72 protein-coding genes and 5 tRNA genes (2 of these 77 cut by a window edge) are annotated in these 57671 nt (G+C 32.4%); 26 read left to right on the top strand and 51 right to left on the bottom strand.

What is annotated here, in order from left to right; genetic code table 11:
* Both AS157_RS05675 and AS157_RS05670 read left to right on the top strand, forming a co-directional pair.
* Window positions 1-813, top strand: the 3' portion of a protein-coding gene (locus AS157_RS05675) for a KamA family radical SAM protein (RefSeq protein ID WP_077289467.1). It extends 300 nt beyond the left edge of the window; 813 of the gene's 1113 nt are visible here — the last part of the coding sequence; the start codon falls outside the window, past its left edge; the stop codon is at window positions 811-813.
* Window positions 814-908: 95 nt separating this feature from the next.
* On the top strand, window positions 909-2450 hold the full coding sequence (locus tag AS157_RS05670) for an FGGY-family carbohydrate kinase (protein ID WP_077289466.1): 1542 nt from the start codon (window positions 909-911) through the stop codon (window positions 2448-2450).
* A 41-nt stretch (window positions 2451-2491) separates the two neighbouring features.
* On the opposite strand, the gene AS157_RS05665 is transcribed toward AS157_RS05670, so the two are convergent.
* Complete coding sequence (locus tag AS157_RS05665; protein WP_077289465.1) at window positions 2492-4054, bottom strand: DNA-binding protein; 1563 nt, start codon at window positions 4052-4054, stop codon at window positions 2492-2494.
* A gap of 81 nt (window positions 4055-4135) precedes the next feature.
* Between AS157_RS05665 and AS157_RS05660 the strand changes: the two genes are divergently transcribed.
* The 5 genes from AS157_RS05660 to amrA are packed head-to-tail and all read left to right on the top strand — an operon-like array spanning window position 4136 to window position 7808.
* Window positions 4136-5329 (top strand): L-cysteine desulfidase family protein, encoded by a 1194-nt coding sequence (locus AS157_RS05660; protein ID WP_077289464.1) that lies wholly within the window; start codon window positions 4136-4138, stop codon window positions 5327-5329.
* Between the two features lie 13 nt (window positions 5330-5342).
* Window positions 5343-6206 carry a PP-loop family protein gene (locus tag AS157_RS05655; RefSeq protein WP_077289463.1) on the top strand — a complete coding sequence of 288 codons (864 nt, stop codon included), beginning with the start codon at window positions 5343-5345 and terminating at the stop codon, window positions 6204-6206.
* Between the two features lie 5 nt (window positions 6207-6211).
* Window positions 6212-6787 (top strand): DUF4897 domain-containing protein, encoded by a 576-nt coding sequence (locus AS157_RS05650; protein WP_077289462.1) that lies wholly within the window; start codon window positions 6212-6214, stop codon window positions 6785-6787.
* The gene (locus tag AS157_RS05645) at window positions 6784-7293 is read left to right on the top strand and encodes a DUF6115 domain-containing protein (RefSeq protein WP_077289461.1); all 510 of its coding nucleotides are present in this window, start codon (window positions 6784-6786) and stop codon (window positions 7291-7293) included. The genes AS157_RS05650 and AS157_RS05645 overlap by 4 nt, the downstream gene beginning before the upstream one ends.
* Complete coding sequence (gene amrA / locus AS157_RS05640; protein WP_077287555.1) at window positions 7290-7808, top strand: AmmeMemoRadiSam system protein A; 519 nt, start codon at window positions 7290-7292, stop codon at window positions 7806-7808. The genes AS157_RS05645 and amrA overlap by 4 nt, the downstream gene beginning before the upstream one ends.
* Here amrA and AS157_RS09490 read toward each other — a convergent pair.
* From AS157_RS09490 to AS157_RS05615, 5 genes are read right to left on the bottom strand one after another with little or no spacing between them, the layout of a single operon-like run.
* On the bottom strand, window positions 7802-9484 hold the full coding sequence (locus tag AS157_RS09490; RefSeq protein ID WP_231450346.1) for an HD domain-containing phosphohydrolase: 1683 nt from the start codon (window positions 9482-9484) through the stop codon (window positions 7802-7804). The genes amrA and AS157_RS09490 overlap by 7 nt on opposite strands.
* Window positions 9481-11940, bottom strand: a complete 2460-nt coding sequence (gene mutS, locus AS157_RS05630) for a DNA mismatch repair protein MutS (protein WP_077289509.1) — start codon at window positions 11938-11940, stop codon at window positions 9481-9483. The genes AS157_RS09490 and mutS overlap by 4 nt, the downstream gene beginning before the upstream one ends.
* A complete protein-coding gene (gene tsaB / locus AS157_RS05625) occupies window positions 11933-12574 on the bottom strand; it encodes a tRNA (adenosine(37)-N6)-threonylcarbamoyltransferase complex dimerization subunit type 1 TsaB (protein WP_077289460.1) in 642 nt (213 codons plus the stop codon). Before tsaB ends, mutS begins: the two co-directional genes overlap by 8 nt.
* Window positions 12575-12623: 49 nt before the next feature.
* Entirely contained in the window at window positions 12624-13106 is a 483-nt protein-coding gene (locus tag AS157_RS05620) for a DUF5317 family protein (RefSeq protein ID WP_077289459.1), read from the bottom strand.
* On the bottom strand, window positions 13106-14407 hold the full coding sequence (locus AS157_RS05615; protein ID WP_077289458.1) for an HD-GYP domain-containing protein: 1302 nt from the start codon (window positions 14405-14407) through the stop codon (window positions 13106-13108). The genes AS157_RS05620 and AS157_RS05615 overlap by 1 nt, the downstream gene beginning before the upstream one ends.
* A 407-nt stretch (window positions 14408-14814) precedes the next feature.
* On the opposite strand from AS157_RS05615, the gene AS157_RS05610 reads away from it, so the two are divergent.
* The 7 genes from AS157_RS05610 to AS157_RS05580 are packed head-to-tail and all read left to right on the top strand — an operon-like array spanning window position 14815 to window position 23189.
* The gene (locus tag AS157_RS05610; RefSeq protein WP_077289457.1) at window positions 14815-16011 is read left to right on the top strand and encodes a hypothetical protein; all 1197 of its coding nucleotides are present in this window, start codon (window positions 14815-14817) and stop codon (window positions 16009-16011) included.
* Window positions 16008-16865 (top strand): hypothetical protein, encoded by an 858-nt coding sequence (locus AS157_RS05605; RefSeq protein WP_077289456.1) that lies wholly within the window; start codon window positions 16008-16010, stop codon window positions 16863-16865. Before AS157_RS05610 ends, AS157_RS05605 begins: the two co-directional genes overlap by 4 nt.
* Before the next feature lies 1 nt (window position 16866).
* On the top strand, window positions 16867-17259 hold the full coding sequence (locus AS157_RS05600; RefSeq protein WP_077289455.1) for a hypothetical protein: 393 nt from the start codon (window positions 16867-16869) through the stop codon (window positions 17257-17259).
* Window positions 17252-18667 (top strand): GT4 family glycosyltransferase PelF, encoded by a 1416-nt coding sequence (gene pelF, locus AS157_RS05595; protein ID WP_077289454.1) that lies wholly within the window; start codon window positions 17252-17254, stop codon window positions 18665-18667. Before AS157_RS05600 ends, pelF begins: the two co-directional genes overlap by 8 nt.
* Before the next feature lies 1 nt (window position 18668).
* Window positions 18669-20060, top strand: a complete 1392-nt coding sequence (gene pelG, locus AS157_RS05590) for an exopolysaccharide Pel transporter PelG (RefSeq protein ID WP_077289453.1) — start codon at window positions 18669-18671, stop codon at window positions 20058-20060.
* Window positions 20057-22312, top strand: a complete 2256-nt coding sequence (locus AS157_RS05585; protein ID WP_077289452.1) for a DUF2194 domain-containing protein — start codon at window positions 20057-20059, stop codon at window positions 22310-22312. The genes pelG and AS157_RS05585 overlap by 4 nt, the downstream gene beginning before the upstream one ends.
* A 4-nt stretch (window positions 22313-22316) precedes the next feature.
* Entirely contained in the window at window positions 22317-23189 is an 873-nt protein-coding gene (locus tag AS157_RS05580; protein ID WP_077289451.1) for an MJ1477/TM1410 family putative glycoside hydrolase, read from the top strand.
* Between the two features lie 4 nt (window positions 23190-23193).
* Here the strand turns inward: AS157_RS05580 and AS157_RS05575 are convergent, their stop codons facing one another.
* From AS157_RS05575 to AS157_RS05360, 45 genes are all read right to left on the bottom strand, one after another.
* Window positions 23194-24513, bottom strand: coding sequence for a glutamine synthetase family protein (locus AS157_RS05575; protein WP_077289450.1), 1320 nt, complete (start codon window positions 24511-24513; stop codon window positions 23194-23196).
* A 97-nt stretch (window positions 24514-24610) separates the two neighbouring features.
* Complete coding sequence (locus AS157_RS05570) at window positions 24611-25468, bottom strand: RluA family pseudouridine synthase (RefSeq protein WP_231450354.1); 858 nt, start codon at window positions 25466-25468, stop codon at window positions 24611-24613.
* Complete coding sequence (lspA, locus tag AS157_RS09485; RefSeq protein ID WP_143611770.1) at window positions 25398-25943, bottom strand: signal peptidase II; 546 nt, start codon at window positions 25941-25943, stop codon at window positions 25398-25400. The genes AS157_RS05570 and lspA overlap by 71 nt, the downstream gene beginning before the upstream one ends.
* A 9-nt stretch (window positions 25944-25952) precedes the next feature.
* A complete protein-coding gene (locus AS157_RS05565) occupies window positions 25953-26807 on the bottom strand; it encodes a CheR family methyltransferase (protein WP_077289449.1) in 855 nt (284 codons plus the stop codon).
* The gene (locus tag AS157_RS05560) at window positions 26746-27468 is read right to left on the bottom strand and encodes a hypothetical protein (protein WP_077289448.1); all 723 of its coding nucleotides are present in this window, start codon (window positions 27466-27468) and stop codon (window positions 26746-26748) included. Before AS157_RS05560 ends, AS157_RS05565 begins: the two co-directional genes overlap by 62 nt.
* A gap of 1 nt (window position 27469) precedes the next feature.
* Window positions 27470-28228 (bottom strand): YebC/PmpR family DNA-binding transcriptional regulator, encoded by a 759-nt coding sequence (locus AS157_RS05555; RefSeq protein ID WP_075666031.1) that lies wholly within the window; start codon window positions 28226-28228, stop codon window positions 27470-27472.
* 48 nt (window positions 28229-28276) lie between these two features.
* On the bottom strand, window positions 28277-28855 hold the full coding sequence (clpP, locus tag AS157_RS05550) for an ATP-dependent Clp endopeptidase proteolytic subunit ClpP (protein WP_231450352.1): 579 nt from the start codon (window positions 28853-28855) through the stop codon (window positions 28277-28279).
* Between the two features lie 13 nt (window positions 28856-28868).
* Window positions 28869-30176: a trigger factor gene (locus AS157_RS05545; protein ID WP_077289446.1), complete on the bottom strand. Its 1308-nt coding sequence runs from the start codon at window positions 30174-30176 to the stop codon at window positions 28869-28871.
* A gap of 40 nt (window positions 30177-30216) precedes the next feature.
* A complete protein-coding gene (gene rplQ, locus AS157_RS05540; protein ID WP_077289445.1) occupies window positions 30217-30600 on the bottom strand; it encodes a 50S ribosomal protein L17 in 384 nt (127 codons plus the stop codon).
* Window position 30601: 1 nt separating this feature from the next.
* Window positions 30602-31588, bottom strand: a complete 987-nt coding sequence (locus tag AS157_RS05535; protein ID WP_077289444.1) for a DNA-directed RNA polymerase subunit alpha — start codon at window positions 31586-31588, stop codon at window positions 30602-30604.
* Between the two features lie 6 nt (window positions 31589-31594).
* The gene (gene rpsD / locus AS157_RS05530) at window positions 31595-32224 is read right to left on the bottom strand and encodes a 30S ribosomal protein S4 (RefSeq protein WP_077289443.1); all 630 of its coding nucleotides are present in this window, start codon (window positions 32222-32224) and stop codon (window positions 31595-31597) included.
* Window positions 32225-32237: 13 nt separating this feature from the next.
* A complete protein-coding gene (gene rpsK, locus AS157_RS05525) occupies window positions 32238-32627 on the bottom strand; it encodes a 30S ribosomal protein S11 (RefSeq protein WP_075666025.1) in 390 nt (129 codons plus the stop codon).
* Between the two features lie 12 nt (window positions 32628-32639).
* A complete protein-coding gene (gene rpsM, locus AS157_RS05520) occupies window positions 32640-33008 on the bottom strand; it encodes a 30S ribosomal protein S13 (RefSeq protein ID WP_075666024.1) in 369 nt (122 codons plus the stop codon).
* A gap of 12 nt (window positions 33009-33020) precedes the next feature.
* Window positions 33021-33137, bottom strand: coding sequence for a 50S ribosomal protein L36 (gene rpmJ / locus AS157_RS05515; protein ID WP_012057198.1), 117 nt, complete (start codon window positions 33135-33137; stop codon window positions 33021-33023).
* A gap of 18 nt (window positions 33138-33155) precedes the next feature.
* On the bottom strand, window positions 33156-33380 hold the full coding sequence (gene infA, locus AS157_RS05510; RefSeq protein ID WP_075666023.1) for a translation initiation factor IF-1: 225 nt from the start codon (window positions 33378-33380) through the stop codon (window positions 33156-33158).
* 5 nt (window positions 33381-33385) lie between these two features.
* Window positions 33386-34138, bottom strand: coding sequence for a type I methionyl aminopeptidase (gene map / locus AS157_RS05505; RefSeq protein WP_077289442.1), 753 nt, complete (start codon window positions 34136-34138; stop codon window positions 33386-33388).
* 5 nt (window positions 34139-34143) lie between these two features.
* Window positions 34144-34788 carry an adenylate kinase gene (locus AS157_RS05500; RefSeq protein ID WP_077289441.1) on the bottom strand — a complete coding sequence of 215 codons (645 nt, stop codon included), beginning with the start codon at window positions 34786-34788 and terminating at the stop codon, window positions 34144-34146.
* Between the two features lie 4 nt (window positions 34789-34792).
* Window positions 34793-36079, bottom strand: a complete 1287-nt coding sequence (gene secY, locus AS157_RS05495) for a preprotein translocase subunit SecY (protein WP_077289440.1) — start codon at window positions 36077-36079, stop codon at window positions 34793-34795.
* Window positions 36080-36081: 2 nt separating this feature from the next.
* The gene (rplO, locus tag AS157_RS05490) at window positions 36082-36525 is read right to left on the bottom strand and encodes a 50S ribosomal protein L15 (protein WP_077198348.1); all 444 of its coding nucleotides are present in this window, start codon (window positions 36523-36525) and stop codon (window positions 36082-36084) included.
* A gap of 15 nt (window positions 36526-36540) precedes the next feature.
* The gene (gene rpmD, locus AS157_RS05485) at window positions 36541-36726 is read right to left on the bottom strand and encodes a 50S ribosomal protein L30 (RefSeq protein ID WP_075666018.1); all 186 of its coding nucleotides are present in this window, start codon (window positions 36724-36726) and stop codon (window positions 36541-36543) included.
* A 1-nt stretch (window position 36727) separates the two neighbouring features.
* Entirely contained in the window at window positions 36728-37258 is a 531-nt protein-coding gene (gene rpsE / locus AS157_RS05480) for a 30S ribosomal protein S5 (RefSeq protein WP_214494991.1), read from the bottom strand.
* A gap of 14 nt (window positions 37259-37272) precedes the next feature.
* Entirely contained in the window at window positions 37273-37641 is a 369-nt protein-coding gene (gene rplR / locus AS157_RS05475) for a 50S ribosomal protein L18 (RefSeq protein ID WP_077198347.1), read from the bottom strand.
* A gap of 15 nt (window positions 37642-37656) precedes the next feature.
* Window positions 37657-38211: a 50S ribosomal protein L6 gene (gene rplF / locus AS157_RS05470; protein ID WP_077198346.1), complete on the bottom strand. Its 555-nt coding sequence runs from the start codon at window positions 38209-38211 to the stop codon at window positions 37657-37659.
* 13 nt (window positions 38212-38224) lie between these two features.
* Window positions 38225-38629: a 30S ribosomal protein S8 gene (rpsH, locus tag AS157_RS05465; protein WP_075666014.1), complete on the bottom strand. Its 405-nt coding sequence runs from the start codon at window positions 38627-38629 to the stop codon at window positions 38225-38227.
* Between the two features lie 15 nt (window positions 38630-38644).
* Window positions 38645-38830, bottom strand: a complete 186-nt coding sequence (locus tag AS157_RS05460; RefSeq protein ID WP_075666013.1) for a type Z 30S ribosomal protein S14 — start codon at window positions 38828-38830, stop codon at window positions 38645-38647.
* A gap of 12 nt (window positions 38831-38842) precedes the next feature.
* A complete protein-coding gene (gene rplE / locus AS157_RS05455; RefSeq protein ID WP_075666012.1) occupies window positions 38843-39391 on the bottom strand; it encodes a 50S ribosomal protein L5 in 549 nt (182 codons plus the stop codon).
* Between the two features lie 13 nt (window positions 39392-39404).
* Complete coding sequence (gene rplX, locus AS157_RS05450; RefSeq protein ID WP_077198345.1) at window positions 39405-39725, bottom strand: 50S ribosomal protein L24; 321 nt, start codon at window positions 39723-39725, stop codon at window positions 39405-39407.
* 13 nt (window positions 39726-39738) lie between these two features.
* The gene (gene rplN, locus AS157_RS05445; protein WP_075666010.1) at window positions 39739-40107 is read right to left on the bottom strand and encodes a 50S ribosomal protein L14; all 369 of its coding nucleotides are present in this window, start codon (window positions 40105-40107) and stop codon (window positions 39739-39741) included.
* The gene (gene rpsQ, locus AS157_RS05440) at window positions 40094-40390 is read right to left on the bottom strand and encodes a 30S ribosomal protein S17 (RefSeq protein ID WP_077289439.1); all 297 of its coding nucleotides are present in this window, start codon (window positions 40388-40390) and stop codon (window positions 40094-40096) included. Before rpsQ ends, rplN begins: the two co-directional genes overlap by 14 nt.
* 5 nt (window positions 40391-40395) lie before the next feature.
* Window positions 40396-40596 (bottom strand): 50S ribosomal protein L29, encoded by a 201-nt coding sequence (gene rpmC / locus AS157_RS05435; protein WP_075666008.1) that lies wholly within the window; start codon window positions 40594-40596, stop codon window positions 40396-40398.
* Window positions 40593-41021, bottom strand: coding sequence for a 50S ribosomal protein L16 (gene rplP, locus AS157_RS05430; protein ID WP_075666007.1), 429 nt, complete (start codon window positions 41019-41021; stop codon window positions 40593-40595). Before rplP ends, rpmC begins: the two co-directional genes overlap by 4 nt.
* Before the next feature lie 22 nt (window positions 41022-41043).
* A complete protein-coding gene (rpsC, locus tag AS157_RS05425; protein ID WP_075666006.1) occupies window positions 41044-41673 on the bottom strand; it encodes a 30S ribosomal protein S3 in 630 nt (209 codons plus the stop codon).
* A gap of 17 nt (window positions 41674-41690) precedes the next feature.
* Complete coding sequence (gene rplV / locus AS157_RS05420; RefSeq protein ID WP_077198344.1) at window positions 41691-42140, bottom strand: 50S ribosomal protein L22; 450 nt, start codon at window positions 42138-42140, stop codon at window positions 41691-41693.
* Between the two features lie 14 nt (window positions 42141-42154).
* Window positions 42155-42442, bottom strand: a complete 288-nt coding sequence (gene rpsS / locus AS157_RS05415; protein ID WP_077198343.1) for a 30S ribosomal protein S19 — start codon at window positions 42440-42442, stop codon at window positions 42155-42157.
* Window positions 42443-42457: 15 nt separating this feature from the next.
* Entirely contained in the window at window positions 42458-43282 is an 825-nt protein-coding gene (gene rplB, locus AS157_RS05410; RefSeq protein ID WP_077289438.1) for a 50S ribosomal protein L2, read from the bottom strand.
* Between the two features lie 15 nt (window positions 43283-43297).
* The gene (gene rplW, locus AS157_RS05405) at window positions 43298-43603 is read right to left on the bottom strand and encodes a 50S ribosomal protein L23 (RefSeq protein WP_075666004.1); all 306 of its coding nucleotides are present in this window, start codon (window positions 43601-43603) and stop codon (window positions 43298-43300) included.
* Window positions 43603-44268: a 50S ribosomal protein L4 gene (rplD, locus tag AS157_RS05400; protein ID WP_077287539.1), complete on the bottom strand. Its 666-nt coding sequence runs from the start codon at window positions 44266-44268 to the stop codon at window positions 43603-43605. Before rplD ends, rplW begins: the two co-directional genes overlap by 1 nt.
* 37 nt (window positions 44269-44305) lie before the next feature.
* A complete protein-coding gene (gene rplC, locus AS157_RS05395; protein WP_075666002.1) occupies window positions 44306-44923 on the bottom strand; it encodes a 50S ribosomal protein L3 in 618 nt (205 codons plus the stop codon).
* Window positions 44924-44945: 22 nt separating this feature from the next.
* Complete coding sequence (rpsJ, locus tag AS157_RS05390; RefSeq protein ID WP_012057174.1) at window positions 44946-45254, bottom strand: 30S ribosomal protein S10; 309 nt, start codon at window positions 45252-45254, stop codon at window positions 44946-44948.
* Between the two features lie 64 nt (window positions 45255-45318).
* On the bottom strand, window positions 45319-46521 hold the full coding sequence (tuf, locus tag AS157_RS05385; RefSeq protein WP_075666001.1) for an elongation factor Tu: 1203 nt from the start codon (window positions 46519-46521) through the stop codon (window positions 45319-45321).
* Window positions 46522-46552: 31 nt separating this feature from the next.
* Complete coding sequence (gene fusA / locus AS157_RS05380) at window positions 46553-48628, bottom strand: elongation factor G (protein WP_077198341.1); 2076 nt, start codon at window positions 48626-48628, stop codon at window positions 46553-46555.
* A 13-nt stretch (window positions 48629-48641) separates the two neighbouring features.
* Window positions 48642-49109, bottom strand: coding sequence for a 30S ribosomal protein S7 (gene rpsG / locus AS157_RS05375; RefSeq protein WP_075665999.1), 468 nt, complete (start codon window positions 49107-49109; stop codon window positions 48642-48644).
* An 18-nt stretch (window positions 49110-49127) separates the two neighbouring features.
* Window positions 49128-49502, bottom strand: coding sequence for a 30S ribosomal protein S12 (gene rpsL / locus AS157_RS05370; protein ID WP_075665998.1), 375 nt, complete (start codon window positions 49500-49502; stop codon window positions 49128-49130).
* Window positions 49503-49684: 182 nt separating this feature from the next.
* Window positions 49685-49759 (bottom strand) — tRNA-Gln (locus tag AS157_RS05365).
* Window positions 49760-49774: 15 nt separating this feature from the next.
* Window positions 49775-49849: transfer RNA gene (locus tag AS157_RS05360), tRNA-Val, on the bottom strand.
* A gap of 119 nt (window positions 49850-49968) precedes the next feature.
* Between AS157_RS05360 and AS157_RS05355 the strand changes: the two genes are divergently transcribed.
* From AS157_RS05355 to tmk, 12 genes are all read left to right on the top strand, one after another.
* Window positions 49969-50850 carry an RluA family pseudouridine synthase gene (locus AS157_RS05355; protein ID WP_077198340.1) on the top strand — a complete coding sequence of 294 codons (882 nt, stop codon included), beginning with the start codon at window positions 49969-49971 and terminating at the stop codon, window positions 50848-50850.
* A 1-nt stretch (window position 50851) separates the two neighbouring features.
* Window positions 50852-52069, top strand: a complete 1218-nt coding sequence (locus tag AS157_RS05350) for a hypothetical protein (RefSeq protein WP_077289437.1) — start codon at window positions 50852-50854, stop codon at window positions 52067-52069.
* Window positions 52032-53294, top strand: coding sequence for a DUF5693 family protein (locus AS157_RS05345; protein ID WP_077289436.1), 1263 nt, complete (start codon window positions 52032-52034; stop codon window positions 53292-53294). Before AS157_RS05350 ends, AS157_RS05345 begins: the two co-directional genes overlap by 38 nt.
* A complete protein-coding gene (gene pyk / locus AS157_RS05340) occupies window positions 53251-54663 on the top strand; it encodes a pyruvate kinase (RefSeq protein WP_077289435.1) in 1413 nt (470 codons plus the stop codon). Before AS157_RS05345 ends, pyk begins: the two co-directional genes overlap by 44 nt.
* A gap of 66 nt (window positions 54664-54729) precedes the next feature.
* Window positions 54730-54804, top strand: a tRNA-Glu gene (locus tag AS157_RS05335).
* 3 nt (window positions 54805-54807) lie between these two features.
* Window positions 54808-54882: transfer RNA gene (locus AS157_RS05330), tRNA-Arg, on the top strand.
* 8 nt (window positions 54883-54890) lie between these two features.
* Window positions 54891-54966 (top strand) — tRNA-Lys (locus AS157_RS05325).
* Window positions 54967-55111: 145 nt separating this feature from the next.
* Window positions 55112-55621, top strand: a complete 510-nt coding sequence (gene infC, locus AS157_RS05320; RefSeq protein ID WP_077287532.1) for a translation initiation factor IF-3 — start codon at window positions 55112-55114, stop codon at window positions 55619-55621.
* An 11-nt stretch (window positions 55622-55632) separates the two neighbouring features.
* Window positions 55633-55836, top strand: coding sequence for a 50S ribosomal protein L35 (gene rpmI, locus AS157_RS05315; RefSeq protein WP_075665992.1), 204 nt, complete (start codon window positions 55633-55635; stop codon window positions 55834-55836).
* Window positions 55837-55860: 24 nt separating this feature from the next.
* Window positions 55861-56217: a 50S ribosomal protein L20 gene (rplT, locus tag AS157_RS05310; RefSeq protein WP_075665991.1), complete on the top strand. Its 357-nt coding sequence runs from the start codon at window positions 55861-55863 to the stop codon at window positions 56215-56217.
* A 96-nt stretch (window positions 56218-56313) separates the two neighbouring features.
* Complete coding sequence (gene rpsB / locus AS157_RS05305; RefSeq protein ID WP_077198336.1) at window positions 56314-57087, top strand: 30S ribosomal protein S2; 774 nt, start codon at window positions 56314-56316, stop codon at window positions 57085-57087.
* 38 nt (window positions 57088-57125) lie between these two features.
* Window positions 57126-57671, top strand: partial view of a dTMP kinase gene (gene tmk / locus AS157_RS05300; protein ID WP_077289434.1) — the 5' portion only. The gene runs 48 nt beyond the window's last position; 546 of the gene's 594 nt are visible here — the first part of the coding sequence; it begins with the start codon at window positions 57126-57128; its stop codon lies beyond the right edge, outside the window.

The raw sequence follows: 57671 nt of genomic DNA, 5'->3' as shown, positions 1-57671 counted from the left end.
TTTTGTAGATTTTGCTTTAGAAAAAGATTATTTATTAACATCGGTGAAGAAGTTGCAAGAGATGTAACAGAAGATTTAGAATACATAAAATCACATAAAGAAATTACAAACGTACTTCTTACTGGAGGAGATCCTCTATTACTTTCCACCAAAAAATTAGAAAAAATAATTTCTCGAATTAGAGAAATAGAACACGTAAAAATCATAAGGATAGGTTCTAAAATGGTTGCTTTCAATCCGTATAGGATAATAGAAGATCCTGAATTAATTGAGCTTATCAAAAAATATTCAACTGATGAAAAGAAAATATACATAATGACACAATTCAACCACCCAAGAGAATTAACAGAACCAGCTATTAAAGCCGTTAATATGCTTTTAAAAGCTGGTGCAATTCTTGCAAACCAAACACCTTTAATCAAAGGTGTAAATGCTGACTGGAAAACCCTAATGGAACTATTCCAAAAATTATCATTTATCGGAATACCACCATATTACGTCTTTCAAGGAAGACCGGTATCCGGTAATAAACCTTTTGCAGTACCAGTTGAAGAAGGATATCAAATATTCTTAAAAGCAATAATGAACGTATCTGGACTTGCAAAAAGAGCAAGGTTTGTTATGTCACATGAAACCGGAAAGATAGAAGTTTCAGCACTTACAGATGAACATATAATATTCAGATATCAAAGGGCTCACAATCCAAAGGATGCTGGGAAAATTATGGTTTTCAAAAGAAATCCAAATGCATACTGGTTTGATGACTACAAAGAACTTGTAACTGAATATATCGTTGAAAATCCCATATATTAAAACAAGCAACCTTTAAAGGTTGCTTGTTTTTTTATATACACCATTTGGAGATATAATATTATATAGAAAAAATTAAAAATCTGGAGTGTGCAAAAATGAACTACGCAATAAGTATTGATTGCGGCACTCAAAGTTTGAGAGCACTTTTATTTGATGAAAATGGAAAACTCCATGATATTGAAAAAATAACATACGTCCCATATTTTTCTACAAAACCGGGTTTAGCGGAACAAGATGTAGAAATTTATTGGAATGCTCTTTCAAGTTCTGTAAAAAGATTAAAAGAGCGAAATAAAGGAAAATTCTCAAAAGTTCTAGGTATAAGCATAACAACCCAAAGGGATACTATTGTTTTTGTAGATAAAGAAGGAAAGCCCCTTAGACCAGCAATTATATGGCTTGATCAAAGAAAAGCATCGCAGAAAAATGTGCTAAATTTTATTGAAAATATAGGATTTTCAATTATACGCATGAAAAAAACAGCATTGAGAATTTATAGAAGAAGTAGACCAAATTGGGTAATGGAAAATGAACCAGATGTTTGGAAAAAAACTCATAAAATTCTACTATTATCAGGATATCTCTTGTACAAACTAACGGGAAAATTTATCGATTCAAAAGCATCTCAAATTGGACATATACCATTTGACTATAAAAAACAAGATTGGCCTAAAAGTGACAAAAATTGGCGTTGGCGGTTGTTTGGATTCACAAGAGAACAACTTCCAAAATTAGTTGACCCATGTATCTCCATTGGAAAAATATCAAAAAAAGTTTCACAAGAAATAGGTCTTCCAGAAGGAATAGATATAATAACCTCTGGTTCAGATAAAGGCTGTGAAACTTTGGGAACAGGTTGTATAACAGAAAATTGTGCAAGTCTAAGCTTTGGGACAACTGCAACGGTTCAAGTCACATCTAAAAAATACTTTGAACCTATACCATTTATTCCTCCGTATCCGGCAGTTATCCCAAACATGTACAACCCAGAAATAGAAATATTCAGGGGATATTGGCTAATAAAGTGGTTTATAAGAGAATTTGGAGAAAAAGAAATATCACTCGCAGAAAAATTACAAGTAGCCCCCGAAGTAATATTAAACAAATTTCTTGATAATATTCCTCCAGGATCACACGGACTTATTCTACATCCCATGTGGACTCCAGGGCTTGATATGCCAAATGCAAAGGGAGCAATAATTGGTTTTGGAGATATACATACAAAAGGACATATTTATAGAGCGATAATAGAGGGAATAAATTATGCGCTCCGTGATGGATTAGAAAGGATTGAAAAGAAGGGAAAAATTAAAATAAATAGATTAACAGTTTCAGGTGGTGGTGCACAAAGTAATCGCATCTGTCAAATAACTGCAAATATGTTCAACCTTCCCGTATATAAAACAGAAACACATGAAACCTCTGGCCTTGGAGCAGCAATATGTGTATTTGCCGCGTTTTCAGATATAAAAACTGTAGTAAAAAAAATGGTACATTACTCAAATATATTTCAACCCAACGAAAGAGAAGTAGAAATATACGAAAAACTATATAATAAAGTGTATAAAAAGGTATATTCTTCCCTTAAAAATGTATACAAAGATATTAAGAAAATAACAAACTATCCTGAAGACTAAATAAACAATTGGGAGAAGTAATTCTCCCAATTGTAAAAATTTCACTTTATACTATCATTCTTCAAGTAATTAACTATGTTAATAGCAAGTTTTGCATCATCTCCATAATCCCAACCATTGTGTAAAATATCATTTCTATCACCGGTACCATCATCAAAAGGTGAGCTATCACCAATTGCCACTACTTTTCCTTTTCCAAAAGTTGAAACAACTAAAAACGGCTTTTTAAATCTATCTGCTATTAAAACCTTTACCTTATCTGATAAAATTTTTATCGTACTTCCTGCCCATACACCTACTTTTTCTACACCACTTGTTATATAATGTTCATATATATATCTTAAAGGTTCTTCTTGGATATTATCTTCTGAAAATACAAAACCAAACTTTTTAACAAATTGATTAAATATTTTTGGAGAATCCCAACCATTATGGTTTCTATCTGATCCACCATGGTCAGCTATAAGGAATAATCCTCCACCATTTTCCACAAATTTTACAATTGCCTGTATTTCTGTCTTATCAAATGGTTTGTTAGGTTCTGGAATTACAAGTACCTTGTATAAGCTTAAAAGTTCAAAGGAAAGTTTTTCCTTTGTACCTTTTACATACCCATCTATAGAGTTTGCAAAATTAGAATATGCCCCATTAATTACCCAATCGGCATTCCCCGCTTGTTGACCATGTCCTTCATCGAATAAAACTCTATTTTCAAAAATATCTTTTTTTGAATCAATCGATAATATTTTTGACCCCATTTTATTTCCATTAATATCTCTTATAAATCTTATCATTATCTTTTCAGGTTTTTCAACACCAGCATCCAAAATTATTACTCTGTTGTTAAAGAACATTTCATGTCCTTTAATTTCAACATTTGAAATTCTAACAGTTTTATTATCATTCACACTTGTTGGATCTACAGGTTCATTAAAAACCACATAAACTTTGTTATTCTTCAAAAATACGGATTCTACCTCTGGTGGAAAAACATCCCCAGCCTCTATATCTTTCATTCCCCTTGGCCAAAGCTCAAAAAATGCTTGATATCTTCCAAGTACACCTTTCACCTTCATTTTCATTCCAACTCTAAAATACGAAGTCAATATTCCTGTGTTTTCCCTTATAAAGACCATACCCTTTCCACTACCATCATCAATGTATATCTTTCGCGTATCCCCTTTTTCAATACTCACAACTTTTCCTTCAACTTCAACGAATAGCCCTTGAAGTGATTCATCGTTAATATCAACAGTTTTTATTTTTAATGGCTCTGGCAATTCATTATCACTTGAAATCACCTTAACGCCATTTTTACTCACTACTATCTCCCGATTTAATCTATGTGTCCACAAATAACCTTTAACCTCAACTAAATCCCCACGCTTAACTTTCTCAAAATACCCACCTTTAAAATACACATTAATACCCGCGCTCTCATCTTGAACAAATATGATATTAACATCAAATGGGCCTGGTTCTACTGTTACAATTCCCCTAATCAAAACATCTGTCCCATCTGGTAATTTCTTTGCATCTGAAATACTCATGGAAATGGAAATTAAAGAAATTATCAAAAACATCCACACTATGGACTTTTTCATGTTTTCACCTCCTAATTATCATATTATTCTACCATATGGTATAATTCTTTATGGTATAATTCTTTTGAAAGGGGGATTTTTATGCTAAAAGAAATTTTTTTTGACCAAGTTAAACCTGCATATGGTTGCACAGAACCTATAGCAATCGCACTTTCGACAGCAGTTGGAAAAGAGCATTCAACAGGTGAATTAAAAGCAATAGAAATATCTTTGGATAAGAATACGTATAAAAATGGTTTGGTAGTAAATATACCAGGCACAGATATATTTGGGCTTGAACTTGCAGCATCTTTAGGATACATATGTGGAGACGCCAAAAAAGGTTTAGAAGTTTTAAAAAATATAAATCCAAAATGTCTGGAAAGTGCTATGAAAATAAAAAATTTAGTAAAAATATCCCTTAACGAAAAAAATTACCTTTTTGTGGATACAACTATAATCTCAGATAACAATGTACAGATAATTATCGAGGGAAAACATGATAACATTGCAAAAATAGTGATTGATGGTAAAGTAATTAAAAATGAAAAATTTAATCCTCAAAAAACAAGCATAGAAAAAATTAAAAACTTTTCCATAGATAAGATTTTAGATTACATAGAAAATCCAGATACAGATATCTTAGACTTCGTTGAAAAAGCCATTGAAATGAATTTGGAAATTGCAAAATTTGGAATAAATACAGAAGGAAACTTCTCAAATGCTGCAATAAATGAGTATGTAAAGTATGTAAGTGCAGGTGTAGATGCAAGAATGAGTGGTGCTTTGAAACCTGTAATGACGGTGGCTGGAAGTGGAAATCAAGGTTTGTCCTGTATATTACCACTTGCTTTGTATAAAGACAAAGTTTCAAAAGACAAGTTATTAAAAGCCACACTGTTAAGTATACTAGTTACAATATATATAAAGGCATACACAGGACTTTTAACCCCCATCTGTGGTGCAGGAACCATTTCAGCAGCAGGGGCTGCGGCAGGATTAACTTATATAAACAATGGGAATAAAAAACAAATAAAAAATGCAATAAATGATACTTTAGGTACACTCTTTGGATTAACGTGTGATGGTGCCAAAAGAGGATGTGCACTTAAAGCTCTAACTGGTACTCTTACTGCTCTACAAGTAAGCAACTTAGCTTTACACAATATAGACGTTCCATGTGGAAATGGAATAGTTGCAGAAGATGTGGAAGAGACAATAAGAAGAGTTGGAAAACTTACAAATTCTGTTAAACAATTTGACCGTGATGTATTAGATTTCATTGGAAAATGCTAAAGGGAGGTACTTTATGAAATGTCAACATTGTAAGAAAAAAGCTATTTTCAAATCACCAAGACTTTGCGAAGACCATTTTGTGGAATACTTTGAAAGAAAAATAGGAAAATTTTTGGATAAATACAAAATTAAAAGTAAAAAATTACTTGTTGCAATTTCAGGCGGAAAAGATTCTGTAGCAGTAAGCTACATTCTTTCAAAATTAAAAGAAAAATTCAATTTAAAAATAGAATACTTTTTTATACGACTTGGAATTCCCGTATTTACCGAAAAATCCGAAGAAATAGCACTAAAAATCGCACAGATGACAAATGAAAAGTTAACTATATATGATTTAGAAAAAGAAGAAGGGTTTACAATAATGGATATAAAATATAAACCTTGCTCATACTGTGGAATGATAAGAAGATATATATTAAACAAATACGCATTCGAAAATGATTTTGATTATGTGGTTTTAGGTCACAATTTAGATGATGAGGTCTTTTTCATATTCAACAACATATTCAACAAAAACATAACACAACTTCAAAGAACAGGTCCCTTAACACCTACAATAAAAGAAAAAAAACTAGTTGGAAGGATTAAACCATTGTACTTTTTAACAGAAGAAGAAATTTTAACATACACAAAACTAAAATCTCTTCCATATATCGGTTGTGCTTGCCCAAACTCTCTAAAAAGCACACAAAAAAAATTCAAAACAAACATAGAGTTTTCTAGGGATCAAAAATTAAACATTGTATACAGCATTTTAGAGATGAAAAAATTCTTACCTGAAGAAAAAATAGAAATAAAATTTTGCGAAAAATGTGGATATCCAACGACTAGTAACATATGTAAATTTTGTAGAACTAAAGAAAGGATAAGGAGGTAATTTTTTTGCAAAACAAAACTTTGTTTTACATATTACTTTTCATGATAGTAGCATTTTTAATATTTGATTTTTTCACAATATTTAATCGAAAACCAAAATTCGATATCACATATTATCAAACTATTATTGAAACTGATTATTCAAACGCTGCAACTATAACAACCATTGCAGGGCTTTCTTTTAACGATCCAAAGGAAATGGAAAACTACAAAGTAAGCTATACACAAAATTCATCTGCTACCTTTCTTGATTATTTTAAAAAGATATCAGAGGAAATCGGAAAAAACATGAGTGTAAAAATGTACAAAAACTCTGCCTCAGAAAGGGCAGGAATCTTAGAAATACAAGAAGTTGCCGTAATAGAAAACCTAGTCACAATAGGAAACAACAAATACACATTAAGTTTAGGTAATATACAAATAAATCCAAATGAAAATTCTTCATTTATAGTATATATCCCAAAAGAAAGTGTTCTGATATCTGCTAAACCTACCCCAACTAGTATAATTAAAAACAAACTCTATTGGTCTGGAAATACACTTAAAAATTTTCCAACGGTAATCTATGGAGGGAAAAAATGAGTTTTGTTGAATGGCTAGTGCTATTATCAACTATCTTTAGTGTTTCGTTTGCATGGGGTACATACCTTGTGCATCTGTATTCTACCAAAAATCAACCTGAAAAATTGAAAGAAGATGAAGAACGTCTCATCCAGTTAATGGGGCGGGCAAAAACTTTTGTTGATTCAAAGTTGGAAATATTAGAACAAAAAATGAAAGAAGTCAACGATTTAATTTCTGAAATTAACGACCTTTATTCAAAGGTACTTTTGGATATGTCTCAATTAAAAGAAAAAAATAGACAAAAGACACAGGAAAATATAATCAAAGAAGAAAAAATAATTCTAGAAGAAAAAAATGAAATAAAAAAAGAACCAAAAACAGAAAAAACAATGGAAGAAAAAATAATCGAACTTTACAACAACGGTACCAGTGAAGCAGAAATTGCTAAAAAATTTGGTATAGGTATCGGCGAAGTTAGACTTATAATAGATTTATTTCTCCGCTCGAAAGGAGGACAACTATGATTGGAGAACATCCATATGTAAAATGGGCAATAAAGGTAATAGAAAATTATGTTTTATATTCAAAAATAATAAATCCGGACAACTCATTGCCAAAAGAATTATTCGAAAAAAAAGCGGGCTGTTTTGTAACTCTACATACTACAGATGGAAATTTAAGGGGGTGTATAGGAACGTTTAAACCTACTCAAGAAAATCTTGCACTAGAAATAAGAAATAATGCAATCGCTGCTGCAACACAAGACCCAAGATTTTTACCACTTTCAAAAAAAGAACTTGGTTCAATTATTGTATCTGTAGATGTGCTAAGTGAAATAGAGAAAGTAAACTCAATTAAAGAACTTGATCCAAAAAAATATGGAATAATAGTAAAACAAGGGAACAGAAGAGGGCTTCTACTTCCAGATATAGAAGGTGTTAATTCAACAGATGAACAAATAAGAATTGCAAAACTAAAAGCAGGTATATATTCAGAAAATTTTGAAATATATAAATTCACAGTACAAAGATATCACTGATAAATCTTTTTCCAAAGTTTCTTAATTGTCTTTTCGCACCTTACAAAAACATCCAACACTTTTGGAGAGAAGTGTTGTGGCTTTGTCCTTTTGTCGCCTTCCATTATTATTTTCATAGCTTCTTCATGCGTAAATGCCCTCTTATACGGCCTTTCCGATCTAAGTGCATCGTAAACATCTACAAGATGAACTATAGCAGCCTCAATAGGAATTTCCTCTCCCTTTAAGCCGTATGGATATCCACTTCCATCCCAGTTTTCGTGATGATATAGTGCTATATTCCTTGCAACTTCAAAATGTGGTTTATCACCAATTAAACGTGCACCGTATATCGTATGTTTTTTCATCTCTTCCCATTCCTCTTCTGTCAATCTTCCATTTTTCGTTAAAATATTTCTATCAACAAAAATCTTGCCAATATCATGCAATGGTGCATAATGTCTTATCTTATAAACCATTTCCCTTGAAAACCCCATCTTTCCTGCTATAAACGCCGACAAAATTCCCACTCTATCTATATGATTCCCTGTATTTTCATCGTATCCTTCTGCAACTTTTGAAAGTTTTATACTAAAATCCAAATATGCCGATTCTAACTCATCATTTACACGTTCTATTTCTTTGTAACTATTTTCTAATTCTTCATTCATGGCAGTTAGTTCTTGAAATGTTGCAGACATTTCTTCTATCATGTATTCATATTCACGTATTAATTCATTAACCTCATCTATTTCACAATCTTCAAAATTATCCACATCAAATATTTTTGTCTTTCTATACTCTCTCATATTGGAAATCAATTTTTCAAAATAACTAGATAATCTTCTAGAAATCTTCTTTGAAAGCTTTATAGAAAACAAAATACCTATTAAAACTGCACCACCAATTATTAACGACATATAAAAAAGGACTTTATATATATACGAAAAGTCAAATGATACACTTAAAAGTAAAGGTCCAAAAACTTCTTTTTCACTTTCAAATTTCCATGGATAATATATTGTATAAATTCCTCTTTGTTTTTTTATATGCAAAATACTATCACTAAAAACTCTTTTTAAGTCCTTTTCACTTAAATCTGTTTTAAGAAATCTTTTTGAAATGGGCATTCCAGAAGAATCACAAACGTTAACTGAAGATATAAATTTAAAATTTTTACTCATATCATTTATCTCACTAAAAGTATCCTTTAGAAACTCAAGTGGCAAACTCATTCTCAAAACATATACCTTATCATTTATCCTAATATACAGATTATTTTTGAAAATTCCATTAATGATATTTTTTTTAATATAATAATCTACAGATTTACTGAGTTTTCCTCTCAACTTTTTATCTAAATCATTAAAATCTAAAATATCCATATATGCATGTTTAAAATAGAAAGGGGCCTTCGAAAATAGTAAAGTTAAAACTCTTTCTCCTTCATCTGGATTCATTTCCAAATATGAAATAGATGATTCTAACTCTTTATCCAAATACCAATTAAAACTCTTTAAAGTTCTTTCAAAAATCTCCATGGTATTTTTGACGAAGGATACGGACATATCTTCAATCTGTTTATTTATACGAAAATTTATAAAAAGATAAAATATAGAAAGTACTAAAAACAAAATAATCAATCCAAAAATAATGATTTTTATATAACTTTTAAAAAGAAGATCCTTCAGCTTCAACCATTAACACCTCCCTCAAATAATGAAAGTTGTCCCTTTGGTATTTTTTTCTTACTTTTTATTTTCTTTAGTTGTCCTTGTTTTAACACACTTACTTTTTTTTCCAATTCACTTTTCTTTGAAATTACATCTAATATTTCACGTGCTCTCTCTACAACACCTTCAGGAATACCTGCAATTTGTGCTACCTCTATACCATAACTTCTATCTGCAACTCCTTCAATAACCTTATGTAAAAATATCACACCATTGTTTGTTTCTTTTACTGCTATTGTTAAATTTTTTATTCCTTCATACACATCTGAAAGCTCCGTTAATTCGGTAAAATGTGTTGCAAATATTGTCTTACACCCAATTTCGTTATATATGTATTCACTCATCGCCCAGGCAATACTTATTCCATCAAATGTACTTGTACCTCTCCCCACTTCATCCAAAAGCACTAAACTCTCTCTTGTCGCTTTATCCAAAATCAAAGCTACCTCACTCATTTCAACTAAAAAAGTACTTTTGCCAGTTGAGATGTCATCTCTTGCACCCATTCTCGTAAACACTCTATCAAAAATGGGAAGTTTAACATTTTCTCCTGGCACAAAACATCCAATTTGAGCCATTACGGCAATTAATCCAACTTGCCTTATATAAGTGCTCTTACCACTCATATTTGGTCCCGTAATAATATACATTCTTCTTTTTTTATCCATGTAAATATCATTGGGAATAAAATCTGAAATGTATCTCTCAACTACAGCATGCCTTGCATTTTTTACACTAAATTCACTATCTGTAAATTCTGGCTTTGTATAACCATACATTCTAGACACCATTGCAAAATTGCTTATAACATCTAGCTGTGCAAGTTTTTGTGCAAGTACTCTTAAATCTTCCACATAATCTAAAAGTTTCACACGTATCTCTTCAAATAAACTTTTTTCTATAAGCTCTACTTTTTCACGTGCAGACATTATTTTTTCCTCAAATTCTTTTAATTCCTGCGTTATGTATCTTTCTGAATTTACCAACGTTTGCTTTCTTATATAATCTTCTGGAACGTTCTTTATCTGTCCTTTTGGTACTTCAATATAATATCCAAACACTTGATTAAATCCTACTTTCAACTTTTGAATACCAGTTCTTTGCCTTTCTAATTCTTGAAATTTTTTCAGTCTTTCTTCAGAATGAAACAATAAATTCCTGTAATCATCTAACTCAACAGAATATCCCTCTTTAATTACATTTCCATCACCAGGTGAGTTTGATGGCTCGTCATATAATGCTCTTTCAAGAAACACCACCACTTCCCTAAATTCATCTAAGTTACTTGCAAAATCTTCCAATTTTTCATTTGTACTCAAAGCTTCTTTAATATGTGGAATCAACAAAAGACTGTTTTTCAAAGATATCAAATCTTTTGGTGAAACCTTTCCATAGCTAAGTCTTGTTAAAATTCTTTCAATATCATAAACTCCGCTTAAATACTCTCTTATCTCATTTAAAAGTAATTGATCATTATAAAAAGCCTCTACTAATCCCTGTCTTTCCAATATTTCATTTTTATCTTTTAAAGGTTGTAAAATCCATTTTTTTAATAATCTTGCACCCATTGAAGTTTTTGTCTGATTCAACACATCAAAAAGATTCTTCCCTTTTTCCCCGGGAATAAGAGATAAATTATCCACTGTTTTTGAATCAAGGACCATATACTTTGTTTTTTCTAATTTCTTGGGTTTTTGTGGTACCTTGCTATCCATTAAAGTGTACTCTAAGTACTTTAAAAGTCCTCCCAAAACCTTCTTTTCAGATTCTAATAATTCAAAATGATCAACAGATGCCAATTTATACGTCTCTTTTATTTTTTCATCATACCCTTGAAAATACCACTCATCCAATTTCTCAACAAAAATATCTGGTAATTCTCTTTTTAAATCTTCATACAACTTTTCATCACAGATTATTTGAGAAATATTTGAAATTTTCACATAATCAATTAATTCATCTAATTTTTCAAAAATTTTTAAAAATAACTCACCTGTAGATACATCAATGAAGGCTGAAACGTAATTTTCTTCAAAAATAACCGACATCAAATAATTGTTATCACTTGAGAGAAGTTCGTCCTCAATTATTGTTCCAGGGGTAATAACACGGGTGACTTCTCTTTTAACAATTCCTTTTGCTTGAGATGCATCTTCCATTTGCTCGCAAATAGCCACTTTGTAACCACTTTCCACCAACTTTTTCAAATAATTTTCAAGTGCATGGTATGGTATTCCCGCCATTGGAGCACTTTGTCTTTTTGTCAACACTATATTTAAAACTTTAGAAATTACCTCAGCGTCCTCAAAAAACGCTTCATAGAAATCTCCAAGTCTAAATAACAATATTGCGTCCTTATACTTTGATTTAATACCCATATACTGTTTCATCATGGGCGTTAACTTTTCCAAGTCAACCATCCTTTCTGTGTCTTTTCTCAAAATTAATCTCCGCAATAGATTTTTGTATGTAAAGCGGATCAACTTTATCTACAAAATTCCCATCTTCTATTTCTTTTTCCACAAGCATTCCCAATCTCTCAGGTTGGGGATAGTCAAAAAATTCAGGAAATTTTTTCCCGAAAAATTCTGCAGCATCACCTATAACGCTAAAATCTCCATTTAACCTCTCTTTAAATTTCTCAATTTCTTCGACAAATGGAGAAACTTTTACGGATAATTTATCATCGTATATTGCACCATATATATATCCACTTCTTGCCTTACGTACAACTACAATATCTTTACCACAATACAACAGATTGGCCGCTATTATCTTTGTTGATGGAACTGTAACTATCTTTTTATCTATAGAAAGCCCTAAGGCAAATGATATGCCAATTCTTAACCCCGTTAAACTTCCCGGACCAATTCCTATACCAACTACATCTAATCCATCAAAATCTATTTCAAATTCTTTGAGTATTTCCATCAAAATACTCAAATTTTTCGTATGTTTATCTTTTGCCATTAAAGTTTGAGTAATAATCTTATTTTCATCTCTATAATACACTACAAGTTGTGGTGTTGATGTATCAATTGCAAAAACTTTCATCAATTATACCTCCTTTCTTTTAATTTTATCATAAAAAAAAGCAGGATATTTATCTATCCTGCTTCTTTATCTTTAACAAAAACAAAAAAACACCAATATATACGAAAATATCACCCACACTTATTATATAATATTCTTTCCACGGCAAAATAACAGGTATCCAATCACCGAGAAATATTTTCCAACTAAACGTGTCAACAACTACATGCCTCATACCTATAGGAAGCGCAAATTTTTTTACAAGACTTTTTAAAACTGGCATTTTCCAACCATTTATCATCATAACAAATGAATTTAAAACTGTTCCAATTGTTATCAAAGAAAACCCCGGAATATGTTTGTTTAATAATAAGAGCACTATTAACATAGAAAAAGAAAGTGACATTAAAATCTCCCTATAATACGGTATAACCTGAAGGACAAAAGGTATTGGAAACAAATAAAAATACCTATACCTTCTCTCTACTACAAATTTTATTCTTTTAGTTAATATAGAAATAAAAAAAGAGATTAAAAAGACATATACTATCATTAATATTCACTCCTTACCAAACTTAAAAATATTTTAACGATTTTAGGATCAAAAATCACTCCCGAATTTTCCTCTATAAATAATATTGCCCTTTCTTTCTCCCATGCCTTTCGATATGGCCTGTCACTTGTAAGTGCATCAAAAACATCACATATAGTTAATATTCTAGAAACAACTGGAATATCTTCTTTTGACAACCCATCTGGGTAACCTTTCCCATCCCATCTTTCGTGATGATGCAACACCCATTTTGCTATAGTATCTTTATACTCTGTTATATTTTTTAATATTTCATATCCCTTTTTAGAATGTTCTTTCATTATTTCGTACTCCTCAAAAGACAACTTATCTGTTTTCAAAAGAATTATATCTGGAATTCCTATTTTTCCCACATCATGTAATATTCCCGCAATCTCAATTAACTTTAAATCTTTATCGGGAAACCCTAGCTCTTTTGCTACTTTTACGGCAAGTTTTGAAACATTTTCTCCATGTCCAAAAGTATAACTATCCTTTTCTTCTAAACTTTTGGTAAGTACCGTTAAAAAATCAACCTTTGCATTTCTGTATTTTGTAGCATAATAATTTCCAAGCTGTACACTAACAATCGTAAAAAATGTAATAGGAATTGCGGAAACACCAACCAACCTGTACAAAAAATAAACCACAAAGATATTCAAAGATGTAAAAATACTATTAAAAAACCTTCCTTCACCAAATACTTGTCTTACACAAGCCTTAAATGAACCATTGTAGAAAAAATATAAAAACAAAAATACAAAAGAAAAATTAAAAAAAGTATAAAAAATAGAAAGAACAACAACAAAAAGAGAAGATAAAAGGATATTTTTCATGATAAAAGAACCCCAATGAAATAACTTGGATGCAATAAAAATCAAAAGACCAATCATTGAAGTATTAAAAACAAAAAAATGATATTTCTTAGAAAATAAAACCTTTGGTTTTAAAAAAAGAAAAGAAATCAAAGGTAAAAGCATTGCATTTGAAATATTGAGAATACCAGCAGAAATAATAGAAATAATCATTCCAGCACTCAATATCAAATCAAACTTTTTTTCTTTTTCTTCAAATTTCTTCTCAATAAACGTCTGAAGGTTTACAAACACAAGTTCAAATGCAATATAAAAAGTAATCATTAGGTAAAAATTTATATCAAAAAGGTCAAAGCCATTTTTCCTTATAGAAAGAAAAAGAAGGAGCGTATATAATGCTCCTAAAAAATATACATATATAAATAACCTATTCTTTTTCAAATCTAAATTCTTCAAAAAATTCCTCACCGTATCACCTGCTTTTTCTCTCTAACTTACTTTCCTCCTTTTGATGGCCAAAGAGTAAGGTTTCCCACAGTAGCAATTACAAATGGCAAAGCAATAAGTGCGAAAACAATAATTTTCTTCCACATCTTCTTCATACCTTCTCCCCTCCTCCTAAATCATTAGATTCAAAACTCAATATTATAATAATATTAAACATTTCTATATTAATTTAAAAAAATTCACACAATCGTCAATAAACTAATGGATTTTTCCGACTATTCCTTTATTTTTGTCGTAATTATTTTAAAATATTTTCTCGAAAAAACATAATCAAATTTGTAATAAAATTAATAGTAAATTCAATCTAAAAAACAGTTTATAACAAACTCTTAAAATTTGTTATAATATAGTAAGGATGGTGAAAAAGGATGAAAAAATACTCCAACTATATAGAAATTATTCTCCTTAATTCTCTTCTTTTTACATTTGATATTATTTTCAAATACTACGGATACGTTTTATCTTATCCAAATCCATATTACATATTAAACATATATATATCTATAAGACATGGCTTAGACATGTTTTTTTTCTCATCCACATTTAGTTTATTTTTCTATTTTTTATCTTTATACATCCACTACAATATAAATATTTTTACCGTTATCTTTACTTGGCCCGTTCTAAGATTTCCGATAGTACTTCTATCCATGGGGTTCATAACCGGATTTTTTAGAGATAGCTATGTACAAAAAATAAATGAACAAAAAACGCAAATTAATCTTTTAAATGAAAAAATAAAAGCACTTGAAAAAACCATAGAAAAATATAAACTTTTGACTAATGACCTTCAAAACAAGCTACTCCTTGAAAACAAAGGAGTTTCTTTGTTTGTGGATAGATTAAAAGAAATAGAATTTAATAATCCTGAAGATATATTTAATGAAGCAGTGGAACTAATATACGACTTTGTAAGCGCCATAACTGTTTCCATATATACTCTAAGTAAGAACAACTTTTTACGATTAAAAGTTAGAAAAGGTCCACAAATCCTTCCAAATTCATTTCCAATAGAAAAATCAAAGATAATTTCAATGGCCAATGATTTAGGATTTGCATCCGTAAGTGTTTTGTACATTTCAGATGAAAATGTAGACTTTTCTATGGAACCTATAATGGCTACAAAAATTTCTCAAAGAAATAAAACAATAGGTTTTGTTCTAATTGAAAACATGGACCCTGAGAAAATAAACAAAAATACGGAAACATACCTTAAACTTTTATCAGATTGGCTCTCAAACCTTCTATATGTTTCAATTGAACTTGAAAAACAGACTATAACTACAGATATAGAAAAATTTAAAGCCGTATTTGAAAAGATAGATGAAAGATTTAAAAGGTTTAAAATTCCATACTCATTTATCGAAGCTTCTATTACTAAAGATTTTGATATTAGCAAGATAAAAAAATATATCAGAGAAACTGATTTTGTTTTTTACAATCCGTTACAAAACAAGCTAAGTATTCTCTTAACTTCTTGCAATTCCCAAGGACTAAATCGCGTGTTAAACAAAATTAAAACCGAAAGGAAACTAAACATACTGGAGGCTTATACAAAAGAATGAAAAAAATAATTATATTTGTATCACTTATTTTTGGAATTCTTTCTTTAATAAAATTAAATATATTCTTCTTCTTTCTATATCTAATACTAAACTTAATAGATCTAAAAGTATTAGATCTTATTGGATCTATTATATTTTTCCCGTATTATCCAATAATAAAAACATTATTAATAACCCCAAAAAAACCAAAATATATCCCCATAGAATTTAAAGAAAAAAACATTGAAACATTCATCCCAAACTTTAAAAGTGTTGATCTTGCACCATTTAACATAATCATAAAACACGGAAGTGTTTCACAAAAAAAGGAAGCTATACGTTTGTTATTCGAACTACTAAAAAAAGAACAAATAGACTTTTTGGAAGGTCTTCGTCTACTTTATTTGGTCATAAAAGTAGAAACAAACCAAGATGTAATTTTATACACAACTGAAGCAATAAATAATATTGAAAATTTACTTTTAGAAAAACTTTCAAAAATCAATAATAAAGTAGAATACGCAAAGTATTCATTCTATTATGCACTTTCTCCATTTCTTACCGAAAATCAAAAAACAGATATACTTATCTCTACAAAAAAAACACTTCTACAATTCTTGGAAAAATATCCTCTTAATATAGAAGCAATCCTTTTGTTATTAGATGTATTACAAGAATTAGGGGAAAATACCTTGATTGAAAAAATATTAGATGAAAAACTAAAAAAACTAAAATTTCAACCTCTATTTGAAAAAGCAATTTTATATTATCTAAAACAACGTAATATCAAAAAGGTCAAAGAACTATTAAACGCTTTCTATTCTTATAACTTTTCATTTAAAAACGAAGCACTAAAAATACTCTTGGAGGGATAACATGGATAAAATCCTTTTTATTATAACTTTCATTTTAATAATTTTAATAATTGTAATAAACTACAATCAAGCGGTGATTGAATCACCGTATGAACTAAAAAAACTGCCTTGGAATAAAAGAAGTTTATACATAAAAATGAACGAAACATTTAACGAATTGTACCATAAAAAAGAACTTGGTATTGAAGACTTATCTAAAGTAGAATACCTCATCTTAATTTCTTCAACACTAAAGGATTTTAACAAATACAAATTTGCCGAAAGTTTAAAATTTAATTTACTAATCAAAGAACTTGAAAAATTAAATTTATCATATACACAAAAAATAGGACTTTATATAATTAAAAACAATCCATCGGAAGAAAAACTAAAAAAAATCTTGGAAGGTGATTAATCTGAAAGTAGGTCTACTTTTTGAAGGTACTTATCCTTACGTAGTGGGAGGCGTATCAAGCTGGGGACATTCTTTAATAAAAAACATGAAAGATATTGAATTTTGCGTTATTCATGTGGGTGATACTCCAAGAGAAAGAAAGCAAAAATACGTGTTTCCCGAAAACGTAACAGATTATTTTGAATTCTACCTCTTTGCAAAATACAAATTTAAAAATAAAAGAAAAGTAACAAAAAAATTTACCAATTCTCTAGGAAAAATTATAACCTATCCATTTAATGAAAATAAAATGGGAAAGGATTTATATGATCTATTTAAGAAAAATCTCAATTTCGACTTTACAAGTTTCCTAAAATCTGAACTCTATTGGAGTTCAATACTAAAATTCTATGAAAAATACTTGCCTTTTGAGAATTTTCCAAATTACTACTGGACATTATATTCTATGATGATACCCTTTTTAAATTCTATGGCTATTGATCTTCCAAAATGCGATATATACCATACAATCACCACAGGATATGCAGGAATTTCAGCTATTTTAAATGGGTTAAAATACAACAAACCCGTGATTCTTACTGAACATGGTATATATCACAGAGAAAGACAACTTGAAATACTACGTTCAGATTGGATTAAAGAAGAATTCAAAACAGGGTGGATAAAACTTTTTAACACAATAAGCTCAATTGTATACAAAGGTGCAAAGAAAATAACAACATTATTTGAAGACAACCAAAAATTTGAAAAAGAACTCTGCAGTGAACACTCAAAAATGCTTGTAATACCAAATGGTATTGATGTAGAAAGATTCAAAGACATACAATACAGAAAAGAAAAACAACCATTTACCGTTGGAATTGTAGGACGAGTTGTAGAAATAAAAGATATAAAGACAGCAATAAAAGCTGCAAGAATAGTAAAAGATGAAATAAAATCTTTCAAGTTATACATAATTGGTCCTACCGATGAGGAACCCAATTACTTTAAAGAATGTTACGAAATGGTAGAAATATTCAACTTAAAAGACACGGTTGAATTTACTGGAATGGTTGACGTAAAAGAATATTACGATAAATTAAATATTCTTCTAATTTCAAGTGTAAGTGAAGGTCAACCACTAGTTATACTTGAAGCATTATCAATAGGTATTCCAGTAGTTGCAACAAACGTTGGAGCATGTAGAGAATTAATATACGGTAGTAAAGAAGACATTATAGGTCCTGCTGGCATTGTCGTAAAGCCAAAAGATTTTAAAGCCATGGCAAATGCAATTATCACTTTGTACAAAGACGATTCTTTTAGAAAAAGAGCATCAGAAATAGGAAAAAAAAGGGTAATGTTAAGATATAGGTTAGATCAAATGGTGGGTAACTACAAAAAACTATACTATTCGGTGGTGGAATAACTTGGCGGGAGTTGGATTTAAATTAAATAAATTATTCTTTCAAAATAGAGTTTCGACAGATGCACTTGCCATACTTTATTCTATATTGACTGCTTCAGGTCCATGGATTATTACCACTTCATCTTTGTGGATAATACTTAACTATTTAAATATATTTAACATTTACTTTAATACTGCGATCATATATGGATTTATTTTTTCTATAATAATATCAGGGATTTTTTCTATGTTTCTTTCAAGGAGAATTTCAGATATTATGTATTTAAAAGAATATGAAAAAATTCTCCCTGAAACATTGGGAATAATTATAGCAAATGCAACTTTATTAATTATCTTTCTTGCTATATTTTTTCTATTTAATCCCCAACCATTTAAATTTATTATTCCATTTACCTATCTTACACTCTCATTACTTGTCTTATGGTTAATTTCAATTGCGGCAATTTCCACCGACGAAATTAATTGGTACATTACATCATATGTATTAATGGGTATATCTTCTATTGTTTTTTCCAAATTATTTTCCTACTACAACCTTTCAGAAGTATATGGTTATGCATTAGGTATAACTGTGGGTATAATAACAAATTTTATAACAGTATATAATACATTTGGAAATAATAATCAAAAAATTTCCTTCGAATGGGTAAAAGAAATAAAAAAATATTGGCAACTTATGTTAATAGGGTTTTCGTATTATCTTGCTATATGGGTTGATGATTTTATAGTATGGAATAATCCAAACTTTGGAGAGGAATTAATAGACGGATTTAAATTTTCATTTATATACGATAGTCCAATGTTTTTTTGTTATCTAACTATAATTCCCACAATTACCATGTTTATATTGGTACTTGAAACAAGGTTTTATAAAAAATATAAACATTTTTACACTTCACTAAAGGAAGGATACGTATATTCCGAGATATTAACTATAAAAGATGAAATGGAAAAAGAACTTTTACAAAGTATTTCACTTACCATAAAGATTCAAATATTGATTACCACGTTATTTTTTATACTAAATGAATTACAACTTCTCCCTATATCAAATGAACTTTCAAAACCTATTTTAAGACTGGGACTAATAGGGGCGATGCTCAACGGTTTTTACCTCATGGTAATATTATTAATTTTATACTTCGATTTTAGAAATTTGGCGCTTAGTTTGAATATAGCCGTATTATTTTTGAATATTTTCTTAAGCCACATTTTAGTCTCAAAGATAGGTTATGCATCCCTTGGTGCAGGATATGCCCTTTCATTTTTAATAGGAACTATGGTTTCATATACATTACTTAAAAAGAAAATAAAAGATATAATTAAAATCGAATTTTTCAGACAAAATCCTTCTCTTCCAGAAGGAAAATTAATCAGAGGAGTGAAAAGATGAAAAAAATATTATTAACAATTTTTCTAATCTTAAGCATCCTATCATTTTCTCAAAAAAAGATCTTACTTCTCTACAAAGGTTCTGAAGAATATGGAGAATACATGCTAAAAGATCACGTAATTCCCATCCTTGAAAAAAATAACCTAAATTTTGATTTAGCAGACATTGAAAAATTTAATTACTACAACATCTCATCAAAACACTATACTGGGATAATCTCATGGTATTACTCAACAAAACTAAACACTCCCGAAGTATATTTAAGACAACTTTCTAAATTTGTTGAAGAAGGCGGTATATTTTTCTTTTTTAACAATTTAGGAGTTTCAACTGAACAAAGGGAAATCAACAACCTATTGAACAAGATAGGTATACATTATATGTATGGATACAAAGTCTTAAAAAATTTTGAAATTACATATGATAAGGATTTTTTTACAGCAACCCCAAGTACATTACCACAACCTGTTGAAAAATACAAAATCTTTGCAAAAGATATAAAAATTATTTTAGATCTAAAATCAAAAGATACAAAATATCCATTAATATTTATCTCTCCAAGAGGCGGATGTGCAATTTTCAATAGCTTTTTAAACAACGAAAAGGTTGTACTCAACATTGAAAAGCTAATAGACGTATTTTTGACCAAACAAGTCGGATCAAAAAACAAAATACTAATCGTAAAAGATACATATGATTCAAACTTTTATACAAAGATCCAATATGACCTAAAAAAAACTTTAGAATACGCAAAAATAAATTTTGATATAACAATAATAGATGACTTTTATAACAAATCATTTGTAGATCTTTTACCATATAAATATATAATTTGGTGTACAAATTCAAAGTTCATTTCTTCTGAAAATACAGAGATGTTTCTAAATAACGGAGGTACAATTTTATACATAACGAATATTTATAATACTCCCTGGAAAAACAACATAAAAACTGAAGAACATATCGTCAAAAAAATTTTCTTTAAAAAAGAAATATTTCCTTTAAAAAACACCAAAAACGGCATTGAAATTGAAAGAAGTTTTGAAATTTCTTTCAATGTGGATTTACATAATGAAAAAATTCTATCTTATCTTGTAAGTGATAAAAACATTCCAGTAATTTGGTATAAAAAAGAAAAAAATGGATACCTTGGATACATTTATCCACCAATTATAATAAAAGAAACAAGGGGATTAATTTTACAATGCATCCTTGATATGCAGGATTTTAACATAATGGGATTTTTAAATTCTTTTATATTTTATATAGACGATTTTCCAATTCCGTCGTATGAAATTGTTAAAAAGGGAATAAATGATACAAACTTTTACTATAACATATGGTGGAAAGACATGAAAGATTTTTCAAAAAGCTACAATATCAAATACACAATAGTCACACCGTTAAGTTACAATGGTGCAAGTAATCCACCTTTTGATTTTTCCGAATTTTTAATTTCAGATAAACCCTCAAATGCATTAGTTGAAATCGATAACTCCGAACATGAACTTGGATTACACGGATATAATCATCTTTCACTTTTAAAAAGAAATTGGGAAAATGAAAAAAACCTACAAGAAGGTCTTAAATCAGCCAAAAAGTTTATTCAATTAATTTTGGGACATCCTATTTTTATAAATAGTTATGTAGCTCCAAATAATATAATAGATAAATTTGGTATAAAAAATTTACTAAAGGCACTTCCAGAAATAAAAACAATAGGTACCACTTACACATCTAATGATGATTTTTCAGAATACAAAATTATCGGCAACTTTGCAATTGTAATACCACGATCCACATATGGTTATTATCCACTTAAGAAAATCCTTTTAAATTCCATAAACACCCTTGCAAATTTTGGGTCTTTCCAACACTTTATACACCCAGATGACTTTTTTTCAAATGACAGAAATCCTAAAAACAAAACATGGGAAGAGCTATTGTCTTATTTAAGTACATTCTACTACAAAGTCAAGATAACTTTTCCATGGTTAGAAAATCAAACTGCTTCAGAGGCATATCCTTATTTCTTTGATTTTTTAACACAAAAATACGAATACAATATCAAAAAAGATAAAATGGAAATAATTATCCCGCCATCTGCTCTAAAACCAAAATATTTTCTTTTACGCACAAAAATTCCCATAAGAAGCATACTGGGAGGTGATATAGTGGCATTTTATCCTGAAAACGATATATACATATTAAAAACAACTTCATCAAAAGTAGTTATAACTTTTCTAAGGTGATAATATGAAATATATAACTATATTCCTGATATTTATGATTTTAATATATACTCTAAGTATTGAAAAGATAAATGTACCGTTTATATATCAACTTCAAAATATAGATTTACAAAAAATCTATACCTTTTACACCCCAAAATTTCTGGTTATAGATGTTTTCTACTTAAATAATAAAGACAAAGTTTATCTAAAAAAACTCCAAAAAGATGGTACAAAAATCCTTGCATACTTAAGCATCGGCGAGGCAGAAAGCTATAGAGATTATTGGAAAGATGCTTGGAAAAAAAATCCACCAAAATGGCTTGGAAAAGAAAACAAATATTGGAAGGGAAATTACAAAGTAAAATATTGGTATAGCGAATGGAAAAATATAGTTTTCAAAACAATAGATAAAATTTTGTCATACAATATAGACGGTCTTTACCTCGACTTAATAGACTCTTATAAATATTGGTCAGAAAATGGCTATGAGATAATGTTTACAGCAAATGAAATGATAAGATTTGTAAGAGAAATAAAAGAAAAAGTAAATAACCTTTTAATTGTACCTCAAAATGGAGAAGATATTATAGACTTTGATTTTAATAATTTGTACATAAGATCAATAGATGGAATAGGAATTGAAACTCTATTTTTTTACAAAAATAGAAAACTAAAAAGTGAAAAAAGACTTATGTACATACTCAAAATACAAAACTCTGAAAAATTTGTTCTTGTTACAGATTATATATACCCACCAAATGATGAAAATATCTTAAAAGAATTTATTAATTTATGCGAAAAATATCATTTTTATGGATATCCTGCAAATAAAAATCAACGTTTAAAAGATATATCACTTGGTTTGAAATACTACAAAAAATATGAGGGCAATTAAGCCCTCATATTATTTCATATTTTCTTCTTTCCCATTCACTTACAAAGGTGGAATATTCTCTCCATTCTTTTCTTTTCATTTTTATAAATTTGGAAAATATATGCTCACCAAGTGCTTCTTTTATTATTTCGCAACCTTCCATTTCATTTATAGCTTCACTAAGATTTTCCGGCAACAACTTTATCCCAAAAATTCCTTTTTCTTCTTCTTTCATATGATAAATATCCTTCTCAATTGGTATTGGAGGTTCTATCTTTTCTTTTATACCCATAAGCCCTGCCTTAATTAAAACAGTAAAAGCTAAATACGGATTACATGAAGGATCAGGTGCTCTATATTCTAATCTTGTCCCCATTTTCCTTGCCATTGGTACTCTAATAAGTGCAGATCTATTTGCAAGAGACCAAGCGACATTTACAGGCGCTTCATATCCTGGAACTAACCTTTTATAACTATTTACAGTTGGATTTGTAATCGCCGTTATAGGCCTTGCAAACTTTATTAAACCTCCTATAAAATACTTCATTATATCGGAAATATCATCTTTTTCCTCATCGTAAAACGCATTTTCACTTAAATCACTTGTTAACAAACTCATATGCACATGCATCCCACTACCATTAATTCCAAAAAATGGCTTAGGCATAAATGTCGCGTATAAATTATTCTTTACCGCTAACGTCTTTATAACTAACTTTACAGTTTGAACGGCATCAGCAGATGAAAGAGCATTACTATATCTAAAATCTACTTCATGTTGTGATGGAGCAACTTCATGATGCGTAGCTTCAACATCTATCCCCATCTCTTCTAACATTACAGCAACTTCACTTCTTAAGTGTTCTGCAATATCTACAGGCAAAAGATCGAAATATCCACCTTCATCTAAAAATTCAAATACAGGTTTATTATCTTTTCTTGGCAACAAGAAAAATTCAACTTCAGGACCTGTGTGAGGGACAAATCCTAATTCCTTTGCCTCTTCCATAACTTTTCTCAATCTAAACCTAGGATCCCCTTCAAAAGGTGTACCATCATATTTGTAAACATCACAAATTATTCTTGCACTCTTTTGACCTTCAAGTGTCCATGGAAGAATTGCAAAAGTCGCTGGATCTGGCTTTAAATACATATCCGATTCATTAATCCTAACAAACCCTTCAATTGAAGAACCATCAAACATTATCCCCCTTTCAAACGCCCTTTTTAAATCATTCGAAGGAATTTCGACATTTTTTAATATCCCGTTAATGTCGGTAAACTGCAACCTTATAAATTTTATCTTTTCCCTCTCAATAACCTCAAAAATCTCATCTATCCCCATAACAAAACACCCCCTAAAAAGAAATAATAAGGCACATAAGCCTTATTTGTTTTGATTATATCATTTATTTAGCAAAAATCAACTCTTACAAGCTTTTTTATGAAATTTCTGAAAGATTCTTTATCACCCGTTTAAAATCAGAAGGAATGGGGGCAACAAAAATCATCTTTTTTCCAGTTGTAGGATGAAAAATCGAAAGTTTTAAAGCGTGCAGCATTTGTCGCTTAACTCCAAATATTTCATCCTTTTTTCCTTTTCCATATAGTTCATCTCCAAGGAGAGGATGGCCTATGTATTTCATATGTACTCTTATCTGATGGGTTCTTCCCGTTTTTGGAAAGGCAAGAACAAGTGTAGCAACTTTAAATCTTTTTAAAACTTTATAGTATGTTAAAGCACTTTTTCCCCATTCCAAAGGGGCCATTTTTGTCCTCACAACTGGGTTTCTTCCAAGTGGTACATCAATTGTTCCATAATCTTTTTTTATAACTCCAGAAGTAATTGCAATATAAGTCTTTTCTGTAAGTCTCTCCTTAAATTGACTAGATAAGCTTTGATGAGCTTTATCATTTTTTGCAACAACTATAACTCCACTTGTGTCCTTATCTAATCTATGTACTATCCCGGGTCTTAATTCACCACTTATCCCCTGAAAATCTTTACAATGGTACATCAAAGCGTTAACCAACGTACCAGAAATAAAGGAAGGTGTGGGATGAGTCACCACACCTGGAGCTTTATTTATAACAATTATATCTCTATCTTCATAAATTACATCTATAGGTATATTCTCTGGTACAATTTCCACTTTTTTGGGTTCTTCTGGCAACTCAAAAAAAACCACATCACCTTTTTTTAATTTATAGCTTGGTTTTTTTATCTCATTATTTACTATTATCTCCCCATTCTTGATTGCTTTTTGTATGTACGTCCTTGATATCCAACTTGGAGCTATCTCTTGAACAAACTTGTCCAATCTCCATCCTTTTTCCCGAGCTGTTACTTGAATTTCCAATATCTCTCCTCCACAATGATAATATTGCAATTCCAATACCACCCAAAAGTATAAAGAAATCCGCCAAATTGTATATAGTTGGCCAATAAGGCATAGTTATAAAATCAACTACATATCCAAATCTAATTCTATCCACTATATTTCCCAACGCACCACCAATGATAAATCCTAAAAACATATTCGTTAAAAAATCCAAATTTTTGATCAAAGGTATCAAAGACAAAAAGATGGTAATTGCAAGTGTTAAATAAATAACTATTTCTTTTGAATTTGAAAAAAGACCAAATGCCACACCTTTGTTAGTCGCATATGTGAAATAAAATATCCATACCTTAGTTGGATTAAACCTCCAATAATTTGTAGCAATATATTTAGTAATTTGGTCGATAACAAATGCTAACGTTATCCAAAACAAAAAATCACCTCACAACTTTCTGTAAATAAACGGTGAAGCAACTTCAAATCCCAACTGCCTGTAATTAAATATTCTCTCAGTGTTCCCTATAAATAACAAACCACCTGGTCTTAAGGACTTTGCAAATTTTTCGTACAACTCCATTTTCGTTTCCAATTCAAAATAAATTACCACGTTTCTACACAAAATCAAATCATATCCTGTTTCAAAACGATCTTGTAATAAATTATGCCTTTTGAACAAAATTCTCTTTTTTACTATATCCTTCACTTTATAAGTCCCTTTACTTGTTAAATCAAAGTATTTTTTTAAATATTGTGGAGGAGTACTAACAAAGGATCTTTCTTCATACTCACCCATTCTTGCCTTTGTTAAAACACCTATATCTATATCCGTTGCATGAATTTTTGCTGTACTTGGTGCTCTTAATTCTTCAAGTAAAATCGCAAGAGAATACGGTTCTTCTCCTGTAGAACATCCCGCGCTCCATGCTTTAAACTTTGTACCACTTTCCTTTAAAAGTTGAGGTAAAAATTTATCCCTTAGTTCCCACCACTTCTCTGGATTTCTAAAGAATTCCGTAACGTTTATAGTCATTCTATCAAAAAATTCTTCCTTCTTCTTTTCATCTTTCAAAATCAAATTGTAATAATCTTTATAAGATTTAAGTCTATATTTTTTAATCAACATCTCTATTCGTCTTTTAACTCTATGTGGTTTATAACCTGTTAAATCAAAATTAAATTGCTTTTTTACTTGCTCTAAAAACCATTGAAATTCCTCCATAGAAAATTCTTGTGTATCACCAAATTTTGAACCCGAAAGCAAATTTTCTCTTCTCTTTTTGAAATCTTCCAAAGACATTAATCTCACCCCACTTTACATTCATGTACATTTCTTCTTGCGTTATAAATAAATAATTATTTTTGCTGAAAATAGCCATTCCTAGCAAATTATTTACAGGATTAAAATACAGTCCAAAATACTCGTCTTGAAAATACAACGCTGCTTCTAGCCCGTATTCATCGTAAAAAAAGATCAAATCATCTATTTGAATCCCAAAGATATTCTTTTCTAAAAATTTTTCATAAAAAATTCTGAAATCTTTGTATTTTAGTCCAACATTAATTAATTCTTCTTTAAAGGATACATCCAAAAAATTTCCAGAAAAATAACAATAACCATTATAAAAACCTGTAAAACCATATCTTACGTTCAAACCCATTTCATATGGATTTACAAATACAGAAAATGGAACTTTTCTGTGAAAAAAACCATACTCAACGGAATAGATCTTTGCATTTAAATCAAAAAAAATTTCTGGAACATTTGCTTCAAATACAGGAAAGCCCCGCTCCCAATTAACATTAATATCATATCGAAGCAGGGCTTTAACCTTCCAAAATTCGATGTCTTGAGTAATAGAAAAACCGTACGTATCGAAAAAAGGATCCACCCAAAAATCCAATATTTGGGTAAAGCTTAGAATTTGCAAAAACAAAAACAAAAAAACTATTTTTTTCATTTTATCCTTCAAGTTTGGCCATTATTTCTTCCATTTCTTTGTCATCTATATCAAAGTTTGCATAAACTTCTTGCACATCATCATTATCTTCTAAAATACTTATCAATTTCAATACTTTTTCTGCATCTGCACCCGTTACTTTAACGGTATTTTTTGGGATAAAGGTTACCTTTGCTTCTCCCTCAAAACCGTTTTCTGCCAATTTATCTTTTACTTCAGTCATATTTTCTGGAGCTGTAATAACCTGTATAGGATCATCTTCAACAATATCATCTGCTCCTGCATCAATTGCTACCATTGCAAATTCCTCAAAGTCTGCAACTTTTTCTTTTGGAATTTCAATAATTCCTTTCCTTTCAAACAACCACGCAACAGAACCACTCTCTGCAAGAGAACCTCCATGCTTACTCAAAAGATGCCTTAATTCTTGAGCTGTTCTATTTTTATTATCTGTCATAGCATAAATGTACAATGCAACTCCAGCAGGAGCATATGCCTCGTATATTATTTCCTGGTAATCTACACCTTCCAGTTCACCTGTACCCTTTTTTATAGATTTTTCAATTGTATCTTTTGGCATATTTGCCGCTCTTGCTCTTTCTATAACTGCTCTTAATCTTGGATTTGTTTCTGGATCCCCTCCGCCTTCTCTTGCAGCAACTATAATCTCTCTAATCAATTTTGTAAATATTTTAGATCTTTTTGCATCTTGGGCCGCTTTCCTATGTTTAATATTTGCCCATTTGTTGTGCCCTGACATTCTTTTACCTCCTTCAAATTATCCTTAACACATTAATTATACCATAAATCATTTTTTCCTATCTTCCGGTTTAATAACCTTGTCTATTAAACCGTACTCAAGCGCTTCTTCAGGTGTCATGAAAAAGTCTCTGTCCGTATCTTTTTCCAGCCTCTCAATTGGCTGACCCGTGTGAAAACTTAATATTTCGTTAATCTTATTCTTTATTCTCAAAAGTTCACGCGTCATAATTTCAACATCTTTTGCAGGACCTTCCGCGCCACCTAATGGTTGATGAATCATGATTCTGCTATTAGGCAGCGAAAACCTCTTTCCCCTTGCACCTCCAGCAAGCAAAACAGCACCCATAGATGCTGCTTGCCCTATACATATTGTGGCAACATCACATTTAACATATTGCATAGTGTCGTATATGGCAAGCCCAGCACTTACAGATCCACCCGGAGAATTTATATACAATTGTATATCTTTATCTGGATCTTCTGCTTCTAAAAAAAGAAGCTGTGCTACTATTAAATTCGCAACATGATCATCTATGGCGCTGCCCAAAAAGATTATTCTATCCTTTAATAATCTGGAATAAATATCATAAGCCCTTTCATATTTTCCGGTATTTTCAACTACCATCGGGACATATTGATCAATTATTTTCTTCACTCTCTTCACCTTCTTTATTCACATCGACAATTTCTCTTTGAACTTTTTCTGCAGCTTTATCAATAACTTTATCCACAAAAATCATATTCTCTATTTCTTCTCTTATCTCTGGTTTTTCTTTCGCTAAAACCTTTGCCCTTTCAACACTAATACCCCAATAAGGTGCCAAAATTTCGGCGTATTTTTCCAATTCTTCATCAGATACTTTTCTTTCAATGTTATACTCTTTTGCAAGCTTTTCAATTGCAGACTCTTTCTTTAATTCAGTTACATAGTAATCTTTTAAAGATTCTAAAGCCTTTTCTTCAGTTTCGTATTTTTTCACGTAATCTTCGTATTTATTTTCTTCTTTCATATTGTTAACTATAAGCCTTACAGCATAATCTATAGTTTTCTCAGAAATAAACAATTCGGTCACATCTGGAAGTTGTGCCAAGATCTGTTCCCTTATTGAATGCTTAATTTCATCATCGTAAATTTTTGTACCTTCTTCCCTTATTTTATTCTTAAGTTCTTCCAAAGTTTCTAGATGTAGTTCGGATAAATTATTTTTTACAAATTCATCGGTTAATTCAGGCAAATTTCTCTTATAAACTTCTAGGATTTCCAAATTATATTGATAAGTAACACTCTCTCCTTCTTTTCCTGCAAATTCTCTATCAAATTCTACTACATCCCCCTTTTTATGTCCTACTACATTTTTAACGGTTGGTCTTTCATCCTCTTTATACAACACGTATTCATCTTCTTTTCCATCTATTAAAACTTTTCCTGTCTCTTTATTGACCACAAAAACTTTAACTCTAACTAGATCATCAAATTCTGCAGGTCCTTCTTTTGGTTCTAAAACAGCATGTTCTTCCTTTAAAGAATTCAATCTCAAATCAAGATAATTATCTAGTACTTGTTCCTTATTTGCAATTCTAACCTTAATTTTTTCAACTTCAACTTTTGCAACAGGCTTTTTATGTAAATTTACAACTACTCTTCCATTTTCAGAATTTATTTCCTTTTCCACGATTTCTGGAATTAACAAGAGGTTAGTCTCTTCTTTAAAAGATTTATAAACCTCTTCCAACAATTGCTCAAAGACAAAATAGTCATAAAAATCTTTTCCAAATCTCATTTTAAAAACACTAAGAGGGACTTTTCCTTTTCTAAACCCCTCCACAGTATATTTTCTATTCAATTCGTTTAAAGTCCTTCTTTCAGCAGTTTTAATATCTGTACCATCAAATATATATTCCTTAGTCACAATGTTTTTATCAACACCTAGCTCTTTTATTTCCATACTACACCTCCTCAAAGAGTAAAAAAGGGGGACTTCCCCCTTACTCTTCTATTACAAGTTTTATCAATGACATCTCTGCACCATCGCCTCTTCTTGGACCTATTTTATAAATAGCCGTGTATCCACCTGGTCTATCAAGATACTTTGGTGCAATTTCATCAACGAGTTTATTAACTAATCTTCTATCACCTAATGCTTTGAAAATTTCCCTTCTTAAAGCTACTTCTCTTTCTTTTTTATCTGCCTTTTTCGCCTTTATTGCCTTTGTCATTAATTTTTCAAAAAATTCTTGTGCCGCTTTTGCCTTCTTGGTGGTAGTAATTATACTACCATGTTCTATAATTTCCCTTGATAAATTTCTTAGCAAGGATCTTCTATGACTTCCATATCTTCCAATTCTATGTTTTTTCATTCTGTGTCTCATTTCATTCTTCCTCCCTTCCAAAGCTTATTCCAAACTTTTCCTTCAGCTTTTCTTTTACCTCATCTAGGGATTTTTGTCCGAAGTTTTTAATTTTTAACAATTCATCTTCTCCTCTTTCAAGCAAATCTCCTATTGTCTCTATTTTATCCCTCTTTAAACAATTTAATGCTCTCATGGACAGATCTAACTCATCTATCTTTCTACTTAAAACGTCATCTTCATCTACCATCTCTTCAATCATTTCTGTGTTTGTAGTTTCAATCACAATTGCATTATCTTCCATATCACCAAAACTTTCTTCAATTAACTTAAAGTGATCATTTATTATCTTAACAGATTGTTTTAATGCTTCTATAGGTTTTATATTTTTCTTAGTCCAGATTTCTAAAATCAATTTATCATAGTCAGTCTTTTTACCAACCCTAACATTCTCAACTTTCCAATTAACCTTAAGAACAGGGTTGTATACTCCATCCAAAACAATCCATCCTATATCTGGTTTCTCATTTCTTTCTGCAGCTGGCACAAAACCTTTACCTATCGTTGCATACATCTTTATTTCAATATCCGCATCTTCATTTGCAGTTGCAATGTGTAGATTTGGATTTGCGACTGTTACCCCCGCAGGCACAATAATATCCCCAGCTTTAATTTCTCCTTCTCCTTTGTGCTGAATACTCAACTCTACTGGACTTTCTATGTAACTTTCCATCTTTAGTTGTACTTTCTTTAAATTTAAAAGTATCTCTATTATATCTTCTTTTATCCCTTCTATAGTGTCAAATTCATGGTATTTTTCTGGTCTTACAAACTTTACATCCGTTATCACAAGTGATGGGATGGAAGAAAGCAAAACCCTTCTTAATGTATTCCCTATAGTTGTAGCGTATCCTTTTTCCAGCGGAAAAAGAACAAACCGGGCATAATAATGTTCATCCGCTTCCGAATGATCTTCCATTTTAAGACCTTTAGGCATAATAAAATCCATAATTTATCACCTCGAGTACAATTCGATAATTGCTTGTACGTCAACTGGAAGATCAATAACTTCTTCTAGTTTTGGATGTCTTTCATAAACCCCTTTATAATTATCAAAATCTACTGAAACCCATGGCATTCTATTTTTATCTTTATTTAATTCTATTGCATTTTTAATTGGCAAAATATCTCTACTTTTTTCCCTTACTTCAATCACATCTCCCGGTCTAACTTGATAAGATGGAATCGTTACTTTTCTTCCATTAACCATAAAATGTCCGTGATTTACAAGCTGCCTTGCAGTTGTTCTATTAACTGCAAATCCCAATCTATACACTACGTTATCGAGTCTTCTTTCCACCTGTATAACAAGATTTTCACGGGTATCCCCCGATTTTTTAGCAGCAGTCTCATAATATCTTCTAAATTGTGCCTCAAGTACCCCATATATCCTTTTCATAGTTTGTTTTGCTCTTAATTGTATACCATATTGCGTTAACTTCTTCTTGTCTCTTCCATGATCACCTGGAGCAAAAGGTCTCCTATCAAATGCACATTTATCCGTAAAGCACCTTTCACCTTTCAGGTACAACTTCATTCCTTCGCGCCTGCAAAGTTTACATTGTGGACCTGTATATCTAGCCATTTATTTCCCTCCCTTAAACTCTTTTCTTCTTTGGCCTACAGCCATTAAATGGAATAGGTGTAACGTCTTTAATAATCCCAATTTCAAGTCCCGCTGCTTGGAAAGTCCTAATTGCAGCTTCTCTTCCTGAACCTGGTCCTTTAACCAAAATATCAACTTTTTTCATACCAAGTTTTACCGCTTCTTTGGCAACTTGATCTGCTGCAAGTTGTGCTGCATAAGGTGTCCCCTTTCTTGTTCCTTGGAATCCTGCAGTTCCTCCACTTCCCCAGGTAATTACTTTTCCATCTGGATCGGTTAAGGTGATAATAGTGTTGTTGTATGTTGACTTAATATGTACAACGCCACGATCAACAGATATTTTCTTTTTCCTTTTAACAACTCTACGCGTTTTTTTTGCCATTTATGTCCCTCCTTATTTTTTCTTCTTAATTCTACTTGGTCTTGGACCTTTTCTCGTTCTTGCATTAGATTTTGTCTTTTGACCTCTTACTGGTAACCCTAATTTATGCCTTAATCCTCTATAGCATCCTATATCGATTAGCCTCTTTATATTTTGCATTACTTCTGATCTTAATTCACCTTCAACTTTAAAGTTCTGTTGAATAAATGTGGCTATTTTACTAATTTCTTCATCATTTAATTCTCTTACTCTTTTATTTGGATCCACATTTGTCGCTTCACATACTAATTTTGCTCTAGTCCTACCAATACCATATATATAAGTAAGAGCAATTTCTACCTTCTTATCATTTGGTATTTCAACACCAACAATACGAGCCATCTATCTCCCTCCTCAACCTTGCTTCTGATTGTGCTTTGGATTCACCTTACAAATAACGTAAACTCTACCTTTTCTTTTTATTATTTTACAATGCTCACATCTTTTCTTTACAGATGATTGTACTTTCATGACACTCTCTCCTTTCTTCTATGACTTTTTCCTGTAAACTATTCTTCCCTTGGTTAAATCATAAATTGTTAACTCAACTACTACTTTATCTCCTGGCACTAATCTTATAAAATTTCTTCTCATCTTTCCACTAATATGTGCCAAAATCTTATGACCGTTCTCTAATTCTACTCTGAACATAGCATTTGGCAAAGCTTCGACAATGGTACCCTCCATCTTTATAATATCTTCCTTATTTGACAATCTTATCACCCCACCTGGGTTAAAACTTCACATCCGTCTTTTTTTACTAACAAAGTATGTTCAAAATGAGCTGCTCTTTTTCCATCAACTGTAACCACAGTCCACCCATCTTCTAAAATTGCTACGTGCCAGCCGCCTTCAGTAACCATAGGTTCTATTGCAATAGTCATACCCTCTCTTAATATTACACCCGTTTCTTTTTTTCCATAATTCGGAATCTGTGGATCTTCATGGAGCTTCCTTCCAACCCCGTGACCTACAAAATCCCTTACCACATTGAACCCATTAGATTCCACATATTTTTGTATTTCATGAGAAATATCTCCTAGTTTTATACCCGCTCTTAATATTTCAACTGCTATATTCAATGCTCCTTTTGTTGTCTCAACTAACTTTTTCCCAACTTCATCGGTATCACCTATTATATACGTGTATGCACCATCACCATAATACCCATCGTATATTGCACCTACATCTAATGAAACTATATCACCTTTTTTAAATACCTTCTTCTTCAATGGAAATCCATGTATAACTTCATCATTTACAGAAACAGTAGTAATATATGGATAACCGTGATAACCTTTAAACGCCGGAGTACATTTTAACTCTTTCAAAATCCTTTCGGCTAAAACCTCTAAATCCCATGCAGTTGCACCAACTTTTGCAACTTTTTTTGCTTCTTCCAATATTGTCGCCACCGCTTGTGAAGCTACCTTTATCTTTTCAACTTCTTCTTTGTTTTTAATGTAAATCAATTCTGTCACCTTCTGATAATATTTAATACTTCTTTTATTACTGAATCAACATCCATACTACCATCCACTGTAAAAAGTTTGTTAGATTTTCGATAATATCCTATTACAGGAAATGTATTTTCCATATAAACTTTATATCTTTTTCTTACAACTTCTTCTCTATCATCCTCTCTTTGATATAACTCCCCACCACAAACATCACACTTTCCATTAACCTTAGGAGGAAGAGTTATTAAGTTATAAATCTTGCCACAATTTTTACAAATTCTTCTATTGCTAATTCTCTCAACGACAACCTCTTCACTTGCTTCAAAATATATTGCATACCCAAGTTCCCTTCCAAGTTTCTTCAATATTTCATCTAAAGCTTTAGCCTGAGCAACTGTTCTTGGAAATCCGTCTAATATAAATCCTTTTTTACAATCGGATTTTGAAAGCCTTTCTTTTACAATTGTATTTGTCAAATCATCTGGTACAAGTTCTCCACGTTTTAATATTTCTTCTACTTTTTTCCCTAGCTCACTTTTAGAAGCTATTTCTTCTCTAAATATATCTCCAGTTGATATATGCGGAATATTTAATATATTTGCCAATTCTTTTGCATAAGTCCCTTTACCAGCCCCAGGAGGCCCCAGGAAGACAATATTCATATTCTCATCTCCTTCCTGGGAGTTTTCCTTTTTTAACAAATCCTTCGTAATTTCTCATAATAAGGTGCGCCTCCATTTGTTGGGCTATGTCAAGTGCCACACCAACAGCAATCAATGCACTCGTACCACCAAGCCATATGCTAACTCCCGTAACACCTTGAACCAAGTAAGGAACAAGTGCAATTGCAACTAAGAATAATGCCCCAACAAAAGTTATCCTATTCAAAACCCTTGTAATATATTGCTCAGTTGGTTTTCCCGGTCTAATACCTGGTATGTATCCACCATAACTCTTTATATTTTGTGATATATCTTTTGGATCAAATACAACAACACTGTAGAAATACGTAAAGAAGAAAATTAAAACAGCATAAATAGTTATCACAAGTGGACTAGTCATTGAAAATAATGATTTTAAAGTTTCAGAACTTGTAAATTGTGCTATACCAACTGGTATAGAAACTATTGCCCAACCAAATATAATTGGAATAACTCCACTGTGATTCACCTTGATTGGAATGTGAGTTGAAGTCCCACCGTATATTCTTCTTCCAACCATTCTGGATGCGTATTGTACTACTATTCTTCTTTCGGCTTGTTGTACATATATAATACCAATAACCATTAAGAACATTACTCCAAGCAAGAAAATCCATTCAAATATGTTTAATCCGCCAAGTACCGCTGTTCTAAAATATGCTGGATATCTTGCAACAATTCCCGCAAAGATCAAAACACTAATACCATTTCCTATACCCTTTTCCGTTATCCTATCACCAATCCACAACAAGAACATAGTACCAGCTAGCAACGTCATAGTGGATAAAAGTGTAAATGTCCATAAAGGAATAACTAACACATTCTCAAAACTTCTTGCAAGACCAAATGAAACCACAAATCCCTGTAATGCACCAAGTATAACGGTCAAATTTCTAGTAATTCTTTGAAATTTCTTTCTTCCCTCTTCACCTTCTTTTAATAACTCTTTTAAAGAAGGAATAACTGAAGATAGAAGTTGCAAAATAATCGATGCGTTTATATATGGTGTAACACTCATTGCAAATATTGAAAACCTTCTAAATGCTCCACCTGTAAAGACATCATAAAAACTCATCAAACCTCCAGCAGCACCCGTTCCCATTTGAGAAAACGCAACCCCCCATGCCTTCAAGTTCACCCCAGGAACCGGAATGTAAATTCCGAGCCTAAAGACTATAAGCATTAGTAACGTGAAAATTATTCTATCTCTAAGTTCAGGTATTTTAAAAGCGTTTTTTAATGCCTTCCACATTGTTAAATCACCTCTGCCTTGCCGCCAACGGCTTCTATCTTCCTCCTGGCACTTGAACTAAAGGCATGGGCAATTACCGTTAATGGTTTTGTTATTTCACCATTTCCTAGTATTTTTACTCCATCATTAATTTTCTTAATTAAACCTTTTTCCATTAATTTATCAGGTGTCACTTCTTCTCCTGATTCAAAATACTTCTCAAGTTGCTCAACATTTACTACTGTGTAAATCTTTTTAGCAAAGTTTTTAAATCCAAATTTTGGTAATCTTCTGTGCAAAGGTGTCTGACCACCCTCAAACCAAATATGAACTTTTCCTCTTCCCCTTGCTTTTTGACCTTTGTGTCCCTTTCCAGAAGTTTTTCCTTTTCCAGAACCTATTCCTCTACCTACTCTTGTTCTTTTTTTCATAGAACCAGGAGTCGGTTTTATATCGGATAATCTCATATTATATTACCTCCCTTATTCCTCTATTTCTTCAACTTTAACCAAATGTCTTACCTTTCTAATCATACCTCTAATTTGAGGAATATCTTCTTTAATCACCGTTGAATTTAACTTTCTCAAACCAAGTCTTTTAACTGTATCTTTTTGATCATATTTGTATCCAATAGGACTTTTAACCAAGGTTATTTTTAACTTTTTCATATTAACCCTCCTTCTTTACACCATAAATAACTTCTTTTGGAGTTATATCTCTTAATTCAGCTATTTTCTCCAAGGATAGGAGGTTTTTCAAACCATTAACCGTTGCTTGAGCCAAAACGACTGGATTGGTTGAACCACTTGATTTTGTCAATATATTGTGAATACCGGCCAATTCAACAATAGCACGTACTGTTCCATTTGAGATAATACCTGTACCTGGTGCAGCTGGTTTTAACAAAACTTTCGCCGCATCTTGTCTTCCAACAATTTCATGAGGAATCGTACCGTTATGAATTGATACTTTAAATACGTTTCTTCTTGCAGTTGATAAAGCTTTTCTTATAGCATCTGGTACTTCTCTTGCTTTTCCAACGCCAACTCCTACTTTTCCATTTCTATTTCCAACAACGGCTAACACTCTAAAGGAAAGATTCTTCCCACCCTTTGTAACTTTCGTAGTCCTTCTAATTTCCACTATTCTTTCTTCGAAATCTTCACCCGTTGCCTTTATTTTCTGTGCAATATCTGCCATTCAGTGCACCTCCCTTAAAATTCCAAGCCTGCTTCTCTAGCACCTTCAGCAAGTTCTGCAATTCTTCCGTGATATCTGTATCCACCTCTATCAAAAACCACTTTCTTGATACCTTTTTCGATTGCTCTTTTACCAATTAACTTTCCAACTTCACGTGCTGCCTCTTTATTCCAAGTCTTTTTCAAAATTTCCTTCAATTCCTTATCTAAAGTTGATGCTGCTACCAATGTATGCCCTTTATCATCATCTATAACCTGTGCATATATGTGTTTTTCACTTTTATATACGCACAACCTTGGCCTTTCAGCTGTACCGTGAATTTTTTTTCTTATACTTAAGTGTCTCTTTTTCCTTCTCCAATTTCTATTTTCTCTTTTTATCATCTCAGTGTACCCCCTTTATGCTTTCTTTCCTTCTTTCAATCTTACTACTTCTCCTACGTATCTAATACCTTTTCCTGAATATACGTTAGGTTCTCTCCACCTTCTTATATCCGCTGCCACTTGCCCTACTCTTTGTTTATCAATTCCGCTCACTATTATTTTATTTGGACTTGGGACTTCCACTGTAACATCAGATGGTATTTCCATTTCAACGGGATGCGCATATCCGAGGTTCATAACCAATTTTTTCCCTTGCAACTGTGCTCTGTAACCTATTCCAACAATTTCTAATTCCTTTTTAAATCCTTGTGTAACACCAATAACCATGTTATTAAACAATCTCCAGTATGTACCTGTAAACATTTTCATTTTCTTTAAGTCTGACTTTCTTTTCATAAATTCAACGTTTGGTTTTACATTAACTTCATTTTCATTAATCTCGACTTTAACATAAGGTAAAAATTCTTGCGACAACTCACCTTTTGGACCTTTAACCTTAAAAACATTTCCTTCAACCTTAACTTCTACGCCATTTGGTATTACTATAGGTTTATTTGCTATACGGGACATTGAGTACACCTCCTTACCAGATATAGGCGATTACTTCTCCGCCAACTCCAATTTCTCTTGCCATTTTGTCAGTCATAACGCCTTTAGAAGTTGTTAAAATTGCTATTCCTAATCCATTTTTAACCTTTGGAAGATGATCTTTATCCACATAAATTCTTCTTCCTGGCTTTGAAATTCTAACAATTCCGTGAATTACTCTTTCTCTATTTCTCCTTGTACCTTTGTATTTCATTTGAATCCTGATGATTCCTTGTTTCCCATCCTCAATATATGTGTAATCTTTAATAAATCCTTCTGTTTTCAAAATTTCAGCTATTGCTTTCTTTAAATTTGATGCTGGAACATCTACTTGTTCTTTTAATGCAACGTTAGCATTTCTTATTCGAGTGAGCATGTCAGCTATTGGATCGCTCCACATTGTATTCCCCTCCTTTTACCATGTTGCCTTCCTAACTCCCGGGAGTTTTCCCTCGTTGGCCATTTTTCTAAAACAAACCCTACATACACCAAATTCTCTATAAACAGAATGTGCACGTCCACATATCTTACATCTTGTATACTCTCTTGTTTTAAATTTTTTGGGTTTCTTCCATCTTTCTACAAGACCTTTTCTTGCCATATTTAAACCTCCTTATTGTCTTTTAAAAGGAAATCCAAAGAGTTCAAGTAACTTCCTAGCTTCCTCATCGGTTTTTGCTGTTGTGACAATTACAATATCCATACCTTGTACTCTTCTTACTTGATCAGGAGAAATCTCTGGAAATACCAATTGTTCTGTCAAACCAAATGAGTAGTTTCCCCTTCCATCAAAACCATTTGGATTCAATCCCCTAAAGTCTCTAACTTTTGGCAGTACAAGATTAATGAGCTTATACAAAAAGTTGTACATATTGATTCCTCTTAAAGTAACTTTCAATCCTATTGGCATACCTTTTCTTATTTTAAAATTAGATATACTCTTTTTTGCTCTCGTTACCACAGGTTTTTGACCTGCAATTAAAGCTAATTCCTTTGCGTGGATATCTATAACATCTTTATTTCTTGAACCTTCACCAATTCCCATATTTATAACTATCTTTTCCAATCTTGGAACTTGGTGAATGTTTTTATAGCCAAATTCTTTCATCATTGCATTTCTAATTTCTTTTTCATATTTTTCCTTTAATGGTATGTACTGCATGCTCTATGCCTCCTTACTTATCTATGACTTCTCCGCATTTCTTACAGTACCTTACTTTTTTTCCGTCTTCTAAGAATTTAAATCCAACTCTTGTAGCATTTCCACAACTTGGACACACTAATGCAACCTTTGAAACATATATAGGAGCCTCTTTCTCAATTATTCCTCCTTGCCTCATCTGTGCATTTGGCCTTTGATGTCTTTTTACAATATTTACCCCTCTGACTATAACCTTATCCTCTTTTGGAATCACTGTAATTACTTCACCTGTTTTTCCCTTGTCCTTTCCAGATAATACCTTTACCATATCTCCTTTTCTTATTTTTCTTGCCACTGCACATCACCCCTTAAAATACTTCCGGCGCTAAGGAGACTATTTTCATAAAACCTTTTTCTCTTAATTCCTTTGCCACTGGTCCAAAAACACGTGTCCCCTTAGGCTCGTTATATTTATCAATCACAACAGCAGCATTATCATCAAAACGAATATATGAACCATCAGGTCTTCTTATTTCTTTTTTCGTTCTAACAATAACCGCTTTAACTACATCACCTTTTTTTAAATCTCCATTTGGAACTGCATCTCTTACGCTGCAGACAACAATATCTCCAACCGTTCCCCATTTCCTTCTGGAACCACCCATTACCCTAATTACCCTTAAAAGTTTTGCACCTGAGTTATCAGCCACGTTGAGGTAGCTTTCATTGATTATCATTGTTACTACCTCCTTCCGCATCTTCTACTTCTTCTGTAAATACAGACCTTTCGATTATTCTCAACACTTTCCATCTTTTGAGCTTACTCAAAGGTCTTGACTCAATAATTTCAACGGTATCTCCTACTCTGCATTCGTTATTTTCATCATGCGCATAATATTTTTTTGTCCTCTTTATATATTTACCCACTCTCGGGTGTTTTACCAACGTACTAACGGAAACAACAACCGTCTTATTCATCTTATCGCTTACAACTTCACCTACAAGTCTTTTCTTTGGCATGTCAATTACCTCCTTACACCCAATTCTCTTTCCCTGAGAATTGTTTTGATTCTTGCTATATCTTTTCTAGTCTTTGATATCTGACTATAATCATTTAGTTGACCTAGTACATTCTGAAACCTCAAGTTCATAAGAGTTCTTTTCTTTTCCTCTAACAAATTCATTAATTCTTCATTCGTAAGATTTCTAAGTTCAGCAGCCTTCATACTGCTTCACCACCTATCTCATGTCTTTTTACTATTTTTGTTCTAATTGGAAGTTTTGTTGCAGCATATTCAAGTGCTTCTCTTGCTAATTCTTCACTTACTCCACCAATTTCAAACATTATCCTTCCAGGTTTCACTACTGCTACCCATCCTTCAACATTACCTTTTCCCTTTCCAAGCTTACTCTCTGCCGGGTGTTTTGTATACGATTTATCTGGAAAAATCCTAATCCATAACTTTCCTGACTTTTTCAAAGTCCTTGTAATAGCAATTCTACATGCTTCAATCTGTTGTGCAGTAATCCAATGAGGTTCAAGCGCTTTCAAACCATATTCACCAAATGCAACTAATGCTCCACCTTTTGCCTTACCCTTCATTCTTCCCCTATGCTGTTTTCTGTACTTTACTCTCTTTGGCATCAACATGTCGTACTACCTCCTTTAGACGTCAGATATCGGCGTCGCCTTTATAAATCCATACTTTTATACCTATCGTACCGTATTTTGTTTCTGCTCTCGCAGTCCCATAATCTATTATAGATCTAATCGTTTGAAGTGGTAATCTTCCTTTCAAATACCATTCTGTTCTTGCAATTTCAGCACCTGCTAATCTTCCAGAAACCATTATTTTTATACCTTTTGCACCTTTTCTCATTGCGTTAAATATTGCCCTTTTCATAACGACTTTATACGAAGCACGTTTTTCAATTCTATTTGCGATATTTTCCGCAACAAGCTGTGCATCCACTTCAGGTAATTTTATTTCCTCAACATTTACAATAAATCTCCTATTGAATCTTGTCTCCAACTCTTTCCTTAATTCAGTGATTTCTGCACCTTTTTTACCTATTATTATACCAGGTCTTGCCGTCTTTATAATCGCAATAACTCTCTCTGAATCTGGTCTTTCAATTACTATTTCGCTAATTCCTGCGTGAGAGTATTTTGATTTTATTACCTTTCTTATTTCTTCATCTTCTAACAAATATTCTTTGTAATTTTTTTCGTTGAACCAAGTTGCTTGCCAATCAGTTGTTATCCCGAGCCTAAAGCCACGTGGATGAACTTTTTGACCCACCTTACCACCTCACCTTTCTATTTCTTTTCATCAATTGCAGCCTTCTCGGCTTCCCTATCTCTAACTATTACTGTTATATGAGACATCCTCTTTTGTATTATGTCCGCGCTTCCTCTTCCCCTCGGCCAAAGTCTTTTCATTCTAGGACCATCGTTTACATAACAGGTGTAAACGTACAAATTTTCTTCATTTAATCCGTGATTATTAACTGCATTCGCTACTGCTGATTTTAACACATTTTTTATTATTCGTGCAGCTTTTTTAGGAGAAAATTCAAGAATTGTAAACGCTTCTGAAACATTTTTCCCTTTTATTGAATTTGCAACACTTCTAGCTTTTCTAGGTGAAATTCTTATATACTTTGCAACAGCCTTTGCTTCATAGACGGGCATCGATGCTAATTTCTCTTTCCTTGCTCTATGAAATTTAGAACGTTTCATTCCATTTCTCTTTATGAGAACTTGCATTGCTTCCACCCTCCTCACTTTTTAACCTGACCCTTACTTGCTGACTTATCTGCGTGCCCTCCAAACCTTCTGGTAAAGGAAAATTCTCCCAATCTGTGTCCTACCATATTTTCCGTAATATAAACCGGGATATGTTTTAATCCATTGTAAACTGCTATTGTATGCCCAACCATTTCTGGTACTATCATACTTGCCCTACTCCATGTTTTTACTATCTTTTTTTCTCCTGCTTCGTTTAACTGTCTTATTTTCTTTAATAATTTGGGATCTACATAAGGTCCCTTTTTCGTGGACCTACCCATTATTGCACCTCCTCATCAACCATTTCTTCTTCTAACAATCAATTTATCTGATGCTTTTTTACCTCTTCTTGTTTTGTATCCTTTTGCCAATTGACCCCATGGACTTTGTGGATGGTGGCCTTTTCCTCTACCTTCACCTCCACCATGTGGGTGATCAACTGGATTCATTGCAACCCCTCTTACATGTGGCTTTCTACCTTTCCATCTAACCCTACCTGCTTTACCATCTACTTCATTCTTGTGTTCTTCATTGCCAATAACACCAATAGTTGCATAACATTTTACTGGAACTTTTCTTAATTCCCCTGAAGGCATCTTTAACAACGCATATTTACCTTCTTTTGCCATTAATTGACACGATGTTCCTGCCGAACGTGCAATTTGTCCACCTTTTCCAGGTATAAATTCAACATTGTGAATAACCGTACCAACGGGAATATTTTCAAGTGGCAAAGCATTTCCAGGTTTAATTTCTGCATCCGGACCATTCATAATTGTATCGCCAACATTCAACCCTTGTGGAGCCAATATATATCTTTTTTCACCATCAGCATATACAAGTAAAGCTATTCTGGCTGTTCTGTTTGGATCATATTCTATTGATACTACTCTCGCAGGCACACCAACTTTATTCCTTTTAAAATCTATTATCCTATATCTTCTCTTATGGCCGCCACCTCTAAATCTAACAGTAATTCTACCATAACTGTTTCTTCCACCCGTTTTTTTAAGTGGAACAACCAATGATCTTTCTGGTTCTTTTTTTGTTATTTCAGAAAAATCTGGTATTATCATCTGTCTACGAGCAGGGCTTGTTGGTTTAAATCTTTTAAGACCCATCATTTTTCACCCCTTTTAATGTTCTCCTTCTAATTCTTTAATTGTATAACCTTCTTTAAGTGTCACTATAGCTTTTTTCCACGATCTAGTATAACCTTCCCTAGCCATTGCTCCTCTTCTTAAATCTCTCTTTGGTTTTGGTTTAACATTAACAACATTGACTTTTTTTACCTTCACATTAAACAACTTTTCAATTGCCTCTTTTATTTGTGGTTTATTGGCATCCTTTGCAACCTCAAAAACATACTTCCTATCTTCTCTTGCATAATATGCCTTTTCACTTACAATTGGTCTAATAATTATATCTGCATAATTTTTCATTATCCCAGCACCTCCTCAATCTTCTGGACAGTACTTTGGAGGAGCACAAGCTTATCATGATTTAAAATATCGTATACATTCAACCCATCGATATTAACTCTATCGACTCCTGGATTGTCCGCAATTAATACTTTAATCCCAGGAATATTTCGTCCAGAAATTTTTACATTCTCGTATTTATTCTCTTTTTTAGGAAGAACAATTAAAACTTTTTGATTTTCAAGTCCCAAATTCTTCAAAACTTCCGTCAAGTCTTTTGTTCTAGGCTTTTCAAACTTAATATCATCAACTACAACTAGATTATTCTCTTTTAATCTCAAGGACAAAGCTGATTTTAAAGCAAGCTTTTTCATTTTCTTATTTAACCTTTTAAAATAAACTTTGGGCTTTGGACCATGTGCAACTCCACCGTGTCTCCAATGAGGTGCTCTTATAGAACCTTGTCTTGCCCTTCCCGTGTGCTTTTGAATCCATGGTTTTCTTCCTCCACCGGAAACCTCTCCACGAGTCTTCGTTGACGCAGTCCCCGCTCTTGCGTTTGTAAGTTGCATGTCAATATAACGCCACATAACATCTTGGTTTGGTTCAATTGAAAAAACCTCATCTTTTAATTCAATTGTACCAATGTTTTCACCTTTGATATTAAACAAATCAACTTTTGCCATCCCCAATGCCTCCTTTTTTCATTTTCGAGGCCTGCTCTTATCCCCTCTTTGCAGATCTAATGAGGACAAGGCCGCCTCTCGCTCCTGGGACGCCACCTTTAACCGCTATTAAATTGTTCTCAACATCTATTTTAACAACTTCTGAATTCAAAATTGTTACGCGTTCGTTACCATATTGTCCCGGCATCTTTTTACCTTTGAAAATTCTTGCAGGCTCTGAGTGTTGACCAACTGAACCTAACTCTCTATGGAATTTCGCGCCGTGAGACTTTGGACCTCCTCTAAAGCCCCATCTTTTCATAGCACCAGCAAATCCTCTACCTTTTGACCATCCTGTAATATCTATCTTATCACCTTCTGAAAAAATATCAACCTTTATTTCTTGACCCAAATCAAAATTTTCGGGATTATCTACTCTGAATTCTTTCAAGACTTTTAATGGCTTTACTCCTGCTTTTTTGAAAACACCTTCCATAGGTTTATTTACCTTCTTTGCTTCTTCAAATCCCAATTGTATAGCATTGTAACCATCTGTTTCAACGGTTTTCTTTTGCACTACAAAACATGGTCCAGCTTTAATCACAGTAACAGGAACAACCTTATCACCTACGAAAACTCGTGTCATTCCCAATTTTCTTCCAATAATCATTTTCATAACTAGCACCTCCAAGTTTGAATCACAAGTTGATTTCAACGTCAACTCCAGCAGGAAGATTTATTTTCATAAGCGCATCAATAGTTTTTGGTGATGGTTCTAATATATCAATCATTCTCTTGTGTACTCTTTTTTCAAATTGTTCCCTTGAATCTTTATGTTTCAAAGGAGATCTTAAGACAACATATAAAGTTCTTTCCGTTGGCAAAGGTACTGGTCCAGAAACCTTTGCATTTGTTTGTTTTACAACTTCCACTATTTTTTTTGCAGACTCATCAAGAAGTTTATGATCATATGCCTTCAACCTAATTCTTATCTTCTGTCCTGGCATCTTGTTCCCTCCCTTTTTATTTCAGGAAGAAAGGGGGTTACCCCCCTCTCCAAAATATTTATAATTACTCAACAATTGCTGTTACAACACCTGCACCGACTGTTCTTCCACCTTCACGGATAGCAAATCTCATTCCTTCTTCAATAGCAACAGGGTAGATAAGTTTAATTGTCATTTCTACGTTATCTCCAGGCATAACCATTTCTACACCTGCAGGGAAGTCAATTAATTCACCTGTTACGTCAGCTGTTCTGATAAAGAATTGCGGTTTGTATCCTTTTTGGAATGGTGTATGTCTTCCGCCTTCTTCTTTCTTTAGAACGTAAACTTGTGCTTTAAATGTTGTATGTGGTGTTATTGATCCTGGTTTTGCAAGAACTTGTCCTCTTTCTACTTCATCTTTGTCAACACCTCTTAACAAACATCCAACGTTGTCACCTGCAAGACCTTCATCAAGGATCTTTCTAAACATTTCAACACTTGTAACAACTGTTTTATTTACTTCGTAACTCATTCCTACGATTTCTACTTCATCACCGGGTTTGATAACACCACGTTCGATTCTTCCAGTAACAACCGTACCTCTTCCTGTAATAGAAAATACGTCTTCAACTGGCATCAAGAATGGTTTATCTGTTTCCCTTTGTGGTTCTGGGAAGTATTCGTCCATAGTATCAAGAAGCTCTTTAATTGGTGCATATGCAGCATCATTAGGATCATTAGATGCCTCAACTGCTTTAAGAGCAGAACCTCTTATTACTGGAAGATCGTCACCTGGAAATTCGTATTTATTAAGAAGTTCCCTTACTTCCATTTCAACAAGATCAATCAATTCTTCATCATCAACCATATCCGTTTTGTTAATGAAAACAATCATTGCAGGAACATTAACCTGTCTTGCGAGAAGAACGTGTTCTCTTGTTTGTGGCATTGGTCCATCAGTTGCTGCAACAACAAGAATAGCACCATCCATTTGAGCTGCACCAGTAATCATGTTTTTAATATAGTCAGCGTGACCTGGACAGTCAATGTGTGCGTAGTGTCTGTTGTCTGTTTCGTATTCAATGTGTGCAATGTTAATTGTAATTCCTCTTTCTTTTTCTTCTGGAGCTTTATCGATTTGTTCATATGGTGTATAATCTGCTCTTCCAAACAAAGACAAGTACTTTGTTATAGCTGCTGTTAATGTTGTTTTTCCGTGGTCAATATGTCCAATCGTACCAACATTAAGGTGTGGTTTACTTCTCACAAACTTTTCTTTTGCCATAATTCACCCTCCTTTATCCTTTGTGGATAAGTTATTTTGAAATTATTTTTTCAGCAATCTTATCAGGAACTTTTGCATATCTTTCAAGTACCATCGTATAAGTTGCCCTACCTTGCGATAACGACCTTAAATCAGTTGCATAACCAAACATCTCGGAAAGCGGCACCAAAGCCTTTATGATTCTTAAATGTCCTCTTGATTCCAATGTTTCCACATGTGCACGTCTTGAATTAAGGTCTGCTATTATATTTCCCATATACTCTTCTGGAGTAGTAATTTCAACTTTCATTATAGGTTCAAGTAAAATTGGTTTTGCCTTTTTTACAGCCTCTTTAAATGCCATACTTGCTGCAATCTTAAATGCCATCTCGGACGAATCAACTTCGTGGTATGAACCATCGAGTAATATCGCCTTTATTCCTACCATTGGATATCCACCAATATATCCACTTTGAGCTGCTTCTCTTACACCTTCTTCAACTGCAGGAATATATTCCTTTGGTATAACTCCGCCGACAATCTTATCTTCAAATTCAAAAGTCTTACTCAAATCAATAGGTTCAAATCTCATTACAACATGTCCGTATTGCCCTCTTCCGCCGCTTTGTCTTATATATTTTCCTTCAGCTTCAGCGGGAACTTGAATAGTTTCCCTGTAGGCAACTTGCGGCTGACCTACTCTCACATTCGTGTTAAATTCACGTTTTAATCTATCTACAATTATTTCAAGGTGCAACTCACCCATACCTGAAATAATAGTTTCACCTGTTTCAGGCTCAACATATGCTCTAAATGAAGGATCTTCATCACTTAACAATGTTAAAGCCCTTGATAACTTATCCTGATCTTTTTTCGTTTCCGGTTCTACCGCTATAGAAATAACAGGCTCTGGGAATTCCATCTTTTCCAAAATAACAGGTCTCTTCTCATCGCATAATGTATCTCCTGTTTTTGTATCTTTTAAACCAATTGCTGCTACGATATCACCCGCTCTTACATATTCTACATCTTCTCTTTTATCAGCATGCATAAATATTAATCTTGAAATTCTTTCTTTCTTTCCTTTTGTTGAATTATACACATAACTACCCTTTTCAAGCCTTCCACTGTAAACTCTAAAAAATGTTAATTTACCTACATATGGATCCGCTTGTATTTTAAAAGCAAGGGCTGTAAATGGTTCGTTTTCATCTGGAACTATGTCTATTGTTTCTCCATTTTGATCCCAGCCTTTAACAGGTGGCACATCAAGTGGCGATGGCAAATATTCCAAAATTCCATCTAATAAAGGTTGAACACCTCTGTTCATTTTTGCAGAGCCACAAAATACAGGTGTAGCTTTATTTTCAATTGTGGCCTTCCTCAATGCCTTCTTTATTAAATCATTTGAAATCTCCTCGCCTTCTAAATACATGACCATTATATCATCATCAAGTTCTGCCACTTTTTCAAGTAATTCCTCTCTCATCTCTTCAGCTTTAGCCAAATATTTTTCAGGAATTTCTTCATAAACCATTTCTGTGCCCTTTTCATCAATCCATCTTATGGCTTTCATTTCAATTAGATCTATTACCCCTTCAAACGAATCCTCTGCTCCCATAGGCATTTGAACAGGAATTGGATTTGCCCTAAGTCTTTTTACCATACTTTCAACAGACATTTCAAAATCTGCACCTAATTTATCCATCTTATTCATAAACGCAATACGTGGTACATTGTATTTATCTGCTTGCCTCCAAACAGTTTCTGACTGCGGTTCAACACCTGCAGCAGCATCAAAAACGGCAACAGCTCCGTCAAGTACCCTTAACGCCCTTTCTACTTCAATGGTAAAGTCAACGTGTCCCGGAGTATCAATTATATTAATACGATGGCCCTTCCACATACATGTTGTTGCAGCAGAAACAATGGTAATACCCCTTTCCTTTTCTTGAACCATCCAATCCATTGTTGCAGTACCATCATCCACACTACCAATATTATGCTTTCTACCTGTATAGAAAAGAATTCTTTCGGTAGTCGTCGTCTTACCTGCATCAATATGGGCCATAATACCTATGTTTCTTAGTTTTTTCAAGTCAACGTATATCGCCTGTATCTCCTTCATACTCTCCTCCTACTTACCATCTAAAGTGTGCAAATGCCCTGTTTGCCTCTGCCATTCTGTGAACATCTTCTTTCTTCTTAATAGCCGTTCCCGTGTTGTTAAAAGCATTGACCAATTCTTCACCTAATTTTTCAGCCATTGGCTTTCCTTTTCTAGCTCTTGCCGCTTCAACAATCCATCTTAATGCTAGTGATGTCTTCCTTGGTTCTTCGACTTCAATTGGCACTTGATATGTAGCACCCCCAACCCTTCTTGGTCTTACTTCAACGATAGGTCTGACATTTTCTACTGCTTGATGCAAAGCATCAAGTGGATCTTTCTTCGTCTTCTCCGCTAAAATTTCCATAGCTTTGTAAACTATCTTCTGAGCTATTGATTTTTTTCCGTCCCACATAACTCTATTTATAAGTTTTGAAACCAAAACATCATTATAAATTGGATCAGGTGGAACTTTTCTAATTTCCGCTCTTCTTCTTCTCATTTATATTTCCCTCCCAATTTATTTCTTAGGTCTCTTTGCACCATACTTACTTCTTGATTGTTTTCTGTTCTCAACACCTGCTGCATCCAATGCACCCCTTATGATTTTATACCTAATACCTGGCAAGTCTTTTACCCTTCCACCTCTAACCAACACAACTGAGTGTTCTTGCAAGTTATGTCCTATACCTGGAATATACGCAGTCACTTCTATCCCATTGCTCAATCTAACCCTTGCAATTTTTCTAAGAGCTGAATTTGGCTTTTTCGGGGTCATTGTCGATACCCTTACGCAAACTCCTCTTTTTTGTGGGTGCCCTTGTAACGCTGGAGATTTTGATTTTTCCTTAATTACTTTTCTTCCATACCTTACCAACTGATTAATTGTAGGCATCTAAACCCTCCCTTCAAAAACTATAAAATTTTTCCGTTTCAGCCACGCCGCAACATTTTACAAATTCTATTATAAACCCTTATAGCAAAATTCTCTTGAAAAATAAGTGAACATTTTGTTTCGTCCACTTTTTCGTGCGTTTTATGAATGATACTTAGAAAAAAAGAGGGCATCAAGCCCTCTGGCTGGGGCGGTAGGACTCGAACCTACACTGCTGGAGCCAAAGTCCAGTGTCCTGCCAGTTAGACGACGCCCCAACTAGAAAAAACAACTGGTGGGTGCGGCAGGGATTGAACCTGCGGCCTCTTCCGCGTCAAGGAAGCGCTCTCCCACTGAGCTACGCACCCAGGCCGACTTTTATTTTATCACACAAAAAAAACTTGTCAAGATGTTAAAATAAATTTACCTTCTTTGATTTAAACACAACCATAGAGTATAATAAAATAAGAAAGCGAGGGAGAAAGACATGATAGTAACAGAAAAAAATTATTATTCCAGATTGGACAAATTTCTAAGAAAAGAACTTAAAAATTTACCCTTGAGCGCCATTTACAAATTAATAAGAAAAGGAAAGATAATAGTTAACGGAAAAAAAATTAAAGATCCATCTTACAAACTTGAAGTTGGAGATGAGATAAACATTAACGAAGATACTTCTAAATACAATAGAGAAAAAAACAATCAAATCATTCCAATAAAAATGGAATTTGATATCATATACGAAGATGAAAGTATTTTAATAATAAACAAACCCGCTGGTATACCAATCCATCCAGGAAAAGGTACACATATTGCTACGCTAATTGAGGGATTAATGTATTTAGGCAAAAAGAAAGATTTTACACCTTACCTCGTCCATAGATTAGATAAACACACATCAGGAGTTTTCATTGTGGCAAAAAACGTTAATAGTGCAAGAGAAATTAGTGATATAATTTCTTCAAGAAATATAAAGAAAAAATATGTTACACTCTGTATAGGTAACCCTAAAAGGACCGAAAAAATAGAAATACCACTTGATAGTAAATATGCAAAAACCATATACAACAAGAAAAAAACATTTAAAACTGATCTTGGCTATTTCTCGCTATTGGATGTGGAAATTAAAACCGGAAGAAAACACCAAATCAGAAAACACTTGAGTTTAATAGGTTATCCAGTTGTAGGTGATAACCTTTATGGTAACAAAAAATTAAATAGAGAATTTAAAAGAAAATATGGACTAAAGCGATATTTTTTACACTGTAGTGAAATGACATTTGTCTATAAAAATAAAAAAATCAGGGCAATAGCCCCTCTTGCAAAAGACCTACAAGAAACTTTAAAAGCCTTAAAAATGGAGGAATAAATTGAAAAAAATATTTTTTTTCTTAATACTCCATATCTCATTGTCTTTCTTTTCTATTAACATTTATTTCAATACATATGATAACACCATTATAATAAATGGTGAAATTTACCCGTTTTTTGGAAAACCAAACAAATTTAGGGGAAAGATTATATCTTATTTCAAAAGCCCTAATGTAGAAAATTTCGAATTTCCAGACAATCTATTAGTACTAGAAGATGGGCAAACCATTGGAAAAAACGGGACAATAAAGGTTTCAAAAGATGTGTTTCAATCTATATTAAAATTATACAAAATATCAAAAATTACCCAAGTTGTTATAGATGAATTTCCAATAGAACTATACGATGAAAAGATAATAGTAAAAAAAATAACCCCAAAAGATAAATTAAAAGAATATCTTGACTTATTCCTAAAAGAATATGAAATCCCCAATTTAAAATTCTATTTTGGAGAATATAAAATAACACCTAAACCACCTAAAATAGATATTACAACATTTTCATTTCCAGAGTATGGTTTTTACAAAATACGCATAAATGACTATGGGAAGATACAGACTAAAGTTTATATAAATAATACTATTTCACCAAATGCTGGTGCACTTTTACCTGGGACATATACAATTTTTGTGTACGCGAAAGACGAATTAGGAAACGAATCAAGTCTCACCAAAAACTTATTCGTTCCCAAATCAACAATAAACTTTCAAGAAAAAGAATACGAATTTTTCTCACACACAAAGTACGGCACCCTAACTTTTATAGGCACCAAAAACTTTTACGAAATTTCACCATCTAATTCTACGATCACAACAATCACTGTAAAAGATACCACTCCACCCAAAGTACTGTTAGAAAAAAAACATCTATTCGACAACTATTATGAAATAAAAGTCATTTCACAAGACTTTAACAAAACAAAAACTCTTTTAAAAATAAACAATCAAGAAAAAAAAGGAGAAATTTTCAAACTCAAGTATGGAAAAAATATAATTGCCGTTTATTGTGAAGATACTTTTAAAAACAACACTTTAAAACTCGAAACAATATATATTAACGAAAAAAATTCAAACTCTCTTCAATTTTTTGACCAAAAAAAATGGTTCAATATAGGAGGTATAATGATAAAATCCCCATTTATAAAAATATGGATCAATCCTAAAAGGCAAAGGAGGCATTATGAAGATAAAAATTTTGTCATACACATCGTTAAATAAGGTATTATTTATCTTTACAATAATTGCTTTACTTTCGTCTTTGATAAGAATAATTCCAGATATAGAAAACATGAAAACAAAAATAGTTTTTGAAGACTTAAATGAAGTCTTTTTCTCAGATGGAAAAACCATTCCTACAAAATTTTCCAAATATGTTGTATTAAAAGACGCAACAACTGTAGATATTGATATAAAAGATAAAGTATTTGGAATACTCGAATTTGATTCCTCATTCAAACTTTCTCAAAATTATGCAAAAAAATTAACTAATGTAATAAACGTACATTATATAAAACCTGAGGAACTAACAAAATACAACGAAAAAACTCTTTTCAAAAGACTTTGGCGTGCAGTGGTAGAAAGAAGTATAGATCTTATAGTTCTACCAAGAACAAAATTAACCGAAACTGTTGCAAAAAAATTCAACAACTATTTTCCAACTTCAGAACCTTCTCCTTATATAGTCAAAGCAAAAAATATAAAGTATGTTTTTCTTGTAATACTTGTACTTTTCGTATTCAGTCTTTTTCCATTTATTGCTTTTTTCATTCCCATTCTATACTTTTCATATGATTATTTTGTGTCAATTGTAAGTATTATTGGAACCATATTCGTATTTAAAAAGGTGAACAACAATATTCTGAAATTTTTTTCCTATTTTTCATTAGGAATATTTACCAATCTTTCCTTGTACGATTTTTACCATGTAAACAATATTGAAACTTTCAAATTAGTAAAACTTTCTCTAATCCTCCTCCCAGTGATTCTATTGATTGAACTAATAAACACTCAAAATAAAGAGTTTAAAAAATATATGAAGATATTATTACCTATATTCACTATTTTTGGGATATATTATATAATTAGAAGTGGGAATTATGGATTCGTTTCAGACTTTGAAAGAAATTTAAGAGAATTTATAGAAGACATATTTATAATTCGTCCAAGAACCAAAGAACTAATATTTTATCCTCTTTTATTCTTAGCACCCTATACTAAAAATATTTTCTTCAGAAAATTCTTTCAAATATTTGGAAGCATTGCTTTATTATCCACATTTAATACTTTCTGTCATATTAGAGCACCTTTGTTTATTAATGTCTATAGAGAACTGTTTACACTATTCATTTCAATTATTATTTTTTCAATAATCAATTTATTCTTTGAAAGGAGTGTTTTATATGAGAAAAACAAGAATAGTATCCACAATAGGTCCCGCCACTGAATCAGAAGAAATGCTTGAAAAACTTATCAAAACCGGAGTTAACGTATTTAGACTAAATTCTTCCCACGATACATTAGAAGTACATAAAGAAAGAATTAAAAGATTAAAAAAACTACGAGAAAAGTTAAACGCAGTTTTTGCAATTTTAATAGACTTATCTGGTCCAAAGATTAGAACTGGGAAACTTAAAGAAGAATACATAACACTAAAAGAAAATAGCATAGTTGATATAACAACAGATGATGTGCTTGGCGATGAAAAGTTACTTTCAGTTAATTACGTTAGATTTCCATTTGAAGTAAAAAAAGGAGATAAAGTTTTGATAAACGATGGTGCAATAGAACTTGAAGTGCTTGAAACAAATAATAATATTGTAAAAACAAAAGTAATTAGAGGCGGAAGAATAACACATCATAGAGGTGTCAACCTTCCAGGGGTAGATCTCTCAATTTCGGCAATTACAGAGAAAGATAAAGAATTCATAAAACTTGCAATTGAGGAAAATATAGATTTCATAGCACTTTCATTTGTTAGAAAACCCGAGGATGTAAAACTTGCTAAATCACTTAGTAACGGAATACCTGTAATTGCAAAAATAGAAACTGCACAGGCATTAGATTACCTTGATGAAATAATCCATGAAGCAGAGGGAGTAATGGTTGCAAGAGGAGATCTAGGTGTTGAAATTCCTCTTTCAAAAGTCCCCATTGTTCAAAAACAAATCATAGAAACCGCTAATAGGTATGCTAAACCTGTCATCACTGCAACACAAATGTTAGAAAGTATGATTAAAAATTCAACACCTACAAGAGCAGAAGTTTCAGATATAGCCAACGCAATTCTTGATGGCACAGATGCTATAATGCTTTCAGCTGAAACATCAATAGGCGATTACCCCATAGAAGCGGTTAAGGTTATGAACGAAGTTGCAATAAATACTGAAAAGTTTCTTCTCAACTATGAATCAATTGAATTAGAATGGATAAGAAGTTATTACATATCAGAAGATCCAGAAACAGCTATTTCCCATGCAGTCTATAATCTTTCAAAGGATATAAACGCAAAATTGATAATAACAGCAACCGGTACAGGAAGAACAGCAATTAATGTAGCAAGATTGAGACCGAACGTACCAATAATGGCTGCTACTCCAAATATTTCTACACTGTATAAGTTAAGCCTAGTATGGGGTGTTATTCCTGTATTGATAAATCAAACACTCTCCACAGATGAAATGATAAATGAAGTTATGAAAAAAGCAAAAGAATTGGAACTTGCAAAAAAAGGAGACAAAGTTATAATTACCGCAGGTATTCCATGGGGAAAACCCGGAACAACAAATACACTTCAAATACAGGAAATAATTTAAAATCATGAACTAGACTTACCTAAAAGTATTGACAATCACATCTTTTATGTTATTATATTTAAGTGTGGCCCCATAGGATAACGGCTAGTCCATCGGATTCTCAGTCCGAAGGTCGGGGTTCGATTCCCCGTGGGGCTGCCAGAGGCCCCAGTAGTTCAACGGATAGAACGGCGGATTCCTAATCCGCAAATGGGGGTTCGATTCCTCCCTGGGGCACCACAAAGTACGGGCCGTTAGCTCAACAGGTAGAGCACCTGACTCTTAATCAGGGGGCTGTGGGTTCGAGTCCCACACGGCCCACCAGGTTGTAGTAAAGAGGAAGCGCCCGCTTCCCACCCCAAGCGGAAAGCAAAGGGGTAAGTCGTTGTAATATAAAGGCACAAAGTTTCTAGTTTATAATAATTATCGGCGGGCGTTATGCTCGCCGATATTTTTTTAGGAGGGATGTATTATCGACAAAATTATTAAAAATGAGGAAATTCGGGCTTCAGAGGTTAGGGTAGTAGGTCAAGATGGAAAACAACTTGGGATAATGTCAACTGATAAAGCTCTAGAACTTGCTTATTCTCAAAAAATGGATCTCATTTTAGTTGCTCCAAATGCCAAACCACCAGTAGCTAAAATAATGGATTATGGAAAATACAAATATGAGCTTGCAAAAAAAGAAAAAAAAGCAAAGAAAAATCAAAAAATTATAGAAGTAAAGCAGATGAAATTCAGAATTAAAATTGATGAACACGATTATCAAACAAAAGTAAAACACATCAAAAGGTTTATTGAATCGGGAAATAAAGTAAGAGTGGTAATAATGTTCAGGGGAAGAGAGTTAGCATTTGCAGAGAAAGGCAAGGAAATTCTAGACAGAATCAAAGAAGATATAAAAGATATTGCAGTTGTAGAAAAACAACCCAAATTAGAGGGAAGGGACATGTGGATGATGTTAAAACCTAAAAATTGAGGAGGGAAAATATGGCAAAAAATAAGATGAAAACACAGAAATCTGCCGCTAAAAGATTTCGAGTAACCAAAAACGGCAAAATCATCAGAAGACGCGCATATGCGTGGCATAAAACTGGAAAGAAAAGAAGATCTACCTTAAGAAAACTAAAGTTGGAAGCAGAGGTAGCTGCATGTGAAAAGAATAGAGTATTGAGAATGCTCGGGAAAAAATAAGAAGACTTGGAAGGAGGATAAAATATGCGTGTAAAAAATGCAGTTAATGCAAAGAAAAAAAGAAAAAAGATAATGAAGGCCGTAAAAGGATATCGTGGAGCTTTAAGTAGAAGATATAGATTAGCCAAACAAGCGTATATTAAAGCAAAACAACATGCATATGTAGGCAGGAAACTCAAAAAAAGAAATTACAGAAAATTGTGGATTACAAGGATTAATATAGCAGCAAGAAATGAAGGCCTAAAGTACAACGAGCTCATTCATGGATTAAAATTAGCAGGAGTAAACATTAACAGAAAGATGCTCTCTGAACTTGCAGTGAATGACCCTGAATCCTTTAAGGAATATGTGAATATAGCAAAGCAAGCTATTGGCAAATAAAAATACTCACCCTTCTGGATTCCCTCCTCGGTGCCTAAAATTGGTCGGATGGGAGTTGAAGGAAGGGGTGGGAAAACCAAATAGGAGGTGGATTTTGTGGCGGTTGTTACGATGAAACAGTTGTTAGAAGCAGGTGTTCATTTTGGTCATAGAACACAAAGATGGAACCCAAAGATGAAAGAATATATTTTTGGTGCTAGAAAAGGTATATATATTATCGACCTTCAAAAAACATCAAAACTTCTTGAAGAGGCATACAATCTTGTTAGAGACAAAGCAGCAGAAGGTGGAACAATATTATTCGTTGGAACGAAAAAGCAAGCACAACAAGTAATCAAACAAGAAGCGGAAAGATGTGGTGCTTTCTATGTAAATCACAGATGGCTTGGTGGTTTATTAACAAATTTTCAAACTATAAGAAAAAGAATTGATAAATTAATTGAACTTGAAGAAATGGAAGCAAACGGTGAATTTGATAATCTTCCCAAAAAAGAACAGAGCAGACTTAGAAGAATTTTGGAAAAACTTAGAAAAAATCTCGGTGGTTTAAAAGAAATGGATAGAATCCCAGATATTATTTATATAGTTGATCCAAGAAAAGAAAGAAATGCAGTTTACGAAGCAAACCTTTTAAAAATACCAACTGTTGCAATAGTAGACACGAATTGTGATCCAGACGAAATTGATTACATTATTCCTGGTAATGACGATGCGATTAGGGCTATACAACTCATAACTTCAAAAATAGCAGATGCTTACCTTGAAGGTAGGGAAGGCGTTTCGTACCAAGAAGAATCGCAAGGACAAAAGAAAGAGGAAAATACAGAAGAAATTTTTGAAATTGAAGAAACTGAGGATGAAGAAATATAAAGCCCCCAAATTAGGGGGCTTTTTTGGAGGTTGTAAAAATGTTCATAACATTTGAAGGTATAGATGGCTCTGGCAAAAGTACTCAGTTAGATCTTTTGGCAAATTATTTGGAACAAAAAAATAAAAAAGTTATAAAAGTAAGGGAACCTGGTGGAACTATTTTAGGAGAAAAAATAAGGGATTTACTTTTAAATTTTCCCATGAACAGTCGCAGCGAATTACTTTTATTTCTCGCATCAAGGGCTCAGCTTGTAGATGAAATAATAAAACCCTCTCTTAAAAAAGGATATTTCGTGCTCGCAGATAGATTTACAGATTCAAGTATTGCCTATCAAGGCGGAGCAAGAAATTTAGGAATCGATTTGGTTGAAAATTTGAATTCATTTGCAACAGACAATATTTTACCAAATATAGTTTTTTTCATAGATGTCCCAGTAAATATTGCAATCACGAGGATTTTAAAAAAAGATAGAATTGAAAAAGAAGGAAAAAACTTCTTAGAAAAGGTAAGAGACACATACCTTAAAATCTCTATGAAAAAGGATAACTTTTACATAATTGATGGAAATCAAGACGTAGAAGGG

Source organism: Thermosipho sp. 1244, from assembly GCF_018588215.1.
In the GTDB taxonomy this organism is placed as follows: Bacteria; Thermotogota; Thermotogae; order Thermotogales; family Fervidobacteriaceae; genus Thermosipho; species Thermosipho affectus.
This window is presented reverse-complemented; position numbering and strand designations above follow the sequence as displayed.

Coding starts and splice junctions, on each gene's coding strand:
- rplO (WP_077198348.1), bottom strand. CDS start 36,525: ATGAGATTATCCGATATAAAACCGACTCCTGGTTCTATGAAAAAAAGA.
- secY (WP_077289440.1), bottom strand. CDS start 36,079: ATGTGGAAGGCATTAAAAAACGCTTTTAAAATACCTGAACTTAGAGAT.
- AS157_RS05610 (WP_077289457.1), top strand. CDS start 14,815: ATGAAAAAATACTCCAACTATATAGAAATTATTCTCCTTAATTCTCTT.
- AS157_RS05355 (WP_077198340.1), top strand. CDS start 49,969: ATGATAGTAACAGAAAAAAATTATTATTCCAGATTGGACAAATTTCTA.
- rplB (WP_077289438.1), bottom strand. CDS start 43,282: ATGGGTCTTAAAAGATTTAAACCAACAAGCCCTGCTCGTAGACAGATG.
- rplF (WP_077198346.1), bottom strand. CDS start 38,211: ATGTCCCGTATAGCAAATAAACCTATAGTAATACCAAATGGCGTAGAA.
- AS157_RS05555 (WP_075666031.1), bottom strand. CDS start 28,228: ATGTCAGGGCACAACAAATGGGCAAATATTAAACATAGGAAAGCGGCC.
- rpsK (WP_075666025.1), bottom strand. CDS start 32,627: ATGGCAAAAAAAACGCGTAGAGTTGTTAAAAGGAAAAAGAAAATATCT.
- rplW (WP_075666004.1), bottom strand. CDS start 43,603: ATGAAAAATTATGCAGATATAATTATTAGACCAATTGTAAGTGAAAAG.
- AS157_RS05565 (WP_077289449.1), bottom strand. CDS start 26,807: ATGTCTTTGGAAGATTTCAAAAAGAGAAGAGAAAATTTGCTTTCGGGT.
- rpsE (WP_214494991.1), bottom strand. CDS start 37,258: ATGGCAGATATTGCACAGAAAATAAAGGCAACGGGTGAAGATTTCGAA.
- tuf (WP_075666001.1), bottom strand. CDS start 46,521: ATGGCAAAAGAAAAGTTTGTGAGAAGTAAACCACACCTTAATGTTGGT.
- rpsG (WP_075665999.1), bottom strand. CDS start 49,109: ATGAGAAGAAGAAGAGCGGAAATTAGAAAAGTTCCACCTGATCCAATT.
- rplQ (WP_077289445.1), bottom strand. CDS start 30,600: ATGAGACACAGAATGAAAAAACATAGAATTGGAAGATATGGAAGTCAT.
- rpsQ (WP_077289439.1), bottom strand. CDS start 40,390: ATGCCAAAGAAAAGACTTGTAGGTGAAGTTGTAAGCGATAAGATGAAT.
- AS157_RS05585 (WP_077289452.1), top strand. CDS start 20,057: ATGAAAAAAATATTATTAACAATTTTTCTAATCTTAAGCATCCTATCA.
- rpsS (WP_077198343.1), bottom strand. CDS start 42,442: ATGGGTAGGTCCACGAAAAAGGGACCTTATGTAGATCCCAAATTATTA.
- rpmC (WP_075666008.1), bottom strand. CDS start 40,596: ATGAAGGCTGCTGAACTTAGAAATCTTACGAATGAAGAATTAATGAAT.
- rpsD (WP_077289443.1), bottom strand. CDS start 32,224: ATGGCTAGATATACAGGTCCACAATGTAAACTTTGCAGGCGCGAAGGA.
- AS157_RS05575 (WP_077289450.1), bottom strand. CDS start 24,513: ATGGGGATAGATGAGATTTTTGAGGTTATTGAGAGGGAAAAGATAAAA.
- rpsH (WP_075666014.1), bottom strand. CDS start 38,629: ATGTGGAGCGATCCAATAGCTGACATGCTCACTCGAATAAGAAATGCT.
- AS157_RS05500 (WP_077289441.1), bottom strand. CDS start 34,788: ATGAATATTGTCTTCCTGGGGCCTCCTGGGGCTGGTAAAGGGACTTAT.
- AS157_RS05665 (WP_077289465.1), bottom strand. CDS start 4,054: ATGAAAAAGTCCATAGTGTGGATGTTTTTGATAATTTCTTTAATTTCC.
- rplN (WP_075666010.1), bottom strand. CDS start 40,107: ATGATAATCAATGAAAGCTACCTCAACGTGGCTGATAACTCAGGTGCA.
- AS157_RS05660 (WP_077289464.1), top strand. CDS start 4,136: ATGCTAAAAGAAATTTTTTTTGACCAAGTTAAACCTGCATATGGTTGC.
- AS157_RS05670 (WP_077289466.1), top strand. CDS start 909: ATGAACTACGCAATAAGTATTGATTGCGGCACTCAAAGTTTGAGAGCA.
- AS157_RS05460 (WP_075666013.1), bottom strand. CDS start 38,830: ATGGCAAGAAAAGGTCTTGTAGAAAGATGGAAGAAACCCAAAAAATTT.
- rpmD (WP_075666018.1), bottom strand. CDS start 36,726: ATGAAAAAGTTAAAAATAACCTTGGTTAAAAGTCCTATTGGATACAAA.
- rplD (WP_077287539.1), bottom strand. CDS start 44,268: ATGGCAAAAGTTGATTTGTTTAATATCAAAGGTGAAAACATTGGTACA.
- AS157_RS05345 (WP_077289436.1), top strand. CDS start 52,032: ATGAAGATAAAAATTTTGTCATACACATCGTTAAATAAGGTATTATTT.
- rpmI (WP_075665992.1), top strand. CDS start 55,633: ATGGCAAAAAATAAGATGAAAACACAGAAATCTGCCGCTAAAAGATTT.
- AS157_RS05645 (WP_077289461.1), top strand. CDS start 6,784: ATGAGTTTTGTTGAATGGCTAGTGCTATTATCAACTATCTTTAGTGTT.
- AS157_RS05545 (WP_077289446.1), bottom strand. CDS start 30,176: ATGGAAATAAAAGAGCTAGGTGTTGATAAAAACATTGTGACTAAGGAA.
- AS157_RS05580 (WP_077289451.1), top strand. CDS start 22,317: ATGAAATATATAACTATATTCCTGATATTTATGATTTTAATATATACT.
- rpmJ (WP_012057198.1), bottom strand. CDS start 33,137: ATGAAAGTACAATCATCTGTAAAGAAAAGATGTGAGCATTGTAAAATA.
- tsaB (WP_077289460.1), bottom strand. CDS start 12,574: ATGAAAGTTTTTGCAATTGATACATCAACACCACAACTTGTAGTGTAT.
- rplT (WP_075665991.1), top strand. CDS start 55,861: ATGCGTGTAAAAAATGCAGTTAATGCAAAGAAAAAAAGAAAAAAGATA.
- rpsM (WP_075666024.1), bottom strand. CDS start 33,008: ATGGCTCGTATTGTTGGTGTTGAAATACCAAATGATAAGAAGGTAGAA.
- AS157_RS05620 (WP_077289459.1), bottom strand. CDS start 13,106: ATGATAGTATATGTCTTTTTAATCTCTTTTTTTATTTCTATATTAACT.
- rplR (WP_077198347.1), bottom strand. CDS start 37,641: ATGATAAAAAGAGAAAATAGAAATTGGAGAAGGAAAAAGAGACACTTA.
- rplP (WP_075666007.1), bottom strand. CDS start 41,021: ATGTTGATGCCAAAGAGAGTAAAGTACAGAAAACAGCATAGGGGAAGA.
- amrA (WP_077287555.1), top strand. CDS start 7,290: ATGATTGGAGAACATCCATATGTAAAATGGGCAATAAAGGTAATAGAA.
- mutS (WP_077289509.1), bottom strand. CDS start 11,940: ATGGTTGACTTGGAAAAGTTAACGCCCATGATGAAACAGTATATGGGT.
- AS157_RS05605 (WP_077289456.1), top strand. CDS start 16,008: ATGAAAAAAATAATTATATTTGTATCACTTATTTTTGGAATTCTTTCT.
- AS157_RS05560 (WP_077289448.1), bottom strand. CDS start 27,468: ATGAAAAAAATAGTTTTTTTGTTTTTGTTTTTGCAAATTCTAAGCTTT.
- pyk (WP_077289435.1), top strand. CDS start 53,251: ATGAGAAAAACAAGAATAGTATCCACAATAGGTCCCGCCACTGAATCA.
- clpP (WP_231450352.1), bottom strand. CDS start 28,855: ATGGTAGTTGAAAATACCGGAAAATATGAAAGGGCTTATGATATTTAT.
- AS157_RS05535 (WP_077289444.1), bottom strand. CDS start 31,588: ATGGATTTTATTATGCCTAAAGGTCTTAAAATGGAAGATCATTCGGAA.
- AS157_RS05600 (WP_077289455.1), top strand. CDS start 16,867: ATGGATAAAATCCTTTTTATTATAACTTTCATTTTAATAATTTTAATA.
- fusA (WP_077198341.1), bottom strand. CDS start 48,628: ATGAAGGAGATACAGGCGATATACGTTGACTTGAAAAAACTAAGAAAC.
- rplV (WP_077198344.1), bottom strand. CDS start 42,140: ATGCAAGTTCTCATAAAGAGAAATGGAATGAAACGTTCTAAATTTCAT.
- rplE (WP_075666012.1), bottom strand. CDS start 39,391: ATGCAGTACATACCATTAAAGGAAAAATATGAAAAAGAAATTAGAAAT.
- AS157_RS05655 (WP_077289463.1), top strand. CDS start 5,343: ATGAAATGTCAACATTGTAAGAAAAAAGCTATTTTCAAATCACCAAGA.
- rpsJ (WP_012057174.1), bottom strand. CDS start 45,254: ATGCCAGGACAGAAGATAAGAATTAGGTTGAAGGCATATGATCATAAA.
- rplC (WP_075666002.1), bottom strand. CDS start 44,923: ATGAAAATGATTATTGGAAGAAAATTGGGAATGACACGAGTTTTCGTA.
- rpsL (WP_075665998.1), bottom strand. CDS start 49,502: ATGCCTACAATTAATCAGTTGGTAAGGTATGGAAGAAAAGTAATTAAG.